This window comes from Desulfofundulus thermobenzoicus (genome assembly GCF_009428905.1).
GTDB lineage: Bacteria > Bacillota > Desulfotomaculia > Desulfotomaculales > Desulfovirgulaceae > Desulfofundulus_A > Desulfofundulus_A thermobenzoicus.
The window spans coordinates 1-42,242 of the sequence record NZ_WHYR01000030.1 but is presented as its reverse complement, the minus strand read 5'-3'; the positions used below and the strand labels follow the sequence as shown (position 1 = coordinate 42,242).

General features: G+C 55.8%; 41 protein-coding genes, 2 tRNA genes and 1 riboswitch. Of the genes, 16 read left to right on the top strand and 27 right to left on the bottom strand.

Annotated elements, in window-relative coordinates:
• From GFC01_RS11555 to GFC01_RS11545, 3 genes are all read left to right on the top strand, one after another.
• Nucleotides 1-787, top strand: a 787-nt coding sequence (locus GFC01_RS11555; protein WP_152947281.1) for a ComEC/Rec2 family competence protein, incomplete at its 5' end; no start/stop codon positions are given.
• 227 nt (nt 788-1,014) lie between these two features.
• A complete protein-coding gene (locus GFC01_RS11550; RefSeq protein ID WP_152947280.1) occupies nt 1,015-1,734 on the top strand; it encodes an NAD(P)/FAD-dependent oxidoreductase in 720 nt (239 codons plus the stop codon).
• A 20-nt stretch (nt 1,735-1,754) separates the two neighbouring features.
• A complete protein-coding gene (locus GFC01_RS11545; protein WP_152947279.1) occupies nt 1,755-2,204 on the top strand; it encodes a hypothetical protein in 450 nt (149 codons plus the stop codon).
• A gap of 65 nt (nt 2,205-2,269) precedes the next feature.
• On the opposite strand, the gene GFC01_RS18785 is transcribed toward GFC01_RS11545, so the two are convergent.
• Together GFC01_RS18785 and GFC01_RS11540 are read right to left on the bottom strand one after the other, a co-directional pair.
• Nucleotides 2,270-2,440, bottom strand: a complete 171-nt coding sequence (locus GFC01_RS18785; RefSeq protein WP_194174922.1) for a hypothetical protein — start codon at nt 2,438-2,440, stop codon at nt 2,270-2,272.
• A gap of 79 nt (nt 2,441-2,519) precedes the next feature.
• A complete protein-coding gene (locus tag GFC01_RS11540) occupies nt 2,520-3,401 on the bottom strand; it encodes an HpcH/HpaI aldolase/citrate lyase family protein (protein WP_152947278.1) in 882 nt (293 codons plus the stop codon).
• Nucleotides 3,402-3,583: 182 nt separating this feature from the next.
• Between GFC01_RS11540 and GFC01_RS11535 the strand changes: the two genes are divergently transcribed.
• Nucleotides 3,584-4,069 carry a hypothetical protein gene (locus GFC01_RS11535; protein WP_152947277.1) on the top strand — a complete coding sequence of 162 codons (486 nt, stop codon included), beginning with the start codon at nt 3,584-3,586 and terminating at the stop codon, nt 4,067-4,069.
• A gap of 67 nt (nt 4,070-4,136) precedes the next feature.
• Nucleotides 4,137-4,874: a DUF421 domain-containing protein gene (locus tag GFC01_RS11530; protein WP_152947276.1), complete on the top strand. Its 738-nt coding sequence runs from the start codon at nt 4,137-4,139 to the stop codon at nt 4,872-4,874.
• A gap of 13 nt (nt 4,875-4,887) precedes the next feature.
• Here GFC01_RS11530 and GFC01_RS19395 read toward each other — a convergent pair whose 3' ends face one another.
• Both GFC01_RS19395 and GFC01_RS11520 read right to left on the bottom strand, forming a co-directional pair.
• Nucleotides 4,888-5,682 carry a lytic transglycosylase domain-containing protein gene (locus GFC01_RS19395; protein ID WP_243137507.1) on the bottom strand — a complete coding sequence of 265 codons (795 nt, stop codon included), beginning with the start codon at nt 5,680-5,682 and terminating at the stop codon, nt 4,888-4,890.
• A 24-nt stretch (nt 5,683-5,706) separates the two neighbouring features.
• Nucleotides 5,707-6,363 carry a ComEA family DNA-binding protein gene (locus GFC01_RS11520; RefSeq protein ID WP_152947275.1) on the bottom strand — a complete coding sequence of 219 codons (657 nt, stop codon included), beginning with the start codon at nt 6,361-6,363 and terminating at the stop codon, nt 5,707-5,709.
• Between the two features lie 188 nt (nt 6,364-6,551).
• Here GFC01_RS11520 and GFC01_RS11515 point away from each other — a divergent pair, with 188 nt between their 5' ends.
• Nucleotides 6,552-6,773, top strand: coding sequence for a hypothetical protein (locus GFC01_RS11515; RefSeq protein ID WP_152947274.1), 222 nt, complete (start codon nt 6,552-6,554; stop codon nt 6,771-6,773).
• Nucleotides 6,774-6,800: 27 nt separating this feature from the next.
• Here GFC01_RS11515 and GFC01_RS11510 read toward each other — a convergent pair whose 3' ends face one another.
• The 10 genes from GFC01_RS11510 to GFC01_RS11465 form a co-directional block, all read right to left on the bottom strand.
• On the bottom strand, nt 6,801-8,678 hold the full coding sequence (locus GFC01_RS11510; protein WP_152947273.1) for a methyl-accepting chemotaxis protein: 1,878 nt from the start codon (nt 8,676-8,678) through the stop codon (nt 6,801-6,803).
• 244 nt (nt 8,679-8,922) lie between these two features.
• A complete protein-coding gene (locus GFC01_RS11505; protein ID WP_152947272.1) occupies nt 8,923-11,088 on the bottom strand; it encodes an FAD-dependent oxidoreductase in 2,166 nt (721 codons plus the stop codon).
• Nucleotides 11,089-11,090: 2 nt separating this feature from the next.
• Nucleotides 11,091-11,612 carry a 4Fe-4S dicluster domain-containing protein gene (locus GFC01_RS11500; RefSeq protein WP_152947271.1) on the bottom strand — a complete coding sequence of 174 codons (522 nt, stop codon included), beginning with the start codon at nt 11,610-11,612 and terminating at the stop codon, nt 11,091-11,093.
• A 24-nt stretch (nt 11,613-11,636) separates the two neighbouring features.
• Nucleotides 11,637-13,760 carry a molybdopterin-dependent oxidoreductase gene (locus GFC01_RS11495; RefSeq protein ID WP_152947270.1) on the bottom strand — a complete coding sequence of 708 codons (2,124 nt, stop codon included), beginning with the start codon at nt 13,758-13,760 and terminating at the stop codon, nt 11,637-11,639.
• Between the two features lie 270 nt (nt 13,761-14,030).
• A complete protein-coding gene (locus tag GFC01_RS11490; protein WP_341473924.1) occupies nt 14,031-14,810 on the bottom strand; it encodes a DUF169 domain-containing protein in 780 nt (259 codons plus the stop codon).
• Between the two features lie 134 nt (nt 14,811-14,944).
• Entirely contained in the window at nt 14,945-15,901 is a 957-nt protein-coding gene (locus GFC01_RS11485; protein WP_152947269.1) for a TSUP family transporter, read from the bottom strand.
• A gap of 57 nt (nt 15,902-15,958) precedes the next feature.
• Nucleotides 15,959-16,351 (bottom strand): hypothetical protein, encoded by a 393-nt coding sequence (locus GFC01_RS11480; RefSeq protein ID WP_152947268.1) that lies wholly within the window; start codon nt 16,349-16,351, stop codon nt 15,959-15,961.
• A 621-nt stretch (nt 16,352-16,972) separates the two neighbouring features.
• Nucleotides 16,973-17,641, bottom strand: a complete 669-nt coding sequence (locus tag GFC01_RS11475) for a Crp/Fnr family transcriptional regulator (protein ID WP_152947267.1) — start codon at nt 17,639-17,641, stop codon at nt 16,973-16,975.
• A gap of 243 nt (nt 17,642-17,884) precedes the next feature.
• Nucleotides 17,885-18,406, bottom strand: coding sequence for a nitroreductase family protein (locus tag GFC01_RS11470; protein ID WP_152947266.1), 522 nt, complete (start codon nt 18,404-18,406; stop codon nt 17,885-17,887).
• Nucleotides 18,407-18,651: 245 nt separating this feature from the next.
• A complete protein-coding gene (locus GFC01_RS11465) occupies nt 18,652-19,086 on the bottom strand; it encodes a universal stress protein (protein ID WP_152947265.1) in 435 nt (144 codons plus the stop codon).
• A gap of 192 nt (nt 19,087-19,278) precedes the next feature.
• Nucleotides 19,279-19,366, top strand: a riboswitch (cyclic di-GMP riboswitch).
• A gap of 199 nt (nt 19,367-19,565) precedes the next feature.
• Between GFC01_RS11465 and GFC01_RS11460 the strand changes: the two genes are divergently transcribed.
• Nucleotides 19,566-20,966 (top strand): ArsB/NhaD family transporter, encoded by a 1,401-nt coding sequence (locus GFC01_RS11460; protein WP_152947264.1) that lies wholly within the window; start codon nt 19,566-19,568, stop codon nt 20,964-20,966.
• A gap of 175 nt (nt 20,967-21,141) precedes the next feature.
• On the opposite strand, the gene GFC01_RS11455 is transcribed toward GFC01_RS11460, so the two are convergent.
• The 3 genes from GFC01_RS11455 to GFC01_RS11445 form a co-directional block, all read right to left on the bottom strand.
• On the bottom strand, nt 21,142-21,903 hold the full coding sequence (locus GFC01_RS11455) for an ABC transporter permease (protein ID WP_152947263.1): 762 nt from the start codon (nt 21,901-21,903) through the stop codon (nt 21,142-21,144).
• A 307-nt stretch (nt 21,904-22,210) separates the two neighbouring features.
• Nucleotides 22,211-22,984: an ATP-binding cassette domain-containing protein gene (locus tag GFC01_RS11450; RefSeq protein ID WP_152947262.1), complete on the bottom strand. Its 774-nt coding sequence runs from the start codon at nt 22,982-22,984 to the stop codon at nt 22,211-22,213.
• Between the two features lie 71 nt (nt 22,985-23,055).
• On the bottom strand, nt 23,056-24,297 hold the full coding sequence (locus GFC01_RS11445) for an HD-GYP domain-containing protein (protein ID WP_152947261.1): 1,242 nt from the start codon (nt 24,295-24,297) through the stop codon (nt 23,056-23,058).
• 207 nt (nt 24,298-24,504) lie between these two features.
• Here GFC01_RS11445 and GFC01_RS11440 point away from each other — a divergent pair, with 207 nt between their 5' ends.
• Nucleotides 24,505-26,652, top strand: coding sequence for a cell division protein FtsA (locus GFC01_RS11440; RefSeq protein ID WP_152947260.1), 2,148 nt, complete (start codon nt 24,505-24,507; stop codon nt 26,650-26,652).
• Here the strand turns inward: GFC01_RS11440 and GFC01_RS11435 are convergent.
• Genes GFC01_RS11435 through GFC01_RS11425 form a run of 3 tightly spaced genes read right to left on the bottom strand, consistent with a single transcriptional unit; the run spans nt 26,620 to nt 28,613 of the window.
• Nucleotides 26,620-27,486: a methyl-accepting chemotaxis protein gene (locus GFC01_RS11435; RefSeq protein ID WP_194174921.1), complete on the bottom strand. Its 867-nt coding sequence runs from the start codon at nt 27,484-27,486 to the stop codon at nt 26,620-26,622. The genes GFC01_RS11440 and GFC01_RS11435 overlap by 33 nt on opposite strands.
• 13 nt (nt 27,487-27,499) lie before the next feature.
• Nucleotides 27,500-27,832 carry a HAMP domain-containing protein gene (locus tag GFC01_RS11430; RefSeq protein WP_152947258.1) on the bottom strand — a complete coding sequence of 111 codons (333 nt, stop codon included), beginning with the start codon at nt 27,830-27,832 and terminating at the stop codon, nt 27,500-27,502.
• Nucleotides 27,833-27,881: 49 nt separating this feature from the next.
• Nucleotides 27,882-28,613, bottom strand: coding sequence for a Crp/Fnr family transcriptional regulator (locus GFC01_RS11425; protein WP_152947257.1), 732 nt, complete (start codon nt 28,611-28,613; stop codon nt 27,882-27,884).
• 258 nt (nt 28,614-28,871) lie between these two features.
• Here GFC01_RS11425 and GFC01_RS11420 point away from each other — a divergent pair, with 258 nt between their 5' ends.
• The 4 genes from GFC01_RS11420 to GFC01_RS11405 all read left to right on the top strand — a co-directional run bounded on the left by GFC01_RS11420 (nt 28,872) and on the right by GFC01_RS11405 (nt 32,711).
• Nucleotides 28,872-30,761 carry an ASKHA domain-containing protein gene (locus tag GFC01_RS11420; RefSeq protein WP_341473923.1) on the top strand — a complete coding sequence of 630 codons (1,890 nt, stop codon included), beginning with the start codon at nt 28,872-28,874 and terminating at the stop codon, nt 30,759-30,761.
• Nucleotides 30,762-31,009: 248 nt separating this feature from the next.
• A complete protein-coding gene (gltX, locus tag GFC01_RS11415) occupies nt 31,010-32,482 on the top strand; it encodes a glutamate--tRNA ligase (RefSeq protein ID WP_152947256.1) in 1,473 nt (490 codons plus the stop codon).
• 70 nt (nt 32,483-32,552) lie between these two features.
• Nucleotides 32,553-32,626: transfer RNA gene (locus GFC01_RS11410), tRNA-Gln, on the top strand.
• A 9-nt stretch (nt 32,627-32,635) separates the two neighbouring features.
• Nucleotides 32,636-32,711 (top strand) — tRNA-Glu (locus GFC01_RS11405).
• A gap of 159 nt (nt 32,712-32,870) precedes the next feature.
• Here the strand turns inward: GFC01_RS11405 and GFC01_RS11400 are convergent.
• The 3 genes from GFC01_RS11400 to GFC01_RS11385 all read right to left on the bottom strand — a co-directional run bounded on the left by GFC01_RS11400 (nt 32,871) and on the right by GFC01_RS11385 (nt 35,846).
• Nucleotides 32,871-34,937, bottom strand: a complete 2,067-nt coding sequence (locus GFC01_RS11400) for a heavy metal translocating P-type ATPase (RefSeq protein ID WP_152947255.1) — start codon at nt 34,935-34,937, stop codon at nt 32,871-32,873.
• Nucleotides 34,938-35,020: 83 nt separating this feature from the next.
• Nucleotides 35,021-35,395, bottom strand: a complete 375-nt coding sequence (locus GFC01_RS11395; protein ID WP_423244389.1) for an ArsR/SmtB family transcription factor — start codon at nt 35,393-35,395, stop codon at nt 35,021-35,023.
• A 250-nt stretch (nt 35,396-35,645) separates the two neighbouring features.
• On the bottom strand, nt 35,646-35,846 hold the full coding sequence (locus tag GFC01_RS11385) for a hypothetical protein (RefSeq protein WP_152947254.1): 201 nt from the start codon (nt 35,844-35,846) through the stop codon (nt 35,646-35,648).
• Between the two features lie 140 nt (nt 35,847-35,986).
• Here GFC01_RS11385 and GFC01_RS11380 point away from each other — a divergent pair, with 140 nt between their 5' ends.
• A complete protein-coding gene (locus GFC01_RS11380) occupies nt 35,987-36,223 on the top strand; it encodes a hypothetical protein (RefSeq protein ID WP_152947253.1) in 237 nt (78 codons plus the stop codon).
• Complete coding sequence (locus GFC01_RS11375; protein WP_152947252.1) at nt 36,220-36,609, top strand: retroviral-like aspartic protease family protein; 390 nt, start codon at nt 36,220-36,222, stop codon at nt 36,607-36,609. The genes GFC01_RS11380 and GFC01_RS11375 overlap by 4 nt, the downstream gene beginning before the upstream one ends.
• A gap of 15 nt (nt 36,610-36,624) precedes the next feature.
• On the opposite strand, the gene GFC01_RS11370 is transcribed toward GFC01_RS11375, so the two are convergent.
• The gene (locus GFC01_RS11370; protein ID WP_194174920.1) at nt 36,625-36,876 is read right to left on the bottom strand and encodes a 4Fe-4S dicluster domain-containing protein; all 252 of its coding nucleotides are present in this window, start codon (nt 36,874-36,876) and stop codon (nt 36,625-36,627) included.
• A gap of 299 nt (nt 36,877-37,175) precedes the next feature.
• On the opposite strand from GFC01_RS11370, the gene GFC01_RS11365 reads away from it, so the two are divergent.
• The gene (locus GFC01_RS11365) at nt 37,176-37,547 is read left to right on the top strand and encodes a response regulator transcription factor (protein ID WP_152947251.1); all 372 of its coding nucleotides are present in this window, start codon (nt 37,176-37,178) and stop codon (nt 37,545-37,547) included.
• A gap of 157 nt (nt 37,548-37,704) precedes the next feature.
• On the top strand, nt 37,705-37,854 hold the full coding sequence (locus GFC01_RS11360; RefSeq protein WP_152947250.1) for a hypothetical protein: 150 nt from the start codon (nt 37,705-37,707) through the stop codon (nt 37,852-37,854).
• A 1,126-nt stretch (nt 37,855-38,980) separates the two neighbouring features.
• Here the strand turns inward: GFC01_RS11360 and GFC01_RS11355 are convergent.
• The 3 genes from GFC01_RS11355 to GFC01_RS11345 all read right to left on the bottom strand — a co-directional run.
• Complete coding sequence (locus GFC01_RS11355; protein ID WP_152947249.1) at nt 38,981-39,496, bottom strand: 4Fe-4S dicluster domain-containing protein; 516 nt, start codon at nt 39,494-39,496, stop codon at nt 38,981-38,983.
• Between the two features lie 12 nt (nt 39,497-39,508).
• Nucleotides 39,509-41,371 (bottom strand): anaerobic carbon-monoxide dehydrogenase catalytic subunit, encoded by a 1,863-nt coding sequence (cooS, locus tag GFC01_RS11350; protein WP_152947248.1) that lies wholly within the window; start codon nt 41,369-41,371, stop codon nt 39,509-39,511.
• A gap of 68 nt (nt 41,372-41,439) precedes the next feature.
• Nucleotides 41,440-42,242 (bottom strand): NAD(P)/FAD-dependent oxidoreductase (locus GFC01_RS11345; RefSeq protein ID WP_194174919.1); only part of this gene is annotated, 803 nt, incomplete at its 5' end.

The window sequence follows — 42,242 nt, the reverse complement described above, 5'->3', positions numbered from 1 at the left end:
GGAAGGGGCCGGGGAAAAGGTGGTGGTGCCCTACCTGCGCCGCCAGGGGGTCAGGTCCCTGGACGCGCTGGTGATTACCCATCCCCATGAGGATCACGCCGGGGGAATACAGGCAGTAACCGGAACCTTTCCGGTGAAAATGGTGTTAATACCTCCGCTGGGGAACACAGGGGAAGCAGAAAAGAAAAGCCCGGAGCAGGCTAACACCATCCCGGAGGAGGGGGACCTTTCCGGAGCATACCGGCCCCCGGCAGATAAACTATCCCCCGCTTATTCCCTGCTGCTGGCCCAAATGGCCGGCCGGGGCATACCGGTGCGGATCACTGGAATGGGAGACCGCCTGCACCTGGACCCGGCCCTGGTCATAGATGTGCTGGGACCGCCCCGCCCCCTGCTCACCGGCACCCGGTCCGATTTTAACAATGCTTCTGTAGTGCTGCGTATTCGTTATGGTACCGAAGTGTTTCTTCTCACCGGAGACATGGAGCTGGAAGCCCAGCAGGCACTCCTGGATTCTACCGCGGATTTAAATTGCACGGTCCTGAAAATGCCCCACCACGGCAGCCGCTACCTGCTCCCTTCCTTCCTGGAAAAAGCCCAACCCGACGTGGCGGTGGTTTCCGTGGGCCGTCATAACAATTTCGGCCAGCCGGCTCCGGAAACCCTCGACCGCCTGTCCCGGATGCCGGTGAAGGTTTACCGCACCGATCTGGACGGAGCGGTGATTATCACCACCGACGGGCAAAAACTGTGGGTGAACACCGGCCGCCGGCGCCAGGCGGCATAAATGAGCAACCCCGCAATCCGGTCCAAACTGTTTCTACCTCCTCCCTGCTGGTACTACCTGCGCCGCACCACTGGCAAAAACCTACCACTGGAAGTTATCCCCCGGGATCTATCCATTTCCCGCACTGAAAAATTTTCACCGCCGGGGGTGGCTTTTTTGTTTTCAATGCAGGAATTTTAATCTAATGATAGAAGGAATTAATATTAATTAATAAGGAAGGTGAAAAAATGGGAGAAGGCTTTTTCAAACAAAAAAACGGACTCCTGGCGGTGGATATAGCGGCGGCCTGTGGTGTATTCACCGCCGAACAATTTGCCGGGCTGGCCCGGCTGGCCGGGAAAACGGGCGCCAGGCATCTCAAACTGACCACCAGGCAGACGGTACTGGTGCTCCTGCCGGAGGAACGGGCCGGTGAGCTGGCGGCCGGACTGGCCGGTCTGGGCCTGAAGGTGGCGCCCTTTGGCAATGTGGTGCGGCCGGTTAAGGCCTGTCCGGGCAATGAATCCCTTTGCCCCCGCACCCTGGGTGACGCCCTGGAACTGGGGATAACCCTTCAGGAGCGGTTCCTGGGGAGACAGGTACCCAAGGATTTTAAAATTGCCGTGGCCGGATGCCCCAGGGGATGCACCGATCCCTTTTGTGCCGATTTCGGAGTAATTGCCGCCGGCAAAGGGGTTTTCGACGTATCCATCGGCGGGCTGGCCGGCAGCCAGCGCCCCCGGCACGGTGACATTATTGCCCGCCGGGTGCCTGAGGATAAGGTGCCTGACCTGCTGGAATTCATACTGGAACGTTTCCGTGGGCTGGGACAGCCACGGGAAAAACTGGGCCGGGCGGTGGAACGGCTGGGTTTGCAGGCCTTCCTGCCCCCGGCGGATATGCTCTCTTCCCCCAAAGACGACTCCGCACTGGATGAGTTCACCCGTTTCCTGCACAGCGAAAACTGAACCCGCAAAGGAGGAAAAACATGACCGATATCAGAAGCGCCGGTGAAGTGGACCTGGCCGCTATGGATGCCTCTTTAGAAAAGATATGCCAGCGCTGCGATTACGTGGAATCGGGTTGCCGGCCGGATAACTGCCTGGTGGGTTTTGCCCGCAAGGTATTGAAATTTGCCCGGCAGAAAAATGTGCTGGACATCCCCGGGGCAGTCAAACTCATTCCCCAGCACGACTTTAAGCCATATGAACAGGAAGTGGTGGCCGCCGGGCTGGCCGAAACCTGCCGGCAGTGCCGGGAGTGCCGGGACAACCACTCACCCGACTGCGTCATCGCCCTGGTGCGTACCTGCCTGGAAAATGCCATTCTAACTGAGAATATCGACTACCCCGGCAGCGTTTTCCTCTACCTCGCCCGCATAAAGGAACAAAACCCCGAGCTGGCAGCAACCCTGGCCGGGGAGCTAAAGAAAAGTTAAAGTTACTGAAAAACTCCGGACAAATGCTCCACTCCCTGGAGGAGGCCGTTCTGTTCCCCAACAACTCAGCTGGGTTCCACCTCATCAAAGGAAAGGGTGGTCACCCGGGTAAAATCGCCCCTTTTCTTTTCTTCCCGGGTGGCCGGCTCCTCCAGCAGGTCCTCATTCCCCGGAGCGAAGGCAGGGGTTGCCCGGGTGGACGCCTTTTCCGGAAACCGAACGGTCGGCAATGACATTTCCTTACCTCTGTCAGACAGGATTGGTCAACTCCTTCCCTGACAATGTTCCACATCAATAAGTTACCTCGTTCCAGCATCATTCATTCCCTTTACCGGGGGTTTTTCTGGCCCGGGCGGCGGCCAGCAACTTTTCCGCCCGGCGGACAATGGGCAGTTCCACCATTCGCCCCTCCACCTGGATCACGCCGCTGCCCGCCGCTTCCGCCCTGGCGAAGGCTTCCACCACCTTTTGCGCCCAGCTGATTTCCTCGGCGCAAGGAGTGAAAACTTCATTTACCGGTGCCACCTGGGCCGGGTGGATGACCAGCTTGCCCTGGAAACCCAGCTTTTGTGCCCGCCGGGCGTCTGCCGCCAGGGCCGGGATGTCCCGGAAGTCGGGATTCACCGTATCCAGGGGCGGATCAATGCCGGCACTGCGGGAGGCCACCACCAGCCGGCAGCGGGCATAAAATAACTCATCTCCTTCCGGGGAAAAGGAAACGCCCAGATCCATGGCATAGTCGTTACCTCCGAAGGCCAGGCAAAACACCCGCGGGGCGGCGGCGATTTCCTCCGCCCTGGCGATGCCCCGGGCGCTCTCCACAAAGGGAATCAACTTAATTCCACCAACCGGCAGGCCATGCTCCTGTTCCAGAAGGCCCAGCAACCAGTCCACCCGGCACACATCTTCCGCCGATTCCGCCTTGGCCAGCATCAACCCCTGTAAAGGCAGGTCCACCACCGCCTGCAGATCGTGCAGGATATGGGGCGACTGGGCACTGTTTGTGCGTACAAACACCGGTACCGGGCGTGGTCGGCCCAAGGTTTGACGAATGGTCAAACGGGCCGCTTCTTTTTGAGATGGGGCGACGGCGTCTTCCAGATCCAGAATAACCGCATCGGCTCCCGTGGTAAAGGCCTTCTCCCCCTTGCGGGAATCATTGCCGGGGGTGAAGAGCAGAGTGCGCAAGGAAAACATAAGCAATCACCTTCCTGGGCTGATTTTTCGCAGGTGAAAATACTTGCCATGGGGCAGGTCTTTGTGGGACAATGAAAATGAAGCCGGTTTTATTTTTGGCGCCGGTTTACCTGTAATTCGTTGTGGAAGGGATTTGTTCCTGCCCGGTTTCACTTTTTGGAAACTGCCAGGGAGGTGTGTTTATGCGGGAGATCGCTTTACCCGATTTTATCGGCGAATCGGAGAAGGGGATGATCGTGATGGTTTCCGCCCTTGAGGACGAACTGGAGCCCCTGTTCCGCCGCTTTCACCGGGGGGAAAAGGTTCCCTACTGGTTTGATTGGGAACTGATAGAAATGGAGAACCGCCGTTATCTGGTGGCCCTGGACCTGAACTGGGAAGGAGGCCAGGGGGTGGCCATCGGTTTTACGGCCGAAATGTGGGAAGTCCTGCCCACGGTCAGGGAAAAGGAACAATTGACGGTCATTACGGACTGGAGCCTGGTGGGCGAAACCCGGAACCAGTCCTGGAGGGCGCTGGTAATCCCCGACGCCCACCGGGGACTGGATCTGCTGGTACGGCAGGTGGCCCAGGTTGACCTGTCCCTGCAGGGAACCCGGCCCCGGCAGGAACTGGACAGGCTGCAGGAAATTCTGGCCGGTTGCGTGGACCCCGTAGCCCTTAACTGAACTTCCACCAGGAATAACCAGCCTCCCGCCCGGGTCAAAATGATTCCAGCGGGAGGCTTGTTCAACCATGGAAACTGTTTACCGCACCATACTAATTTATTTCATTGTGCTTCTGATTGTGCGCATGATGGGTAAGCGGGAAATCGGACAATTGTCACCCTTTGATTTTGTGGTGGCCATTATCATTGCCGAACTGGCGGCCATTCCCATGGAATCCACCGGCGTCCCCCTCTGGCAGGGTATTCTGCCCATGGTTACCCTGGGCGTCCTGGAAATCGCCCTCAGCTATATCGCCCTGCACAGCCCCTTTTTGCGCCGTCTGCTGGACGGGGAAGCCCAGGTGGTCATAAAAAACGGGCATATTCTGAAAGAAGAACTGCGCCGGGCACGCTACAACCTGAATGATCTGCTGGCCCAGCTGAGGGAAAAGGGTGTGGTTAATATCTGCGACGTGGAGTTCGGCATACTGGAAACTTCCGGAAAGCTGAGCGTCATTCCCAAATCCCAGAAAAGACCGGTCACTCCCGAGGATCTGGGCATATCCACCGTCTACGAAGGATTGCCCACGGTGCTGGTTATGGACGGAGCAATCATGAAGGACAACCTGCGCCAGGTGGGCCTGGATGAGGAATGGCTATTGGGCCGCCTGGCCGAGGCCGGCCTGCACCCCCGCCGGGTATTTCTGGCCACCCTGGGCACCGACGGAAAGCTGTTTATCAATGAGGACAGTACCTGTAAAAACAGGGAGGAGAAAACAGGGCCGGCTACTGCCAAAAGGTCGAGTAAAAGGCTCCGGTGGAGATGAATTTTTTATCCCTTTAAACTACCGCCGAAAATTCACGGCGGGCGCTGTCCACCCGCTGGATATACTGCCGTGTTTCCCGGTAGGGCGGCACGCCCCCGTAACGCTCCACGGCGCCGGGACCGGCATTATAGGCGGCCAGGGCCAGGGTAACGTTGCCGTGGTACCGGTCCAGCAAAGAACGCAGGTAGCGGGCACCCCCCTCCAGGTTTTGCCTGACATCCCAGGGATCACGCACCCCCATGGCCGCTGCCGTAGCGGGCATTAACTGCATCAAACCCTGCGCGCCGGCAGGAGATAGGGCGTAAGGATTAAAACCGGATTCCACCCGGGCCACCGCCTTGAGCAGGGCCGGTTCCAGGCCAAACCGGGCGGCCACCTGGTTGAACATTTCCTCCATGGAGGGCGGGGATTGCTCCCCGGAAGCAGCGGATGGTTCCATCCCGTCCCCTAAACAGGCGCGGGATAACTGCTTACCGGTTACCTTCCCACCGGTAACATTCCCTTCCCGGGAAAGGGCATCCTGAAAGATTAGGGGGAGCAACCAGGTGGTCAAATCAGACGCCCCCCCGCCAGGGGCCAGGGCGGCCAGGAAAGTGCCTGTCCGGGATGTATCCACTCCCGTCGGGCCGGACTTTTCTTCTTCCTTCCGCCCGTTGGGCGGCGCCATTTCACCCCGGTTCACTTCCTCCATGGCCCGGGCCAGCAACAGGACAAAGGGGGTGTGTACAGTGGTGCTTTGCGGAATTACCGGCGACTCCGGCTGCGAAAATGCACCGGCGGTCCAGGGTTGCAGAAGGCCGATATACATATGGCTGTCCTTTCCCCTTCCGTTTTAATACACAACGATAAGGTCTTTCAGCTGTTCATAGCGCTTATCACCGATGCCGGACACATTTTTGATGTCCTCCGGCACCTTGAAGCCGCCATTGGTTTCCCGGTACTGGATGATGCGCTGGGCCAGGGACGGCCCGATACCGGGTAATGTTTCCAGTTCCTTCTGGTCAGCCGTATTGATGTTTACCGGCTGACTCCCGCCCTTGGGAGCTCTGGCCGGGGATGACGAGGCAAAAGGATTGCGATCACCCTGGTTCCCCGATCCGGTTCCGGGCGCCACCGCCGCCGCTACGCCTGGCGCCGCCACCTGTTTTTCCGGGACCATCACCTGTTTGCCGTCAACCAGGGGGGCGGCCAGATTGAGCCGGCTCAGATCCGCCTCCGGCCGGGCAATGGCCTTATTCACCGCATCCTCCACCCGGGCACCCGGGGAGAAACGGTATACCCCCGGCCTTTCCACCGCTCCGATTACATGCACCACGATCTCCTTGTTTGACGGGTTATTCTCCGGAGCGGAAAACTGTTGCAGTACGGGCCCGTTTTCCGCGCTGGCCCGGCTTCCCTGCCACAGGGCGTAGCGGTATCCAACCCCGAAGACGATTACCGCGGCGATGAGCAGAATAATTAACTGCTGCCGCCTGGAGAACTGAAACATTTGTTTTTCCCTTCCGACTTTTTACCAGATCATTCTACTTGCAGATATGCTTTCCTCCCTGCATCCAAAAAATTTTCACCAAAAATTTTCTATAAAAAATTGATTCTTCCCTTGACACATCCAAGAACCGGGCTTAATATAATATTAACATCAAGTTAACCTAATCTTAACAAAGGGGGTCGATGCCGGTGATGGCTGCCAGGTTTGATTTTAAGAGGATTCATGCCAAAAGCGATTTACATTACCTGAGCGATTGGTATTGCCCCCTGGAAAAACAAAGACTGGCCGGACAGGATATTCCTGTGGGCCAGAAGCTCAAGGAAAAGGATACCAACCGCTTTATTCTCTCCCTGGCCCTGAACAGGCCGCCCTTGCACTGGTCTCTGAAACAGCCCGTTGCCGGTTTTTAAAAAACCGGCTTTTCCGTTTCTGCCGTGTCATTCCAGTTTAAAGCGCCGGATGTGCCCGGCCAGTTCTTCCGCCATGCCGGCCAGTTCCGTGGACGCCCGGGCGATATGCTCTACGGCCGCCGACTGTTCTTCCGCTGCCGCCGCCACCTGCTGGCTGGCCCCATTAACTTCGGTCACAATGGCGGCCACCTGCTGGATCTGCCCGGTGATGTGTTCCACCTGAAGGACTATTTCCCGGAAACGCACACCGGTTTCATCCACCAGACGGGTACCATCCTGCACGCTGCGCTCACCGTCGCCCATCCGTTCCACTCCCCGGGCCGTTTCCTCTTGAATCTCACGGATAAGCATACTGATTTCCGTAGCCGCCCGGGCCGACTGTTCGGCCAGTTTCCGGATTTCCTCCGCCACCACGGAAAAGCCCCGGCCGTGCTCACCGGCCCGCGCCGCCTCAATGGAGGCGTTTAAAGCCAGCAGGTTGGTCTGCTGGGCTATGGCCGAAATCATTTCCACAATACGCCCGATTTCCTGGGAACGCTGCCCCAGGCCATGGATTGCGGTGGAAATTTCACCGGTCAGCTCCTGAATGCGACCCATCTGCCTTAAAAGCTGTTCCATGGATTCCTCCCCTTCCCGGGCCACCTTTGCGGCATCCCCGGCCGCCCGGGTCAGTTCCCGGGCACCATCATTCAGCCGGGACGTGGACCGGGTCAGGCCTCCGGCAATGCCCGCGGTTTCCTGAACACCTGCCGCCATCTCCTGGGTAGAAGCGGAAAGATTCTGCCCGGCGGCAAAGAGCCGGTTGACCGTAACGCTGGCCTGTCCCACCAGCCCCCGTATGTTCTCCAGCATGTGGCAGAATCCTGCCGCCAGATGCCCCAGCTCATCCCTGGAGGAGCATTGTAATGACACCGTCAGATCCCCTTCGCCTACCCGGGACATCTCTCCAATAATACCGGTAACGGTCATCAGGGTGCGGTTTAAAACCAGATAAGTGACACCCAGGATTACGACGCCAATAATCAGCAGGATTACCACAATGCTGACAAAAGCCCCCCGCAATTGACTTAAAATCCCTTCCCTGCTCGACACCACTTTCACATAACCGGTGACGGCGCCGGAATAATCCCTCAGGGGCAGCAGGAGCACCCCATAACGTCCGTTATTAATATAGCTGATCTGCCACTGCCCCTGCTCCAGGCATTTTTCCACCACTTCCTGTTCCACCGGATAAATATCCTCAGCGGTGGCGGTCAATAGATTTTTTTGCCTGTCGTCCACCCAGGATATGCCCCGGTCTCCCCGGCGGTAAACGAAAAATTCCCCACCCAGCTGTGCCTGCCAGGCTTTTAACAGGGCCTGGTTAAACCCCAGCCCGTACTCGGCGCTGCCCACATGCTGCCCCCGGTAAAACACCGGAACCACCACCCGGAAGCCATAACCGCCGCGCCCTTCTTCCAAACCGGCCACCACCTTTTTTTGCCGGTTGGCCTCCACCACCGTAGCCCGGAAAGAAGAAAGATCATCGTCAAACTTTTCCGGCATATGCAGGCGTAAAAAGGCCGTGGCCGGAGGCAGGTGAAATTGAAACTGCTCCACGCCCTGCTCCTTGACCTGCTGCCAGACGGGCATGGTTAGGGCCAGCAGTTTCTCCCGGTCCCGGGACGCCAGGGCTTCCTGCACACCGGGATTGGCCACCACGCTTTCAATACCCATACGGGCCTGGCGGGTCATTTCCTCCAGATCATTCTCGATAAAGGCCCGGACAGATTGAAAATGCTGCATTTCCTGACCCAGGAGAATATTGCGCACCTGATAAGAGCCGTAAATGATCATTATCATTAGCCCCAGGGCCGGTATGACCAGAAGAGGTACCAAAATGCGGGACTTTATACTGTTGAACATACAAAAAACCCACCTTATTCACAAGGTTTCTTCCGGCCATAAGGAAATGGCCTTTTTCCTGAATCATAAATCTTTCTTCTTACAACCATATAACATTAATCTTACAGAATGATAACAAACGAATAACCGGTGATATGTCATCTGGAAGACATTGCACATGTCAGTTGCACGACAATCCTGCCAATATTTAAGCCAGCCCGGGTATGCACGGGCTGGCTGATAAATCGCCATTAAATAAACCCAGCTAACTGATCAATGTGCCATGTATTTTCCCGGGCCAGATTTTCCGGGCGCAGGCGGGACAAATGACCCAGTCCCGCCGCTGCCAGGCGGCATCCTGTTCACCAACCAGTTCCTTCAAACGGACGATCTGTTTAGCCGTGGCAAAGGGCTGGCCGCATACCGTACAGGCAACCAGGTCCACCCGGCTGACCAGGCCTCCACCCAGGCGAATTTCCCGCACACCTGCCTTATCCTCCACCGTAATGGCTCCCGTAGGACAGTTTACCGCGCAGGTGCCGCAACCGATACACCTGTCCCCGGAGCGCAGGAAATCCGTGCCGCAGTCGCTACCACCGTCCACATAACCCAGCTGCAGGGCGTCGGCCCCCACTTCCCGACAGCTGCGCACACACTGCCCGCAGGCTATGCACAGGTCACACCGCAGGCAGCGACCGGCTTCCTTCAGAGCATCTGCCGGGTCAAGGCCCCCCATTACCTCCGCAAAGGTATCTTTTTGCCCGGGCAGATAAAGATGGTGAAAGTAGTCCCTGCCCGAACGGGCCTTCTGGGCGGCATCCACCGCCATCAGGTTTGCCGCCTTTCTCTTCACGGGATACTTTATGGATGCTTCCGGAGCGCGGCCCTGCAGGTAGGCCTCAATGGCCAATGCCGCCCGTTTCCCGGCAGCCATGGCCCTGATGGCGCTGGCCGGACCGGTAACCGCATCACCCCCGGCAAAGACCCCCGGCAGGGAAGTCTGCATGGTACCGGGATCAACCCCGATGCGGCCGCCGGACACATCCACCTCCAGGCCATCCAGGAAAGAAAGATCCGGTTTCTGCCCCACGGCAAAAATAATCAGATCCGCTTCTATTTTGAAGTCCGAATCCTGAAGCGGAACCGGCTTGCGCCGGCCACGGGCATCGGGTTCGCCCAGGACGTTGCGCACGCACTCCAGACAGGTGGCCACATCATCCGCGCCGCCCAGGCCGGTGGGGGAAACGAGAAAATCAAAAATCACCCCTTCCATCCGGGCCGCCTCTATTTCCTCGGGCAGGGCCGGCATTTCCTGGCGGGTGCGCCGGTAAACAATCCTTACCTCCTTCGCCCCCAGGCGTAAGCAAACCCGGGCGGCATCAACGGCCACATTACCGCCGCCCACCACCACCACTTTTTTGCCCCGCAGGTCCATGGGGCCGTGTCCCTCACCTTTTAAAAGGCTCTCATTCACCTGACGGAGGAAGGTGACGCCTTCCATGACATTTTTATATTTTTGTGCGCCGGAAACGGGCAGGGAACCCTGCCATGCACCGGTGCCCAGAAAAACGGCGGCGTATCCCTCCTTCAACAACCCGGCCACGGCCTTTCCCCCGTCAATGGGATGGTTTAATTTTATTTCCACACCCAGGGCCTGAATATATTCCACTTCAGCCCTTAAAACATCCCGGGGAAGCCTGTAGGGGGGTATGCCGTAAGCCAGCATGCCGCCGGGTTCGGACATGGCCTCGAAAACGGTGACCCCGTAACCCCGGCGGGCCAGGAAGTAGGCGCAGGATAGGCCCGCCGGGCCGGCGCCCACCACGGCCACACGCTCCGGGTGCTTCCTTTCCGGAGGCGGCGGCGCTTCTTTTTCCGCCCCCCTATCGTAGGCCAGGCGTTTCAAACTGCATATGGGGATGGGATTATCCACCTGCCCCCTGCGGCAGGCCTGCTGGCAGGGATGTTCACAGATGCGCCCCAGCACTCCGGGCAGGGGCACGTCTTCCCTGATCAGTTCCAGAGCTTCCCGGTACCTTCCCTGACCCACCAGGGCTACATAATTGGGTATATCTATACCGGCCGGGCAGGCGGCCTGGCAGGGCGCCGGGATCAAGCGGGGACACTGGCCGGCCGGACAGACCCGGTTTTCAATGTGTACGATAAAATCGTCCCGGTGAGACTGCAAGACGGTCAGGAACTTATCCGCCACTTCCCCTGCCCGGCCACAACGGCACGATATCACGGCACTACGGGACAGTTCTTCAATAAGGGTTAAATCACCGGGAACGGCCTCCCCCTGACCAATACCGATCAACAGACCAAGAACGCTGACAAAGTTATGATAACAATGATTGCAAAACCCCTTTTCCTCAAGGAAAGCGGTTAAAATATCTGTGGTTTTTCTAACCGCACATTCATCTCTTCCCATGGTTAAAGGCCCCTTGTGGCATATTTTGCCTCGAAAATTTGGCGGGCAAATTGTTTTCGCTTTTCATTTGGTACACGTTCAGTCCGGTCAAAACCCAGGCTGTTCGTGGGGCAGGCACTGACACAGGCCGGTTTTAATCCCGCGTCAATTCTATCCTTACAATAATCGCACTTGATTACTTTGCCTTTCTTCTCATCCCATTGAGGCGCGCCCCAGGGGCAGGCCAGGATGCAGCTCTTGCAACCTACGCAAATTTCCTGATCCACAAAAACAACGCCGTCCTTTGCCCGTTTCTGCATGGCCCCGGTGGGACAGGCCCGCACGCACCAGGGCACTTCACAATGGAAACAGGACATGAACAGGTAAAGCACCCGGGGCTGCCCCTCCACCTTCACGGGACCCACCGCAATGATCTCATTCAGGCGGGAGCCAGGAGGTAAACCTTTATTAACCATGCACTGTACTTCGCAACTATGGCAGGAAATGCATTTCCTTTCATTTTGATGGAGGGAATAATAACTCATGCCATCAACCTCCTGACCGGTAAATCACTGGACTGGTTTTACGGTTACAAAAACATGCTGCAGCGCCGGACTTCCACCAACCAGATCGGATATATTTTCCTGGAGCATGGTATCGCTGGCGCCTTTATTGAAACACCTGGATTGTAAAGGAACATTACGGCCGAACCCGTGCAACATGAAAACGGCCTCGGGATGAATGAGATCTGTGACGTAGGCACGTATAAGACCCCTGCCCCGGTGGGATTTGACTTCCACCATCTGCCCTTCTTTTATCCCCAGCCTCTCCGCTTCCTGTCTGTTAATCCAGAGGACGTTCTCGGGTACCAGCTCGCTTAAGTACCGGTTATTCTGCGTCGAAACATGGGTATGAACCGCCATGCGTCCAACCATCAAGCGGAAATGCCCCGGCGGGGGAGGGGAGACCGGCTCATAGTCGGGAAATGATGGAAAACCGTTATTCTCCAGCAAACTGGATACAAACTCAATCTTCCCGGACGGGGTATTCAGTTTAATTCCGTCTTTCCGGTCCCAGTAGATGGGCCTGTCAATCACTTCGACAAATCCCTTTTCCGCAAAATCGTTTAAACTGATTCCCGTACCTTCCAGCTGATAGTTCCATAATTCTTCCAGAGAATTATAAGGGAAATAACGTCCGATACCCAATCTTTCGGCCAGGAGCTTCATGATTTCCCAACCCGGCCTGGTATCATATCTCGGCGTCACGGCAGGCTTCCTGATAAAGAGGGCGGGCTTCAAACCAGCTGCCTCCTGGATGGAATCGCCCCTTTCCAGGTAGATGGACTCCGGCAGGATTACATCGGAATACCAGGCGGTTTCACTGAACTGTATATCAATACTTACCAGTAAATCCAGTTTTTCTAGAGCACGCATGTTCTTTTCGTAATCCGGAATAGAGAGGAGGGGATCAAATCGCCAGACAATTAAAGCCTTGACGGGATAGGGGTCTTCCGCCAGGATCGCTTCAGGCAGCATTTGGACCACTCCATGGCTCGAATCTGGCAAAGGAAATTCAGGAGTACCTACACCGTCACATCTAACCTCCTTTACTTCAGGCAGTTCTTGATCCGTTAACTTCCTCAAAGGTTTTTTCCCCGCATCCTTGAGTCCCTTTTTAAAGAAAATACCACCGGGCGTCTCAATGCTGCCCAAAAGGGCATTCAACATGATAATGGATCTCCTGAAATATATTTCATTGGTATAATTGGAAGAACGATATCCGTAATGAAATATAACCGCGGGACTGGCCTCGCTCGCCTCCCGGGCAAGGTTCACAATCTCATAGGCCGGTATGCCGGTTTCCTTTTCCGCCCATTCCGGAGTACAGGGTTCCACAAAGTCGCGAAGCCTTTCCAGACCCAGCACCCAGCGCCGGACATATTCCCGATCGTAAAGTTTTTCTTTTAAAATAACATGCATTAAAGCATAATTGAGCGCCAGATCGGTACCCGGCCTGATCATCAAATACTTATCCGCCCTGGTGGCTGTAATGGTAACCCTGGGATCGATATAGGTCACTTTTGCCCCATTTTCCATGGCCTTTACCAGTTGTTTAACCTGCTTCAGCTCTAAAGATTCAAAAATATTACGACCGTAAAAGATTACATGCTTTGTTCGACCCAGATCCACCCCCACCCGTGCATCGGTGTAACCGGTCAGAGACCGGAAAGCCGTGTTTAAAGAACCCTTACAGCAAGAGTCGTGGGTAAAATAATTAGGTGATCCCAGAGCCCTGACGAAGGTTTTGCTTATATGTGAGTTAAGGTGGGCCCTTTCAGCCAGGGCTATACTACGAGCACCATACCTCCCCTTTATCTCATTGATCTTTTGGGCTATATAATCCAGCGCTTCTTCCCAGGTGGCTTCCTTCCACTTACCGGAACCCCTGGGGCCAGTTCTGATCAATGGCTTTTTCAGCCTTTCCTGATCATTTAAAAGACCTACGCCAGCCGCTCCTCTGGCACAAATGCTACCTTCTATGCCGGAAACATGCGGGTTGCCTTCAATGAGCCTGACGTCGTTGTTTTCAACCATAACCACAATAGGGCACCTTACTGTACACATAAAGCAAATACTATGAATAATTTTTTTATCTGACAAATTTAAGTCCCTCCCCGAGTACGGTAACATTCATATAGCAATAATAATTAATTCTTATCGAAAGTGATTATAACACAAAAGAGTAAATGAAAATGTCGGGGAAAGGACCGAACGTCTGTCTTCTAACAGACATTCTTTTAGAGACAATTCTGAGATAATAGTATAAGTTAATGGGTTGCAATAGTTCATAAAAATATATAAACAAAAAACAGCCCTTAAGGCTGCTTCTCATTTTCTCTTTTCGGTTTTATCTATTTTTGTTTAACGCTTTTTAATTCTACTATTAATTATCTTTTTTGCCTACTCCAAATCTTTAAATTTAACCATGGGACATTTTTTGCAGACATCCAGCCCCGGCCACTCCGTTCCGGTGTAGGGGAAGGAAGCGCCGTGGCATACTTCGGTGCGGTATTTGAGCTGCCGGGCCACTCCCAGGATTTGATCCCCCGGGATAAAGACATTGACCTCGCCCTTTTCCGTCTTCCCGGAAGTATAGCTGCCCGAGCACATGGTATTCATATTGGGTTTGTGGGTAAGAAAGGTCCAGACAACCCCGCCGCAAACGGCCGAGTTCACCGTGTGGTTGAACTGCAGGGGGTGCACTTTAAAGGCGCCGATATAATCGTTCAGGATATGATAGGCCTGCAACGGGTTGCAGATGAACATGACCACATCGGGTTCCACCGGCGTTTTGGCCAATGGTGCCGTAAGAAAGGCTTTCATCTGGCCCAGGGGCATGCGGGGCTTGGTTTTTAACACTTCTTTGGCAAACTCGGGATCCACCACGTACTTCTCGTGGCCTTTGGCCTCTTCATCGGAGGGTTCCCGGAAGCCAAAGGTGGTCAGGCAGTTGTCACACATGATATTTTCATCGGTACCCTTTAAAACATAATTAGCCATGCGAGAGGCGGCGGTAAACTGACAGAAGGTAATTTTGGCCGCCGCTTTTTTTTCTGCTTCGTATTTCTCTGCTTCTTCCAGGGAATCGAAAAATTTGATGGCCACCGGATGATAGTCCAGCTTTAACAAACGCTCAAAGATTTCCTGCGCTTCGGCATAGGTCATCTTTTCCTCGCTCACTTTGGCGCTCTCCTTTCCTGAAAGTATTCAGTTCCGCTGTTCGGGACCGTATTACAAAATCCGCTGGCTGGTTTTTTGTACCATTTGTCCGGCAAGGGCCGGTCAACCGACCGGCCCACCCGATTACCTATCCGCTAGATGATGCTTATGCCGATGGCAGCCTTGATCATGGGACCGAAAACGTAACCAATGCCGATGTAGGTAAGCACCACCGCCAGGAAGCCCTTCAGGTAAACACCCTTGATGTACTTGGAAAGGGTGGGACCCAGGTAAGAACCAATCAGAATACCAACCAGCTCAAATCCGATCATGGCAAAGTCCAGGTTGCTGCCCATGCGGAGGTAGTTGCCGATACTGGTGGCCGAAGAAACCAGGATGGACAGGGTGGAAGTGCCGGCCACGATAAACATGGGAAAACCCAGCATACTGCTCAGGTAAGGAACCAGCAGGAAGCCCCCGCCCACGCCCAGGGCCGCTGAAATAATGGCCACCAGGGCACCCACGATAAAGGGAGAGAGTGCATTGTAACGGAAGGTTTCGCCGGCAAAGGTAAAGGTGTTGTTAATGCCCATTTCAGTGAATTTGACCCCAATTTCCTTCAGTTCGTTGAGCTTGCCGGCGGCCTTCAATTCTTTGACTCTGTTTTCAAAGGCCTTGGTGGCCTTCTTAATGGCCTGCTGCCTTTCCCGGAAACCGGGGGTAAGCTCATACCAGAGACGGCCGGCAATAACAAAGGTGATCAGACCGAAAAGAGGCTTGTAGGATTTCATATCCGGCAGGTAGGTATGGGACAGCCATGAACCAATCAACGCACCGACGATACCGCCCAGGCCCAGGGCCACCGCGGCCGGGACCACCAGGCGCTTCTCCCGCAGGTACAGGGGCGTGGAGATAATGGGGCTGACCAGGGTGAGAATCTGGTTCATGGGTTTAATGATGTTCGCCTTTTTCATGCCAAAGACGGTGATGTGGCCCACCCCGGCCAGGATGCCTCCGGCAGCGCCGATGGTGGAAAAGACAAAGCCTACAAAGAGCATCCACAGAATAATGATTATTGGGCTGACAGTAACACCCGCCACGTGAAATTCCATTTAATAATGCACCTCCGTATTGTCCTTTATGCTGCACAGTAACTTAGTGCTGATTAATTAACCCGTAATCATACCAGGAGTACGTGTCTGTCTTTTTCTCCATCTCCAGCGTAGTAAATAAAACATGATGGCCAGAAGGGGATACCAGATAATTATATTTACTTCACTGCCAATTGCAGGTAATGAGATTACCCTGAACTTAAGGCTAAGCAACCACATAAACAAAGCGTGGGGGATCAAAAAGCCGATTCCGTCCAGAAAACACCAGGCCAGGTATTCGCAAAACATTTCGTTCATTTCCCTTTGCAGCATGGCATAAGTGGTACGATCCCCTATTTCCATGGCCAGGGAAGACAGTTCCCTGTATTCGGTCATGCGGGACATCAGCTTCTCCTGCCTGGCCCGGTGGGGATGAAGCAGGCGATTTATCCTTTCCAACCATTTGTTCATAATTCCATTCCTCACTTTGTCACGAATCCCGAAAAAAGCAACTACTGCAAATTACCACAATGCCAGTTGCCTCGTTATCGATCGATAGTCATCACCCCCCTGCTAACCACCATTTAATATAACTTTAACTTATACTAACGATAACAGATCCGGGGCGGGACCCGTGTCGTGTAAAAGACAAAACAAGCGTCATCTTGCTGACATTATATATGTCATCTTGATGACGCTTATTTTGTCTTCTATTTGACATATTATGAACATATATTCCCTGGAAACAAGTATTCACCTTGCTTGAGGTGCCAGGAAAAGAATAACGGTGCGGCTTCAACCCGGGGCAAAGATCTTTCCCGGATTAAGGACCCCCGGGGGTCCTTAACCTCTTTAATTCGTTTCAATACATTAACCCCTGTTTTACCACTTTCCATTTCCATGTTCCTGTAAGCCGGCCGGTTCAACCACCACCCGGGGTAAACCCTTGCAAAGCGCTGTCACCGGAATAACAAAGGCGTCCCTCAAGGGAGTCAAGAACCCTGTCCAGTCCCAGAATTCGCTTTAAATACCCGGCGCATCCAAAAGTTTCATCAAATCCCAAAAAATTAAGCCGGCCCTCAGCCGGCCGGCTTACATTATCCAGCGGGCCAGTTTATCCGGATCGACAATATTGATGGCCCTTCCTTCGTAAGCGATGCTTTTCTCCTGCTTGAAAGTATTTAAAAGGGATGTCACTGTTTGCCGGGAGGTACCCACCATATTGGCCAGTTCCTCATGGGTTAGCTGCAGATCTATTTTAATGCCGCCTTTGGTTTCCGTGCCACAGCGCTCGCCCATTTTCAACAGGGTCAGGGCCAGACGGCCCGGGGCCTGCCAGCAGACCATTTCATGAATAATGGCCTCGGCTTCCCGCATACGGGCGCCCAGAAGCTTGGCAACCTTGATGGCCAAAAAGGGATGGGCGCCCATCAGGTCTTCGAACTTGTTTTTGCGCAACACCACCATAGTTACGTTATTAATGGCCCCTGCGAAACAGGTACGCTCGCCGCCCCATAAGGTCTCGGCCAGGCCCATTAACTCCCCCGGACTGCGGATACTGCCCACCGTCACCCGCCGCCCGTCGGCTGACAAACGGTAAATCTTTACCCAACCGCTTTCAATGAGATACACCCGGTCCGCCAGATCGCCGGCAGCGAAAATAACGTGACCTTTCGGATAATGAACGGTGGAACCGGCCTGACGAATAAGCATTTTCTCTATATCATCCAGGGTCACTGTTTCCAAATTGACCCCACCCATTTTTAGCACCTCCCGGGAAAAGGTCGTTGGTCGTTAATCATTGGATTTGACAAAGTTTTTATTAAAACAAGATCAAGATTGGACTTGTTTTAAGCACCCGGTTATTTAAATCGGAGCTGTTGTATAATTAATATATTTATCAATAATTATATTCTTTCCTTTCTCATGCTGTCAATGGTTTTCCCAACCGGCACATGCCAGTGGTCCTAAAAATAAGACACGGCCTTAAGACCGGCCGCCGGATTAAACAAAACTCACTATCTCTTCTATCTCTCTTCTCTTTGGGCGGCGGGAGGGATCATCGGCGGGATAGCCCACCGGAACAATGGCCACCGGTATCCGGCCAGCGGGCACTCCCAGGTAACGGCCAACCCGCTCCTCGTCAAAGGCGCCGACCCAGCAGGCCCCCAGACCCAGGGCGGTGGCGGTCAGCAGCATGTTCTGCACGGCGGCGGCCGTATCCTGATAACAGTAGAGACGGCGGCCCCGTTCACCATATACCCGGGCCGATCGCTCCGGCTCGGCGCAAACCACAATCACCACCGGCGCCTGAACGATAAAGCGCTGGTTCAGGGCGGCCTGCGCCAGGGCCTCCTTATCTTCCTGCCGGGTCACCACGTAAAAGAACCAGGGCTGCAGGTTGCCGGCGGAAGGTGCCCAGCGGGCGGCCTCCAGGATCTGATCCAGAAACGCCCGGGGAAATTCATCGGGTTTGTAATGCCTGACGGAATAACGGCTTCTGACCAGGGATAAAATTTGGGACATGGATCCATCCTCCTGCGTAAGGGTAATTATATTATGCCCCTAATCTAACATCCCACGGAGAAAAGTTCATCGAAAAGAGATATTTCGCAAAAGATATTTTATAGATAAACCGGACATATTAATATTTTACCCACCGGAAGCCTTTGGGACAGACACCCGCCCCAGACACCGTAAAGTTAAAGCACCTGATACATCAACTTTTTTTCACCCGCACCTTCAATCACAGGCAAACCACCCCCGGTTAATTACTTAACAATCAACACCGGGCAGGAACAAAGGTGCAGTAACTTGTGGCTGACGCTGCCCAGAAAGATGCCCTTAAGATCCCCGTAACCACGGCTGCCCACCACCACCAGGTCAAAGCCACCTTCCCCGGCCACCCGGCAGATGGCCTCCGCCGTATCCCCCCGTTCCACAGCTGTGGTTAAAGGTTGACCTTCCCCGGCAAAAATCTCCTGCACGGCGGCAAAGACTTTTTCCGCCCGGGCTTCTATTTCCTGATCCAGTTCCTTCTGCTGGATCCAGGCACATATGCCGGGCTCGGGGAAAAGGTCATAACAGGAGGGGCCCACATACAAAGCGGTAACTGTTATATCCGGGTTCAGCTTGCTCAAGCGCAAAGCCTGCCTGGCGGCCCGCAGGGAATTTTCCGAACCATCCACAGCCAGCAGGATCTTCATGCCTGCCATACCTCCTTCTAAGTTAAACAATATTATCTATCTTTGACAGATATCTTCTACAACCGGAAGGGAAAAACCTGCCTGACATACCGTTTTTTCATTGATATCATGCGTTAAAATCGAAGTGCCAATTTCCGGTTGCTTTCGCGGCCAGGTAGCCGTTATAATATAAAAACAAGACCATATGATTCCTGTCGGGTTGGGCAAACCGGGCGAAAGCCCGGGACGCTAAAGCCATGGGTCTACGGTCCGGAAGGGCTATGATCGCCAGGCTGAAACGGTACCGGCTGCCGGGGGGGGTAGTCATTGGGACTGCCCCTTCTTATTTTGCCCTTAAACAGGGGGTGGTTAAGAGAAAAGTTTCCCACCAAAAGGTTAAACGGCGGAGAGTTTCAATGCCAACCGGAATTTAATTTTCCGGTAACAGGAACGGTTTTTCGAAAAAATATCCACGACGGACATGAAAGGAGATGAAAGATTTGTCGGGTCAATTCCAGGTTATTCTGGCCACAGCGGTTTTTTTGCTCACCTACGCCATCATTATTTCCGAAAAAATTCACCGTACGGTGGCCGCCTTTTGCGGCGCGGCCGTGGTGATAATAGCCGGTATTATCACCCCGGAACTGGCCGTTCACTATATTGACTGGAATACCATCGGCCTGTTGACGGGCATGATGATCATTGTGGGCGTTACCCGGGAAACGGGAATTTTTGAATACCTGGCCATCCGGGCGGCCAAAGCGGCCCGGGGCGAACCGCTGGCCATTCTGGCTTCCCTTTCCCTGGTCACTGCCGTGCTTTCTGCTTTCCTGGACAATGTAACCACGGTGCTGCTCATTGTGCCGGTAACCTTTGCCATCGCCCGAAAACTAAAAACAAGCCCCCTGCCTTTTCTGATTGCCGAAATTATTGCTTCCAACATCGGCGGTACGGCCACCCTCATCGGCGATCCGCCCAATATCATGATTGGCAGCGCCGTAAAGCTGGGGTTTATGGATTTTGTAATTAATCTTACCCCGGTAGTTGTGGTGATCTACATTGTTACAGTGTTCATCCTGCGCGTTATTTACCGCCGGGAACTGGTGGCCCAACCGGGGCGGCAGAAAAGCATCACGGAACTCAATGAACTGGATGAGATCAAAGACGCCGCCTTGTTAAAACCCTGCCTCGTGGTACTGGGTTTGACCATTGCCGGATTTGCCCTCCACCAGTTTCTCCATCTGGAAAGCTCGGTTATCGCCCTCTCCGGTGCCGCTCTGCTGCTCCTGTTCACCCGCTCCGACCCGGAACATGCATTGCACGCGGTGGAATGGCCGGTAATCTTTTTCTTTATCGGACTGTTCGCCCTGGTGGGCGGGCTGGAAGAAGTGGGGGTCATCGAAACCGTTGCCCATTACGCCCTGGATATCACCGAAGGACGGCTGGTAGCAGCCGGGATGCTTATTTTATGGCTTTCGGCGGTGGCCTCGGCCTTTGTGGATAACATCCCTTTTGTGGCCACCATGATTCCCCTGATTCAGGAGATGGGCCGTCTGGGGGGTATGGAAAACCTGAACTTCCTCTGGTGGTCCCTTTCCCTGGGGGCCTGCCTGGGGGGTAACGGCACCATCATCGGCGCTTCGGCCAACGTGGTGGTGGTAGGCATGGCCGAGAAAAAGGGTGTACCCATCAGTTTCCTGGGCTTTTTCAAAGTGGCCTTTCCCCTGATGCTCCTGTCCATCGCCATCTCCAGCATTTATCTGCTGGCCTGGCAGCTGTTTAATACAACCCCGGTGCTGGTAAGCACCCTGGGCATAGGACTGGTCCTGGCCCTTTTGTTGAACCTGGCTCAAAGGACGGGTAAAAGGAAAGAAGACGGGGTAACGGCCGGCAACCGGTAACCCGGGAGTAGCCCCGACCATAATTTAAGGGCATCGGGGCTGCCGGAATGTTCCACCGGCTTTGTGGACCCTTGATCTTTGCCAGATGGCGGTTGCGTCCTCCCCCAGCCGCCGGGGCGTTGTGAAAAAATTGTTTTTATTCCAGAACATACCATCAAGGGTACGGCCCTTGTCATTATTTTACGGCGACGGGTATGACCAGCTGCTCGGCCTGGTTGAAATAGGCCGGGTAAAGGATAAACCCCAGGGTGATGCTGGACAGGGCAGTGGCGCTGCTGAGCATCAACATGACCATGATCTGATACTTCACTGCCAGCAGGGGATCGGCTCCGGCCAGGATGGAGCCGGTCATCATCCCCGGCAGGGCAACCAGGCCCACGGTCTTCATGGAATCAATGGTGGGAATCATGCCGCCCTTTACGGCCGTCTGCAGGACCCCTTCCACCGCCTGCCGGGGCGAAGCGCCCAGGGCCAGGGCCGCTTCCACCTCCGGCCGGCGCTGGCGTATATCGGCCTGAAAGCGGTTGAGCACCAGGCCGGCGGCCACCATGGCATTGCCCACAATCATACCGGCCACGGGGATGACAAACCGGGGCGTCCCTTCGATGATATGCAGCAAAAGCATGATTCCCAGGGTAACCGTCTCCCCCAACCCAATGGCCAGCATCACCCGCCAGAAGATTCCGGGCACCCCTTTGCCCCGGCCGGCGGCGTTATGGGTGGCCACCAGGGTCATCAGCAGCAATACCCCGGCGGTAAAATACCACCGGTCCTGCTGAAAGACAAAGGCTAGCACGTAGCCAATGGCCAGCAACTGGACGAAAGTACGCACCGTACCCACCAGCAGGTCCCGTTCCAGGCGCAGTTGCTGCCACAGGGATAAAAGAACGGCCACCAGCACCATGGCCAGGGTGGAGACAAGGGCGGTATTGCTCAAGAACGTTCACCTCTGATAAACGGCCGCCGGCCGTTACGATTAAGTTTTATTGAAATAACCTGCGTAAGTGTTCACTGAAATGGTTAAGATAAAGGCACGGCATTAAAAGACGCGCACGACCCGGCATTCACCAGAATACTGCTTTACTCCCGGTGTTCCAGGTTTAATTGATACCTCTTCACAAAAACCTGGTATGCCAGTGAGTGCTGGGCGGCCCAAAGCAAGCTGTGGTGCTGTCCGGCAGATGTGACCGCAGATGAATGCAAGCGTTTCGAACCTCTGACTTCTGACATCCGACGACCGACTTCTATTCAGGCCGGCAGCAACCGTTGTGGTCATGCTTGCCCTCCTGCAGGAAATGGATTACCCAGGGGTCCATTTCCCCCTCTTTTTGATTAATAATATCATCCCTGGAACCGCAGGCCACCAGGCGACCCTGTCGCATGACGGCCAGTACCCCGGCCACCCGCAACGCCTGGGAGGCGTCGTGGGTAATCCACACCACCGTCAGGGCTTCCCGCTCCTGCAGCTGTTTAATCAGCGCTTCTATCTCATCCCGGGCATCGGGATCCAGTGCCGAAGTGGGCTCGTCCAGCAAGAGGGCCGCCGGGCGGTTGGCCAGGGCCCGGGCCAGGGCCACCCGCTGGGCCTGACCGCCGGAAAGGCTGCCCACATCCCGCCGTGCAAATTCAACACCCAGCCCCACCTTGGCCAGCAGTTCCTCTGGAGAGGGAAAATGGTTTAAATGGTTGACCCGGGGCCCGTAAAACAGGTTCTCCTGCACTGTACCGGGAAAGAGCACCGGCGACTGGAAGAGCATCCCCACCTGCCGGCGTAACTCCCGAACGGGATAACCGGTCAGGGGCCTGCCCTGCCAGAAAACCCGGCCCCGGGTCGGCTCATCCAGGCGGTTTAACAGACGCAAAAGGGAACTTTTGCCCGCACCGGAAGGTCCCACCAGGGCCGTAATGACACCGCCCGGAAAATGGCCCGTTACTTCTTCCAGTATATGTACTTCCTTCCCCTCCCCCGGAACAGAGCGCCATACCCCTTCCAGAAAAAAACCGCTGGAATGGATCAATACCCTCCCCTCCCTCCATCGAATATACCGTCTGTCGTCGACGTCAGTGGTCGGGTTGCGTGGGAATCCGCCTAAAGACGGCCTGCGGATTTTCCGTCACTTACGCTCAGCCGGTTCCAGAGCTCATCCAGCTCCACCCGGCTGTCCAGCAGCGCCTCCACCACCCGGCCATCCAGGGCGCCTTCCCGCACCTGTCCCTGCATAATGGGTTCGATCCTGGACCAGGAAAGACCGGACCGGTATGGCCGGTCCTCCCGCAAGGCGGTAAAAACATCACTTACCGCCATAATCCGTGAACCAAAACATATGGATTCTCCGTCCAGGTGGAATGGATAACCCGTACCGTTCAATTTTTCATGATGGTAGGCGGCCCACCGGGCCAGGGGCAACTGGCGATCCAGCGGTTTTAACAGCCAGTAGGTATAGTATGTATGTTGCTTGATCTGGTTAAATTCTTTGGCGGTCAATTTATCCGGTTTTTCCAGGATAACTTCCGGTACGGTCAGCTTGCCCAGGTCATGAAGCAATCCGGCCATCTCCATCAACTGGCACTCCCCTTCCTCCATCCCCAGTCTGCCGGCGAGAAAACGGGACACCGCAGCCACTCCCCGGGAATGGCGGTAAGTATAGGGGCTTTTGGCATCGATCACCCGGGCGAAAAGGGCAGCCAAAGGCATGAGGCGGGAAAGGTCCAGGATCATGTTCTGCCTGCCCACCAGGGATGCCAGATTTTCCAATAGGCAGGGAGCAGTAATATCCAGCCAGAAACTCTCCGCCCGGGCCAGGTGGGTAAACAGCCCCGTCAAATCCGGATCAAAAACCCTGCCGGCCAGTCCCTGGATCCGCTGAATAATACCACTGCTTTGATCCAGAATATGTTCCCGGTCGGTAAGCAAAACATCCACCCGGTCGGCCAGGTGAATAATCCTGGCGGCCAGGGGAATATCCGCCCCGGCCTTCCCGGAGGGATTGCCTCCCTGCCAGCGATCGTGATGGCAGAAGATTACCTCCGCCGCCGGGTACAGTAAATCCACCCCGGAAACAAAGTCAAAACCCCTCCGACAGTGTTCCCAGGGAGCACGCACATCGAAGACCTCCAGGGCATCTTTCTCCGGCCAGGTGACCGCCCCGGCGTCGTGAATGATGGCTGCTTTAAACAGATCGAAGCGTTCTTCCCGATTTAACCCCGCCGCCTCACCAATGCGCAGGGCAATCAGGGCCACCCGCTGGTGGTGGCGCATCAAACCCCGGCGGGAAAAGTCCAGGGCCAGGGAAAGGTTGATCAGCAACTGGGCCAGATCAATGCCGGGCATACATTTTCCTCCAGAAATTAAAAATATGGCGTACCCGTTTATTAACATCTTTATTCCATAAGCTTCGTGATGGGACGGAAATCTCCTGCCGGGGCGGAAAACACGGGCCAAAACTCCCGGCGGCTCGAACTTTGATCCTCTACAAACGACCGGTGAAATGGTATAATATTGCTGTTAAACGTTTCCCCCGGATGGAAGGTATCAGGAATGAGCGCCAAAAAGTATTCTCCTGAAAACACCATATTCGCCCTGGATATAGGAACCCGCACCGTAATCGGGCTGGTGGCGGTACCTCGGGACGGCCGGCTGCATGTGGCCGCCCAGCGGCTGGTGGAGCACCGCCGGCGGACCATGCTGGACGGGCAGATCCACGACATTCCCGGCGTAACGGAAGCAGTGCGGGAAGTAAAGGAAGGGCTGGAGGAGGAACTGGGCTTCCCCTTAACCCATGTGGCCATCGCCGCCGCCGGCCGCTCCCTGATTACCAGAACCTGCCGCCAGGATCAGGAAATAACCGGGGAAGAAATTGACTGGCCGCAAATCAACGCCCTGGAACTGGCGGCCATCCAGCAGGCCCACCGGGAGCTGGCCGCCGAACTGCCCGACGATGCCGGGGAATTTACCTGCGTGGGTTACAGCGTGGTTACTTATTACCTGGACGGTTATCCCATTTCCAGCCTGCTGGGCCACCGGGGAACAACCATGGGGGCCCATGTCCTGGCCACCTTCCTGCCCGGTTCGGTGGTCAACAGCCTTTATACCGTGCTGCAGCGGGTGGGCCTGGAACCCTTGAGCCTCACCCTGGAGCCCATTGCCGCCATAGAAGTGGCCATCCCGGAAAACTACCGTTTGTTAAACCTGGCCCTGGTGGATATTGGCGCCGGCACCTCCGACATAGCCATCACCAGGGACGGCGCCATCACCGCCTATGGCATGGTTCCCGTGGCCGGGGATGAAATAACCGAGGAAATCGTCCAGGCCTGCCTGGTGGACTTTGATACCGCCGAACGCATGAAAAGGGAAATACTCCTGGGCCGGGATATCCATTATACCGATATCGTGGGTATGGAAAATACCATCTCCTGCGCTGAACTGCTGGAACGGATCGACCCGGCGATGGAAAAGCTCACCGGGGAAATAGCCGCCCAGATCCGCAGTCATAACGGTGGAAAGCCGCCCCGCTCCGTCTTTTGCGTGGGCGGCGGAGGACAGGTGCCCGGATTGACGGAAAAACTGGCCCGCCACCTGGAACTGGACCAAAACCGGGTGGTCCTGCGGGACCGCAAGAGCCTGGGGCAGGTTTTAACGGTGGAGGAGGACTGTATACCGGGGCCCGAGGGCGTTACGGTGGCCGGTATAGCTCTGGTGGCCCTGCGTAAAATGGGCCACGATTTTATCCACATTATGGTCAACGGGGTGGAGCACCGGCTGTTCAACGCCCGGGAATTCACCGTAGGCAACGTGCTGGCGTTAACCGGATTCAACCCCCGCCTGCTCATTGGTCAAAATGGCAAAAACCTGGCTTTTACCTTAAATGGTCAACGCCAGGTGATTTACGGAGAGCTGTCCAGGCCGGCACGTATCCTGGTGAACAACCGGGAAGCCCACCTGCAAACCAGGGTGCATCACGGGGACCGCATAGTGGTACATCCAGCCGAAAACGGCGCAGACGCCCGGGTCACCGCCGCCGACCTATTACCGCCCCAGGGGTTGATCACCGTACAGGTCAACGAAAGAACCATACAGACGCCGGCCAGTTGCTTAATCAACGGGGAACCGGCCCGTCCGGATCAGGAGGTCACCCCTGGCTGTGCAGTGGAAATATGCGCGGCAAAACCACTGTACCAGTGGCTGATTGAATACCTGCAGGGTGCAGATCAGGAAAACCGCCCCCGGGCGGATGGGGAAAAACTCGACCTGCAGTCAATGAATAATTGGGAACTGCTGGTAAACCATCAGCCGGTTCCCTCCCATTACCGGCTCCATGCGGGGGACCGGCTGGAATACCGGCCGAAGAAAAGCAGCCCACGGCACGTATCCGGAGATCTTGCCGGCGGGTTCAATCCAAACCCCGATACGCCGCCGGTCGAAGAAAATCGGGAGGCACAGACGGCGGCCCCAGGTGACGCCGGCATAACGGTAACAGTGAACGGTTCACCGGTAACCCTGACCGGCCGCTCCAGCTATATCTTTATAGACATTTTCAATTATATAGACCTTGACCCCACCCGGCTGACTTCTCCCATCCGCCTTGTCCTGAACGGCAGGGAGGCGGCCTTTACCGACGATTTGCAAGATGGGGATATCATTGAGATTAGCGGATTAGACCGCAAAGCGGGCGGCCATGCCCTTTAGTTTTTCAGCCATGCCGGAAAGGGTGGCAATGGTGCTGGCGGTCTCCTCCAGCAGGGCGCTTTGCTCCTGGGTGGAGGCAGCAATGTTCTGCACTGCCTCGGATACCTGCCGGGAAGCAGACGCCACATCGCTTACCTGGGAATCCACTTCCCGCACCGACCCCAGGATTTCCTTAAAGGCGGTACCCGCTTCCTCCACCACCGTCAGCCCCCGGTCCGCCTCCCGGGCCGACCCTTCCATCAGAGTGGTTACCTCGCTGATTTCTTCCCTGATAGTGGTAACCAGATTTCTGATTTCCTCCGCCGATGAGGCCGACTGCTCCGCCAGCCGGCGCACCTCCTCGGCCACCACGGCAAAACCCCGGCCGTGCTCCCCGGCCCGGGCCGCTTCAATGGCCGCGTTCAAGGCCAAAAGATTGGTTTGGCCGGCGATATTGCTGATAATCCCCAGTATCTCCCCTATCTGCTCCGAAATATGGGCAAACCGTTCCACCCTTTCCACCGCCTGGCGGGTGGTATCATGCATGGTGCGGATCTGCCGGCTCACCTCATCCATTTTCCGCCCGCCCTCTTCAGCCAGGGAAGCCGCCCGGGCTGCCGTTTTGGTCACCGCTTCCGCCCGGGAGGCCACCTCCTCCACGCTGGCTGATATTTCCACTGCCGCACTGGCCGTTTCCGTAGCCCCTTGCGATATTTGATCGGTGGCACTGGAAAGCTGCCCGGCCAGATCCGACGCCTCCCGGGCCTCCTCCGCCAGTTCACCGATTAAACGGGCCAGGTTCTGCCGCATCTGACCGAAGGCGTTTATCAGCTGGCCAATCTCATCCTGTTTCATCATCTCAACCCCCTCACGCTCCCCGACCGGGTAAGACAGCGCCGTCATCCTTTAAATTACCGTCGGCCACCCGCTGGGCCATCCCGGCCAGGTCCCTCAAGGGTATAGCCAGGACCAACCGGGTAAGCAGGTAATTGGCCAAACCTACCAGCACGCCGGCCACCAGACAGGCCACCAGAAACGCCGGCCGGAAAACCATTTCCAGGGGTAACCCCAGAACCGCCACCACAAAAAAGGGGAAAATAGCCCCCATAACCAGGCCCATAATGATCATGGCCATCAATAGCGCCCGGAAAAGGCCGCCCCTGGCAGCCAGATTAAATAGTCCCGCTACTGGTGTACGCAAATTGACTCCCCCCGGCTAAAAAATGCCTTCATTTCCAGATGATCTACGATTAGACATGGCAAGTCTTTTTTCCTTCCGCATCCGAATATTTTCCCATATCTGCCGGTAAACATTCCGCCAGCTGCTTGTGAATACCCCGGCAATCCACCAGCCAGGGGCGGCGATCGCTTTTCAACAGCCCGTCCCGGGCCAGGCGGCTGAGCATGGCGCTGACCGTCTCCCGGCTGGCGGCCACCATATGGGCCAGATCCTGGTGGGTGAGCCGGATGTCCAGTAAACATCCCTCCTCACCATGCACCCCGAAATCCTCACATAACCGCAGCAAAAGATACAGGATACGGGTACGCACATCGCCATAGGCAATGCGCTCCAGCAAATCCTCCGTTTCCTTCAAGCGCCGGGTGGTCCAGGCCAGCATTTTAATGGCCAACCCGGGATTTTCTTCCAGCAGGCGGTAAAAAAGGTCGGTATTGATTTCGTAGAGCAACGCATCGGAAAGGGCGGAGGCGTAAATCTGGCGGCAGCCGGTGCAAAACAGGTGGGTTTCCCCAAAAATATCCCCCTCGTGCAGAATGGTTAAAGTGCACTGTTTGCCGTCGGGTGTTAATTTGTAAAGCTGCACCTGACCCGATTGAATCAGGTAAAGTACAGGCTCTGTGTCCTCGGGAGTCAGGATTACCATCCCCTTTCCAGCCCTCAAGCGGGGCAGCTGGCGGGGCAGATTTTGTAAATAACGGCTGAGCTCCTCCAGTAAATCCACCCGGTCAAAATTGTTATTCAAGCAGCAACCCCCCCAAACATAGTATAACTCTTTTCGTCAAAACAGGGGTAATGATCCCTTTTTCATTTTAACGCACTACCGGCTGTGGACCGGTGGTTATTTTTATTGAAAAAATTTTTTGTAAACTGTAAGGAAGATCACAGCCCTGTTAATGAAACCGGTTTATATTTAATACGAGCGGTTATTTTTTACATATTCTATTTTAAACTCTACCGGGTGGTCAAACAATTATTTTTTATGTCGCCGAGGTGAATAAAGGTGTCTTCATATACTGTGCGCTTTTTACCAGACAATCTGGAAACAACCGTTCAGGAGGGCGAAAACCTTTTGCAGGCCGCCGCCCGGGCGGGCATCCCCTTAAAAGCCTCCTGCGGCGGGCGGGGCACCTGCGGCCGCTGCCGGATGATCCTGAAGGAAGGGGAAGTAACCCAGCTGCAGAAAGGCAAACTGACCCCCGAACAGCTGGCGGCCGGCTATGTGCTGGCCTGCCAGAGCATCCCCGCAGGACCGGTGGTGGTGGAAGTACCCGCCGAGTCCCGGCTGGCCGAACACCGGGTGCTGCTGGCCGAAGAACGGGCAGGGGAAGAATTGTTGCCGGCCGGGTTTGACCCGCTGTTCAAGAAAGTGGCCCTGGAGCTGCCGCCCCCGGACCTGGAAGACAGCCGGGATGACGCCGGCCGCCTGCTGGACACCCTGGAAAAGACCACCGGCATGGACGATGCCCTTTTCAACCTGGAAACCCTGAGCAACCTGCCGGCAGTTTTAAGGGAAGGCCAGTGGCGGGTCACCGCCTCCCTGGCCGATGGCAAGGGCTACACGGAAATCGTCCGGGTGGAGCCGGGCCGCCGGGCGGAAAAATACTACGGCCTGGCCGTGGATATCGGCACCACCACGGTGGTGGTGGAACTGGTGGACCTGGCCGGCGGTCGGACGGTAGGTGTCAAGGGCCGTTATAATAAGCAGGCCGTCTACGGTGATGACGTCATTTCCCGGATTATTTACGCCGTGGAAACCCCGGGGGGCCGCCGGGAAATGCAAAGGGCCGCGGTGGACACCATCAATGAACTCATCACCGCCCTGACGGCCGAAACCGGCGTGGAAAGTAAAGACATCCATGCGGTGGTCTGCGCCGGCAACACCACCATGACCCACCTCTTCCTGGGCATCGACCCGGCCTATATCCGCATGGAGCCCTATACCCCGGCGGTCAACTCCCTCCCCCCGGTGCGGGCTGCGGAACTGGGGCTGATGGTTTCACCCGGGGCGCTGGTACACTGCCTGCCATCCATCGCCAGCTACGTAGGCGGGGATATTATGGCGGGCGCCCGGCTGATTGAAATCGACCAGGCTGAAGAGCTGACCCTGTTCATTGACGTGGGTACCAACGGGGAAATGGTGCTGGGCAATAAGGACTGGCTTTTAGCCTGTGCCTGCTCCGCCGGGCCGGCCTTTGAAGGGGGCGGTATCCGCCACGGCATGCGGGCCATGGCCGGAGCCATCGAGCATGTGCAAATTGATCCCCGGACGGGGGAAGTGCATTACCAGACCGTGGACGGGGCCAAACCCCTGGGCATCTGCGGTTCCGGATTGATCGATCTGATGGCCGTCCTGCGGGATGCGGGCATTATCGACCGCACCGGGCAGTTTCTTTCCCGGCCGGAACTTCCCCGGCTGCGGGAAGGAGATGAAGGGCCGGAATATGTCCTGGCCTGGGCACACGAGTCGGGCAACGAGCAGGACATCACCATTTCCGAAGCCGACGTAAAAAACCTGATCCGGGCCAAGGGAGCCGTCTTTGCCGGCATCCGCACCATGCTGCGCATGGTAGATCTGCCCGTGGAAGCCATTGAACGGGTAATCGTGGCCGGGGGGTTCGGCCGTTATATTAACATACGGGACGCCATTGCCATCGGCCTTTTCCCGGACCTGCCGGTGGAAAGGTACAGCTATATCGGGAACAGCTCCTTGAAAGGCGCCCGGCTGGCGCTGCTGTCCCGCCGGGTGCGGGACGGGGTGGAGGAACTGGCCCGCAAGGTCACCTACCTGGAGCTCAGCGTGGGCAATACCTTTATGGATGAGTTTGTTTCAGCGCTGTTTTTACCCCATACCGATCTCAATCTTTTCCCATCTCTCATAAATGCGGCCTGAGGAAAAGGCCGGTCCCTCTCCTTTCTTCTCCCCGGTTTTGCGCCTCCCCGGGGAAAGATTTGTGGCTGGAGATTATTCTCCCGCCCGTTTTTTTTGCCCGGAAAATTCCGGAGTTTTATTCACCATGGATTCTTTGCCGGCGCCTGCGTACTTACGCCACCTGCCTTCACCCTCCTGCGGTTGACCGGAGGTAATTGGCGCAATATAATAGGGCATGAATGTCAAAGTGCACAAGGAGAGCGGTTTAAATGACTGTACGCGTTAGATTCGCCCCCAGCCCCACCGGCAGCCTGCATATCGGCGGTGCCCGCACAGCCCTGTTTAACTGGCTTTTCGCCCGCAAAGAAAAAGGGGAATTCATCCTGCGCATTGAGGATACCGATACCCAGCGTTATGTGGCGGAAGCAACAGAAGGGATCATCCGTACAATGCGCTGGCTGGGACTGGACTGGGACGAAGGACCGGAGATGGGCGGGCCCAAAGGACCCTACCGGCAGTCCGAACGGCTGGAATTGTACCGGCGAGAAGCCCGGCGCCTGCTGGACGCCGGCCTGGCCTACCCCTGCTATTGCACCCAGGAGGAATTGGCCCAAATGCGGGAAGAAGCCCGTAAAAGCGGCCGGGCGCCCCGGTACGACGGGCGCTGCCGCCACCTGGACGAAGCAGCCCGCAGGGCCAAAGAAGCGGCCGGCATACAACCGGTCCTGCGCATCAAGGCACCCGCGGAGGGAGTAACTGTAGTCCGGGATCTAATCCGTGGAGAAGTGGCCTTTGAAAACCATACCATAGACGACCTGATCATTATGAAGTCCAACGGCATCCCCACCTATAATTTCGCCTGCGTGGTGGACGACCACGCCATGGGCATAACCCATGTACTGCGCGCGGAAGAACATCTTTCCAACACGCCCAAACAGATAATTATTTACCGGGCCCTGGGATATCCCCTGCCCCAATTTGCCCACCTGCCCATGATCCTGGCCCCCGACCGTTCCAAACTATCCAAGCGCCACGGGGCCACGGCGGTGGAAGAGTTCCGCGAACAGGGCTATCTGGCTCCGGCCATAATCAACTACCTGGCCCTGCTGGGCTGGTCCCCCGGCGAAGACCGGGAAATAATGACCCTGGATGAAATGGTGGACCGCTTTTCCCTGGAGGCCATTAATAAAGCGGCGGCCGTTTACGATCTAAACAAGCTTACCTGGCTGAATGCCCGGTACATCAACAGCCTGCCCCTGGAAACGGTGGTGCGGGAGGCCCTGCCTTTTCTGCAGGCCGCTGCGCTAATTCCACCGGATCCATCCCCGGAAGAAATGGAATACATCACCCGGGTGGTGGACGCCGTGCGCAGCCGGGTGCATACACTGGCGGAGCTGGCCGGCGCCGTCTCTTACTTCTTCCGGGATGATTTTATTTACGAGGAAAAAGGGGTACGCAAATATTTCAGCCAGCCGGAAGTAACCGGCTGGCTGAAGCGGGGACGGGAGGCCCTAAGCCGGGTGGAGCCCTTTGATCTGGAGCACACGGAAGCCGCCTACCGGCAGGTAATGGCGGAACTGAACATCCCCGGGGGCAAGCTGATCCACCCCACCCGGCTGGCCCTTTCCGGACGGACCGTAGGCCCGGGCCTGTTTGACATTATTGTTCTTTTAGGCCGGGAAAAGTGCCTGGAACGCCTGGATCGAGCCATAAAATGGATAAAAGTACACCAAAACGTTTAGCCTGGAAAACATAACCGACAAAAAAGGTCTTGCCACAGACCATACGGCATGTTATAATTAAAGATGTTGCTGCGGGATGGTGTAGCGGTAGCACACATGACTCTGGATCATGTTGCCCAGGTTCGAATCCTGGTCCCGCAGCCAATGCTTTTTGGCCCTATCGTCTAGAGGCCCAGGACACCACCCTCTCAAGGTGGAGACACGGGTTCGAATCCCGTTGGGGCTACCAGTAAAATCAAGCCTTCCTGGGTTGGAAGGCTTTCCCAAAAGCAAGTTTTACTGCAAATTACTGCAATCGTAACAAAACTTTTTTCAGCCGCTCGACGGCTTTCTTTTTTTCGGCACTCAACATTTCTCAACGGCCGACCGGCAGCTTTTTCGTCCGGATCTATTCCCGAACAGGTAAACGCAGAAGGCGCATGCCGTTCAATGTCACCAGCAGCGAAGCCCCCATATCGGCCATGATGGCCAGCCACAGGGTGAGCCATCCAGGAAAGACGGCCAGCACGGCCAGGAGCTTGACGGCCAGGGCAAAGGCGATGTTCTGCCGGATTACCCGCAGCGCCGCCCGGCTCAGGGCGATGGTGAAGGGCAGCTTGCTCAGGTCGTCGCCCATCAGGACGATGTCCGCCGTTTCCAGGGCCGTGTCCGTGCCGGCCCCGCCCATGGCAATGCCCACCGTGGCCGTGGCCAGGGCCGGGGCGTCGTTGATGCCGTCACCCACCATGGCCATCTGCCCGTACCGCTGCAAAAGATCCTGTACGGCGCCCACCTTGTCCCGGGGCAGCAGTTCGGCCCGGAATTCATCCACCCCCACCCGGGCCGCCACGGCCCGGGTGGTGGCCCGGTTGTCCCCGGTAAGCATGATGACGTGGCCGATACCGGCCCGCCTCAATGCGGCAATGGCCCCGGCGCTGTCCTCCCGGACCTCATCGGCCACCCCGATCACTCCCAGGAGGTGTTGCGCCGTGCCCACCACCACGGCCGTCTTTCCTTCCTCCTGCAGGCGGTGGACCGTAAAGGCAACGGGGTCCGTGGCCATGCCCAGCTCTGCAAAGAGGCGGAGGTTCCCGATATAGACTTCCCGGCCGTCCAGAACACCCTTCGCCCCCCGGCCGGGAAGGGCCTGGAAACCTTCCACCGCTGCCGCCGGAACCCAACGGGCCTGCGCCTCCCGGACCACGGCCGCCGCCAGGGGGTGCTCCGAACGGGCTTCCAGCCCGGCGGCGATGCGAAGCAATTCCTGCCCGCACCGGCCGTCCAGGGGGATGATCTCCGTAACCGCCGGCTCCCCCCTGGTCAGCGTCCCGGTCTTATCAAAGGCGACGGCTTGAAGCCCCGCGGCCTGCTCCAGGTATACCCCGCCTTTAATCAGGACACCGTGGCGGGCGGCATTGCTGATGGCACTGACGATGGTCACCGGGGTGGAAACCACCAGGGCGCAGGGACAGGCCACCACCAGCAGGGCCAGACCCCGGTAGATCCACGGCCCCCAGGGGTGGCCCAGGAACAGGGGCGGCGCCAGGACGATACCAACGGCCAGGGCAATGACCAGGGGTGTATAAATAGAAGCGAAGCGGTCCACAAAGGCCTGGGCGGGGGCGCGTTTGGCCTGGGCCTCCTCCACCAGGTTGATAATCCGGGCGATGGTGGTGTCCTGCACCAGCCTGGTCACCACCACCTCCAGGGAGCCGTGGGTATTGAGGGTGCCGGCGTAAACCTCGTCGCCGGGCCCCTTTTCCACCGGCACGGACTCGCCGGTGATGGCGGCCTGGTTGACGGCCGATTGGCCTTTGATGATCCGCCCGTCCATGGCCATCTTTTCGCCGGGGCGAACGATCATCACGTCCCCCACCCGGATTTCCTCCACCGGCAGTTCCACCTCTTCCCCGTCCGGCCGGCGGACCCGGGCCGTCCGGGGAGCGATGTCCATCAGTTCCCGGAGGGACCGGCGCGTCCGCTCCATGGTCCAGGATTCCAGTAATTCCGACAGGGCGTACAGAAAGGACACCGCGGCCCCTTCCGTCCACCGGCCGATGGCCATGGCCCCGATAACGGCAATGGTCATCAGCACGCTCATATTAAGGTCCAGCCGCGGCAGGGAATAAAAGGCTTTGCGGGCGTTGCCCCAGCCCCCTGTAACCACTGCCATAACGTACAGGGGAATGAAAATGGCAGGCGGCCCGCCGGTACGTTCCGCTAAATAGGCGGCCAGAAAGGCCATACCGGAAATGACCATGCGCACCATTTCCCGGTTAAGCCCGGGTCTGGCCCTTTCCGCCGGCCCTTCCCCGTCCGGGGTGATGGTGTAATTCTCCTTCCGGCCTTCCCGCCGGATGGCCTCCAGGTCGGCAGCCCCCTGTACGGCCAGCTTCCCGGAGGCAATATTTAAAGTGGCCCCGGTCACGCCGGGGAGAGCCGCCACGTTCCTTTCGAACTTGACGGCACAGTCCATTCAAGTAATTCCTTCCACCCGGAAGCATGTGGTCCTGTTCTGCCTGTGCAAAGCCTCGGCCCGGGCCAATGGCACCCTCCCCCTTATCTTTCCTCGGCAAAATGCTCCTGTGCCTCGCTGATCATGTTCAGAATGTGCTCGTCATCCAGGGAGTAATAGACCATCTTGCCTTCCCGGCGGTATTTCACCAGGCGGAAGGCTTTCAACAGCCGCAGGTGGTGGGAAATTGCCGGCAGGCTCATCTCCAGCACCGTGGCCAGATCGCACACACACAGCTCCCTGTGGGACAGGAGGTAGAGAATTTTCGTCCTGGTTTCGTCCCCCAGAACCTTGAAGATTTCGGACAACCCGGCCACTTCCAGCACCCTGGCCCGCAGATCCTCCACCTCAACGGAAAGGCAGAATTGATCACAGACGTCGTTGTTCCTGGGCAATGGATTACTCTTATTTTTAGGCAAAGCGGTCACTCCTTAACAATTAAACAATTGTTTAATTGTATTATATTCTACCGACCAAAATATTGTCAAGCCGTACCCGCCCCGTGCACCACAGGATCTTTTAATACCCCACCTGCAGGCAAACCAACCCGCAGGGCACCGGCAGGGCAAAAAAAAAGCACCTACAGTGCCTCTTCCTGCAGGAGTACCGGCAGTATTTTCAACCTTTTGGTTGCTTTGACCAGATAGCTCTGGGCCAGGGTGACGCTGGTCATATCTCAATCACCTCACCTGGCCGGTAATCCTCCTTTAATACCCAGTACCAGGCGCAGCCCCGGTAAATCCTTTTCGCACCCAGCTGCTGCAGCTTCTCCTTTAAACCGGCCAGATAACGGGCCAAAATATTCTTCTGATCATAGCAGATCCTCACGTCGTCCACCAGATCTAAAAATAATAAGCTGCCCTGCAGCACCTCGTTTTTTTCCTTTATAACCGATAATGCGAAATAGTAATCCGAAAAAAGTAAATATTACTCTTTTCCGTTGACACTGTTAAATTTCCGGGTTACTATAAGGGCAACAACTGCTCTTAACTGGCAAGGAGGCCTAGACTATGAGGGTTGAACTTGACAAATTACTCCAGCCACATCTGAAGCGCTATTTGGGAGAATGGTTGCTTTTCGAGGTAATCGAAACAGACCGAAACGGCTGGCCGAAAAAAGTGCACTTTGTTGCCCATCATCCTGACCGGGAAAAATTAACGGATATCGCGCTGGAAAAAAATATACAACACACTTTAGTGCGTTTCGCCGGAGAAGTAATTCCGGAAGGGATGGAAGCAATCTTGTGATTATAATCCCGATTCGTTCCTCGCGACACTTGGTGGAAACTTACATCCAGATTTATGATGCCCAAAGGCAAGCCACTGCCTATGTTGCGCTGGACACAGGCGCTGTTTTTACGGTAATTACCCCTGCCCTGGCCAGGCAAATCGGGCTTAAAGATTCACTTGGAGCCCTACCAGTTGTCTCGGCCACCGGTTCCCAGCAGGCCAATCGCTACCGGGTTGGATGTATCCAACCCGGTAGCGAAAAAATTACAAATTTAGAGGTAGTGGTGCTCAATTTACCAGTTCAGCTTAAACTGGACGGTCTCTTGGGATTAAATTTTCTCTCTCGTTTTATTACAACGTTCGATTATTCAGCTATGGAAGTTCGCCTGCAAAGGCTTACCTGATTTTCTTCCCAATTCTCAGGATGCATCCCCCGCCCGGCTCAACGCCCGCCGCAGGACATCTGAGCGCCTTGTGCCGCTGTAATCGTCCACCTCCGTGTAAACCAGGGCGCCGGTGGGGCAGGCCCGGACGCAGGCCGGCACCCCTTCCCCGTCCCGGCACTCCCGGTCGCACTTCAGGGCCAGGCACAGGTGACTTCGTTGCCGATTATCCCATTGTTCCGAGAAAAGGAAACTCCCAGTTCGCCAATCACCGCTTATACTGGCCAACTATATTACATTATTCCTGACGTGTTTTGACAGAAAGAGCTATACATATAATGGTTTTGAAAGGAGGAAAAACTAAAATTTTGCAGAACATGATTAACAGCACGATACCCTGACGTCGTCAGGAGGAAAAGCCTTGGAGCAGATGGATTTTCTTTCCGCACCCTGGTTTCCGTACCAGAAGCCATGCTGGTGGCAGCCCTGGGATTCCTGCTGGTGGGAATAATACCCGGTTTGCCTTCCTTGATTATTAGCGGATACCGGGATGAAGCGAAAAAGATTCAATCCGGGGAGGAATAGGTATGTCCGTTACCGTTTTAATCGTTGAAGATGACCCGGCCATGCGCTTGTTCCTGAAAAATACTTTGGAGGAAATCGATAATATAAAAGTTATAGGAGAGGCCGGAAACGCGTTGCAGGCAGTGGAGATTTTCCAGGCTACAAAACCCCGCATAGTTTTTATCGATATAAATTTGCCCGAGAAAACCGGTGTGGCTCTGGCCCGGGAGATCTTTAGCATAAGTCCCTGGACCTACCTTATCTTTGCCACAGCCTATACAGAGTACCAACGGTTTATCTGCAATGCATTTTCAGACGCCATATTGCAGGTTTTAGACACAGATTTGCATAATATAGACATAACTGGTAGACATGAGTATGCCTGGCAGGTATAATGGATGCGGGTTCGGTAAACTTTTAGGAAGCCATAAACGCCGGGAGAGCCGGTATGTTCACTACAAACACCCTGGCCGGTACCATGGCCGTCTAACTGGCCGAAGCAACCGGGCTGAAAAGCAAAAAACCGATAAGCTGTGTTTTGGCCTGGAGGTAATGCTGGGAGCATTGATAAAAGTGATCCCGCTCTTTTTCACGGCCCTCTCCAGGGCATTTTTCCCGCTGGTTGCGTCAGGATTACTCATTGCTTACAATGGAAAAATTCAAAGATTGGCTTCTATCAACAGGGCAGCGGAAGAGATATAAATTGCAATAACTATTGGGGTCAAACCAAGGGATATGATGAACTTGTTGTAGGTGGTTATCCGATAAGTGGGGAAGCTTATGTCATTTTCCCAAATACAGGCGGTATGTATTTTTCGAATAATTCCTCATTAGACTATAATGTTACAAACATGAAAATCGATCTGGTACGTGGCGGCACAACATGGAATTTTACTTTTCAGAATAAGCTAGAAGCAAATTAACTGTGCTGCCCAATCTATTAATTAATTTAAGGAAGGATTCTTAACGGCCAACTTGAGCGTGTACATATAAATCACGAAAAACGGCTCCGGAAAACATGTTACGCTCAAGGACACTGGCCGTTAAGAAATATTTCTCAAAACCAACATTATAATATATCCGGTTGTATTAATCAGGGTGTTTGATTTTTTGAAGCTGATTTTATTTATATAAGTTCGATGTTAATAAAAAATAGTGAGGTAAATACAATGATTAATAGGAGAAATATAATTCTTCTTTTAATGAATATATTCTATATTTTTTTCGTGGGATTATTACTATTTTGGGGAAACCACTACGAGCAATATCTCAGAACTTCTACGCTTAAAAAACACTTTTTCCTTTACCTCATTTATACTAGTTTATTTCCCGTTATAGTTGGCATAATCTTAGGTTTTCCCGAATATATTGCCATGTACAAGCAATCAGGTAAATGGAAAATAGATATCCTTAAGCTAATATCGTTTGGGCTGCCGACTTTATATGTAACACTCATGCCAGCACTATATTATTTGCCATATGGAACATATTTACCTTTTGGCTTTCTTATACTTCAAGATCTTTCTTTCCAAAAGATTGCAGGTATAATTTTAGGTTATTTATTAATCAGGGTCATAAAAAAGGAACAAGCGTAATTTGAAAATTCGAGTATTACATCTTAATTTAGAAACATTCTCTGATATATGGTGAGGTCTTATGTTTTTGTTTAAATAACGTGTAAACCAGGGCGCCGGTGGGGCAGACGTTGTTTGATTGACATATCGCCAATAAATACTGTTACTCTTTCCCATGTTCCAAAAATCATGATGCTTAACCCGGCTGAATAAGGGCAGGAGACCTCCTCTCCTGCCCTTACACTCCTCAATTCTCAGGATGCATCCCCCGCCCGGCTCAACGCCCGCCGCAGGACATCTGAGCGCCTTGTGCCGCTGTAATCGTCCACCTCCGTGTAAACCAGGGCGCCGGTGGGGCAGGCCCGGACGCAGGCCGGCACCCCTTTCTCGTCCCGGCACTCCCGGTCGCACTTCAAAGCCAGGGTGCCGTCGGCGTCACTGCGGATGACGCCGTAGGGGCAGACCATGACACACATCCAGCAGGCGGTGCACTGCTGATCGCCGCCCACATTGGTCACGGTACCGTCCGCCTGCCGGTGCATGGCTCCGGCAATGCAGGCGTCGATGCAGGGGGCGTCCTGGCAGTGGCGGCAGTTCAGGGGGGCCTTTTGCCCTCCCACCTGGTGCACGAAGATGCGGGTGCGGGGCTTTTCGCCGCCCAGCACGGCCCCGAAAAGGCTGCCCGCACCGGAGTGGGCTACGGCGCAGGCCAGCTGGCAGGAGCGGCAGCCCAGGCAGCGGTCGTAACGGATTAAAACTTCTTTCGGCATCCTGCCCACCCCCTAAATGCCCAGAGCGGACCGTTTAGCATCAATATGGGCGATGATTAACTCAGCTGCCTTGAAGGGGTCTGTTTCCACCGCAAAATAGCCGCCCACCAGATCCTTTGCCTGCCTGGTGAGCAGATCCGCTACCACGTTGCTCCCCAAAACGGGAAGTACGGTGCCCAGAACGGTGAAAATCCCGGATGCAACCACATAGGCGCCGATGCTTACTGCCTTTTCCGACATCCACTCGGGCGCCGCCCCGGCCACCGGCAGGTCGGCAATGTCCACGCCAAGTTCTCTGGCCAGTGCTGCGGCAACCGTCAGAATCCGGCTGATATCCACACATGAACCCATGTGCAAAACAGGAGGCACGCCGAGCGCCCGGCAAACTTCCGCCAGGCCCGCGCCGGCCAGCTCCGCCGCCTCCGGCAGAAGCAGCCCCGCCTTGGCGCTGGCAATGGCCGCGCAGCCGGTTTCGATCACCAGCACGTCCCGGGCAATCAGGGCTTTCGCCATGTTTACGTGGTTGTAGTCCTGGGTAACTTTCGGGTTGTTGCAGCCCACCAGGGCGGCAATTCCCCTGATTTTATTGTTTTTTACAGCCTCTACGAGCGGGGTAAGGGTACCGCCCAGGGCGCTTAAAATGGCCTCCACGCTGAAACCGGCCACGTATTCAGTGGTTTCTTCCGGAATAAAGACACGGTTTTTGTCCCGGTTGGGATAATTCTCGATGGCCTGGCGGATAATCTCGCGGGCGGTTTCCAGCGCGTTATGTTCATTAAACGGTATATGAATGGCTCCGGGGAATTTTGCCTTGGGCGAGGTGGAAATAAACTTCGTATGGTAGCAGGCGGCCAGCTGGCCGAGGGCGGGCATGATGCACTGCACGTCAACCACAACCGCCTCCAGGGCACCGGTAATTACCGCCAGTTCCTGCTGGAGGAAATTGCCGGCGACGGGAACGCCGTGGCGCATGAGAATTTCGTTGCCGGTACAGCACATCCCCACCAGGTTGATGCCGCCGGCTCCTTTTGCCCTGGCGGCGGAAATTAACCCGGGATCTTTTGCCGCCTCTACCAGCATCTCCGACAGGATGGGCTCATGGCCGTGTACGAGAATATTCACCGCCTCTTTACTAAGGACGCCCAGGTTGCTCCGGCCCCTCACCGGGCGGGGAGTGCCGAATAAAACGTCGGAAAGCTCCGTGGCCAGCAACGAGCCGCCCCAACCGTCAGAGAGGCTGCAGCGCAGGCCGTGCAAAATGAGATTGGCCGGGTCGTTGTCCACGCCAAAGTGGGTACGGTGCATGGCTTCCACCACTTCCCGGTCGATCCCGCGGGGGATGATGCCCAGCTTTCCCCATATTTCTTTACGTTTCGAAGGAACCCGATCGATGGCCTGCAGGTAGCCTTTCCTGGTGCCGAATTCCTCCAGAGCTGCTTCCGCCAGTTTTCCGGCTATCTCTTGAACCGTTTTGCCTTCGGTGGAAATGCCAAATTCCAGGGCCAGGGCCTTAAGTTTATTCTCATCCTTAATGGTATAGTCCTTGATCTCCCCGGCGGCAACTCCTCTCAATGTCTCCGTAACGTCCCGCCCGTGGTCCGAATGTGCTGCCGCTCCGGCGGCAATCATCCTTAACAGGTTTCGCGCCACTACAATATCGCCGGTGGCCCCGCAAACTCCTTTCTGCGGGCCGTCTCCAAAGGGGTCGATGCGGCACGGGCCCATGTTACAGTTCCGGCAGCAAAGACCCAGTTCGCCAAAACCGCACTGGGGCCGCTGCGCCAGGTAACGATCCCAGGCGGTCTCCAGGCCCTCCTCACGGGCGACTTTAAGCATCTGAAGTGAAGTTGGGTCAATTGAACGGGTATCCTTCATGGAATACCTCTCCCTTCGCCAAGTTTCTGGAATTTATTGAGAACATCCGGGCGGACTCAATTTATAGCTCAGAATGAGATTGTCCCGCTTAAAAACGTTTGTAAAAATACGCTCCCCACCCGTCCTTGCAGCATCTGGTGGCGATAACCCCACGCCGGGCGGCCGGATTTCACCAGCGCCGTATATATCCCCGCGCCCTCCACCCGGCCGGCCAGAATGAAGCCGGCCAGCCGGTGGCCATGGAAAACCAGCCGCCGGTAGGTACGTTGCAGGGCATCGTATTCCGCCAGCACCTCCTCACCTTCCAGCCGTCCGACAGATACCACGTCCACCGCTCCGAAACGGGCGCTGTTCAGCCTGGTCAGGGGCGCCGGGTAGGGGCGGCGCAGTCCCAGCATATTAGTCGCCGCGTGGCGGCCCTGCTCAAAGGCCAGGGTCCAGAGGGCGGAGTTTACTTTTTCGCCGGTCAACCGGTCGGTTACCTGGATGCAATCCCCCGCCGCATAAACATCCGGCAGGGAAGTGCACAGGTATTCATCCACAAGTATCCCGCGCCCCACCCGGCCGCCGGCCTCCGCCACCAGGGCAGCGTTTGGCCGCACCCCCTTGGCCACCACGGCCAGCCCGCAGGGCAACTCCCGGCCGTCCTCCAGCAGCACCGCGGCCAGATTGCCCGCGGGACCGGGCAGAAAGGCACTTACCCGGGCGTTGTAAATAAAATCTATCCCCCGGCCTGCCAGTTCCCGCTCCACCATGGCCGCCGCCCGGTCATCCAGCTGCCGGGTTAACAGGCGCGGGCTGGTCACCACCACCGTTATCTTTTCCAGGCCGGCCTGTTTCAGGGCCAGGGCCGCCTTCAACCCCACCAGCC

Excerpts from the sequence above, each read along its gene's own strand:
- GFC01_RS11550 (WP_152947280.1), top strand. The coding sequence starts at position 1,015 with ATGGGAGAAGGCTTTTTCAAACAAAAAAACGGACTCCTGGCGGTGGAT.
- GFC01_RS11545 (WP_152947279.1), top strand. The coding sequence starts at position 1,755 with ATGACCGATATCAGAAGCGCCGGTGAAGTGGACCTGGCCGCTATGGAT.
- GFC01_RS18785 (WP_194174922.1), bottom strand. The coding sequence starts at position 2,440 with ATGTCATTGCCGACCGTTCGGTTTCCGGAAAAGGCGTCCACCCGGGCA.
- GFC01_RS11540 (WP_152947278.1), bottom strand. The coding sequence starts at position 3,401 with ATGTTTTCCTTGCGCACTCTGCTCTTCACCCCCGGCAATGATTCCCGC.
- GFC01_RS11535 (WP_152947277.1), top strand. The coding sequence starts at position 3,584 with ATGCGGGAGATCGCTTTACCCGATTTTATCGGCGAATCGGAGAAGGGG.
- GFC01_RS11530 (WP_152947276.1), top strand. The coding sequence starts at position 4,137 with ATGGAAACTGTTTACCGCACCATACTAATTTATTTCATTGTGCTTCTG.
- GFC01_RS19395 (WP_243137507.1), bottom strand. The coding sequence starts at position 5,682 with ATGTATATCGGCCTTCTGCAACCCTGGACCGCCGGTGCATTTTCGCAG.
- GFC01_RS11520 (WP_152947275.1), bottom strand. The coding sequence starts at position 6,363 with ATGTTTCAGTTCTCCAGGCGGCAGCAGTTAATTATTCTGCTCATCGCC.
- GFC01_RS11510 (WP_152947273.1), bottom strand. The coding sequence starts at position 8,678 with ATGTTCAACAGTATAAAGTCCCGCATTTTGGTACCTCTTCTGGTCATA.
- GFC01_RS11505 (WP_152947272.1), bottom strand. The coding sequence starts at position 11,088 with ATGGGAAGAGATGAATGTGCGGTTAGAAAAACCACAGATATTTTAACC.
- GFC01_RS11500 (WP_152947271.1), bottom strand. The coding sequence starts at position 11,612 with ATGAGTTATTATTCCCTCCATCAAAATGAAAGGAAATGCATTTCCTGC.
- GFC01_RS11495 (WP_152947270.1), bottom strand. The coding sequence starts at position 13,760 with ATGTTACCGTACTCGGGGAGGGACTTAAATTTGTCAGATAAAAAAATT.
- GFC01_RS11485 (WP_152947269.1), bottom strand. The coding sequence starts at position 15,901 with ATGGAATTTCACGTGGCGGGTGTTACTGTCAGCCCAATAATCATTATT.
- GFC01_RS11480 (WP_152947268.1), bottom strand. The coding sequence starts at position 16,351 with ATGAACAAATGGTTGGAAAGGATAAATCGCCTGCTTCATCCCCACCGG.
- GFC01_RS11475 (WP_152947267.1), bottom strand. The coding sequence starts at position 17,641 with ATGGGTGGGGTCAATTTGGAAACAGTGACCCTGGATGATATAGAGAAA.
- GFC01_RS11470 (WP_152947266.1), bottom strand. The coding sequence starts at position 18,406 with ATGTCCCAAATTTTATCCCTGGTCAGAAGCCGTTATTCCGTCAGGCAT.
- GFC01_RS11465 (WP_152947265.1), bottom strand. The coding sequence starts at position 19,086 with ATGAAGATCCTGCTGGCTGTGGATGGTTCGGAAAATTCCCTGCGGGCC.
- GFC01_RS11445 (WP_152947261.1), bottom strand. The coding sequence starts at position 24,297 with ATGCCCGGCATTGATCTGGCCCAGTTGCTGATCAACCTTTCCCTGGCC.
- GFC01_RS11440 (WP_152947260.1), top strand. The coding sequence starts at position 24,505 with ATGAGCGCCAAAAAGTATTCTCCTGAAAACACCATATTCGCCCTGGAT.
- GFC01_RS11435 (WP_194174921.1), bottom strand. The coding sequence starts at position 27,486 with ATGAAACAGGATGAGATTGGCCAGCTGATAAACGCCTTCGGTCAGATG.
- gltX (WP_152947256.1), top strand. The coding sequence starts at position 31,010 with ATGACTGTACGCGTTAGATTCGCCCCCAGCCCCACCGGCAGCCTGCAT.
- GFC01_RS11400 (WP_152947255.1), bottom strand. The coding sequence starts at position 34,937 with ATGGACTGTGCCGTCAAGTTCGAAAGGAACGTGGCGGCTCTCCCCGGC.
- GFC01_RS11380 (WP_152947253.1), top strand. The coding sequence starts at position 35,987 with ATGAGGGTTGAACTTGACAAATTACTCCAGCCACATCTGAAGCGCTAT.
- GFC01_RS11365 (WP_152947251.1), top strand. The coding sequence starts at position 37,176 with ATGTCCGTTACCGTTTTAATCGTTGAAGATGACCCGGCCATGCGCTTG.
- GFC01_RS11360 (WP_152947250.1), top strand. The coding sequence starts at position 37,705 with ATGCTGGGAGCATTGATAAAAGTGATCCCGCTCTTTTTCACGGCCCTC.
- GFC01_RS11355 (WP_152947249.1), bottom strand. The coding sequence starts at position 39,496 with ATGCCGAAAGAAGTTTTAATCCGTTACGACCGCTGCCTGGGCTGCCGC.
- cooS (WP_152947248.1), bottom strand. The coding sequence starts at position 41,371 with ATGAAGGATACCCGTTCAATTGACCCAACTTCACTTCAGATGCTTAAA.